The organism is Sphingobium xenophagum NBRC 107872, assembly GCF_000367345.1.
GTDB lineage: Bacteria > Pseudomonadota > Alphaproteobacteria > Sphingomonadales > Sphingomonadaceae > Sphingobium > Sphingobium xenophagum.
On record NZ_BARE01000007.1, the window covers coordinates 170329 to 220830 of the forward strand.

The window sequence follows — 50502 nt, forward strand, 5'->3', positions numbered from 1 at the left end:
ATCGGCTTCGCCTTCCGTCCGATCGGCGCGGCATTGTTCGGCTATCTGGGTGACAGGCTTGGTCGCAAATATACGTTCCTTGCCACGATCATCCTGATGGGCGTCGCGACCGCCGGGGTCGGCCTGACGCCGTCAGCCGCCAGCATCGGCATCGCCGCGCCCATCATCCTGATAGTGCTGCGTATCGCCCAGGGACTGGCGCTTGGCGGCGAATATGGCGGGGCGGCCATCTATGTCGCTGAACATGCGCCGCCCGGCCGACGCGGCTTTTACACCAGCTTCATTCAGGCGGGAGTGATCGGCGGCTTCATCCTGTCGCTGATCGTCGTGGTCGGTACGCAGGCAATCGTCGGGCCGGACATCTGGGCGGACTGGGGCTGGCGATTGCCCTTCATCTTCTCGCTCGCCCTGCTCGGCATATCACTGTGGATGCGGCTGATGCTGCGCGAAAGCCCGGTATTTACGGCCATGAAGAAGGCAGGCGCCCAATCGAAAAACCCGATCAAGGAGGCTTTCACCTATCCGGGCAACCGAAAGCGGATGCTGGTCGCGATGATCGGCATCGCGGCTGGCTTCACCGTCATTGCCTATACGGTGATGTTCCAGGCGCTCTATTTCCTGCAAAATGGCCTGCATGTCTCCCCCGGCATCGCGCAATTGCTGGTGGGGGGCAGCGCCTTTGCGGGCATGGCGGCCTTCGTCTATTTCGGCCATCTGTCCGACCGGGTGGGGCGCAAGAAGCCGATCGTCATCGGCTATGCGCTGGTGTTGCTGCTGTTGATGCCGCTCTATCAATTCCTGGGCGCGACCGCGAACCCCGCGCTGGTGGAGGCAGGCGCGCGCTCGCCTGTCGTGGTGCGCGGCCCGGATTGCGTGTTCGATCCCTTCGCCAAGGTACAGCCGACCGCCTGCGGCAAATTGCTCGACCATTTTTCCAAGCGCGGCATCCCCTATGACAAGCTGGCCGCGCCCGCGCCTGCGGTGCAGATCGGCGATTTGCAGGTCACGGACCTTAGTAGCGACGGCCTCGATGCGGCGTTGAAAGCAGGGGGCTACCCCAGCGGCGCCGTAACCCCGGACTGGCCGCGCGCGATGATGCTGTTCGGCGCACTGCTGCTGCTCTGGACGCTATCAGGTGCGACCTATGGGCCGGTCGCGGCGCTCTTGTCGGAATATTTTCCGGCGCGCATCCGCTATTCGTCGCTGTCGATCCCCTATCATATCGGGACTGGCTATTTCGGCGGTTTCCTGCCGCTCGTCAGCCAATATATCGTGGCGCGCACGGGTGATCCCTATGCCGGGCTTTGGTACACATTGGCTGTCGTGGCGCTGGCGCTTATCACCTGTCTCGTCGCGCTGCCGGAAACGAAGGACCGCCCGCTCGACGCCTGAAACAGCCGGGGATTGCCGATGCCACGCGGCGTAGCGAAGCGCGATCTGCCGACCAAGACCTGCCCGGTCTGCCAGCGCCCCTTTGCCTGGCGCAAGAAGTGGGCTCGGGACTGGGACAATGTCGTCTATTGTTCCGACCGCTGCCGCAACGCGCCGCGCAAAGCCTGACACGAAAAAGGCCGCCGCTCCCTTTGCTGGAGCGACGGCCTTTTTCAATGTCTCAGGCGATCAGCGTTCGATGCACATCGCCACGCCCATGCCGCCGCCGATGCACAGCGTCGCGAGACCCTTCTTCGCGTCGCGCTTGGCCATTTCATACAACAGGGTGGTCAGCACCCGGGCGCCCGACGCACCGATCGGATGGCCGATGGCGATCGCGCCGCCGTTGACGTTCACCTTGGACGCATCCCAGCCCAGTTCCTGCCCGACCGACAGCGCCTGCGCCGCAAAGGCTTCATTGGCTTCGATCAGGTCGACATCGGCCAGCGCCCAGCCCGCCTTTTCCAGCGCCTTGCGGCTGGCAGGGGCGGGGCCGATGCCCATGATCGAGGGGTCGACGCCGCAGGTCGCAAAACCCGCGATCCGGCCCAGGATCGTCGCGCCGCGCTTGGCGGCGGCATCGGCGGTCATCAGCACCAGCGCGGCGGCACCGTCATTCAGGCCGCTGGCGTTGGCGGCAGTGACGCTGCCGTCCTTCTTGAATGCAGGCTTCAGCTTTTCCATCGCTTCGATGGTCGCGCCAGCGCGGATATACTCGTCCTGATCGACAATCGTGTCGCCCTTGCGACCCTTGATCGTGACAGGCACGATCTCGTCGGCAAAGCGCCCCGCTGCGCGCGCGGCTTCGGCCTTGTTCTGGCTGGCCACCGCGAAAGCGTCCTGCGCTTCACGGCTAATCTGATATTTCTCGGCCAGATTTTCCGCGGTGATGCCCATATGATAATTGTTGAAGGCGTCGGTCAGGCCGTCATGGATCATCGTGTCGACCAGGCTGACATTGCCCATCTTGCTGCCCGCGCGCAGATATTGCGCATGGGGGGCCAGCGACATGCTTTCCTGCCCGCCGGCCACCATGATGCTGGCATCGCCCGCACGGATCGCCTGCGCCGCCAGTGCGACGGCGCGCAGGCCCGATCCGCAGAGCTGGTTGATGCCAATCGCCGTGCGCTCGACCGGGATGCCGGCATTGACGGCGGCCTGACGCGCCGGATTCTGCCCCTGACCGGCGCTCAGCACCTGGCCCAATATCACTTCGTCCACTTCGTCGGGCGCGACCCCGGCCTGCGCCAGCGCGGCGATGATTGCCTGACGGCCCAGTTCATGCGCCGGAGTCGATCCGAACGCGCCCATGAAGCTGCCGACGGCCGTGCGCTTGGCGGCGGTAATGACGATATCTGACAAAGGCTCGATCCTCTATTATTGGGGTCTCTTTTCGCAGGCGCACATAGCATCATCCGCCATGGCTGGAAAGCCATTGGGACAGGGGAAGCCACAGAGTTTCGCGCGCCTGCCCACCCACGACCATGCCGACATGCCCCAGTTTCAATTGCCAGTCTGTAGCCAATTCGGCCGAGGCGGCGGCGGGGACGATCCGGTCGGTCGTGGAACGGATCGACAAGGTGGGGCAGGTCAGCGCCTGCGGATCGACCGTCTGTCCGCCAACGGTCCAGCGTCCTTGTCCGCTGGCGTTACCGGCATAGAGATCGTCGAACAGGTCGCGCCCCGCAGCAAAGGTCAGGGGGGGGCCACCATTGGCCCAATCCTCCACCGCCATGAACGCCCGCTCCCCGTCGGAACCCGGCGCGGCATCGGCAAAGACGGCGAATTTGCGGATCGTGCGCGCCGGGTCCATCGCCCAGAAGCCCGATTGCAGCACCTCCATCGGAACATAGCCCAGTCGATCGCACATCGGTTTCGCGCCGCGCCACAAAGCATTGATCTCCTGCCGGTCGGCATCGGCAAAGCCATCGAAACGCCAGGGCGAGGCAATGGTTGCGACTGCCTGAACAGGGCGCAGCATCGCCGCACCCATCGCCAGCGTTCCTCCCAGGCAATAGCCCACGATGATGGGCGGTCGCGGCAGCGCCGCGATCAGCGGCAAGAGCCGGTCGATGACATGCCCTTCAAGCCCCATCGCCCTGTCGTCGGCCAACGGAGCGCCCCAGTCGACCAGCCATGCATCATGTCCTGCTGCGGCCATATGGCGCAGCAAAGATCGGCGTTCCGACAGGTCCAGCACTTGCGGAGGATTGATGAGCGAGGGCACGAAAACCACCGGAGCGCGGCCATTTTCAACGCCATAACGCAGCAACCGGGCACTGCCGACCTGCACCATGCTGGCCGGGGCAGTCGGCGGGGCGGGGCGCTTTGCCTGCTGATAGCGGCGCAAACCGACGAACGCGCGCTTGCGCAGTTCGGGATCGCCCTCTGTTTCGCGCCATAAAATGTTGAGAAAAAGGGGTAAAGGCCTCGGGCCATGTTGCGGTGCGGCAACGCCCTGTGCTAATAAGGATTGTGCAGGTGCGGGAGAGGTGTCCATGGCCAAATCTAAAGCGGCTAATGAATCAGAGCCGGTCGTTATCAAGAAATACGCTAACCGGCGGCTTTATAACACCGAAACCTCCAGTTACATCACCCTTGATCTCCTGTCGCAAATGACGCGCGAGGGCCGCGAGTTCGTGGTCGTCGATGCCAAGAGCGGCGAGGACATCACGCACAATGTCCTGACGCAGATCATCATGGAAGAAGAACAGCGCGGCGAAAATATGCTTCCCGTCAACTTCCTGCGCCAGTTGATCTCCATGTATGGCGATTCGATGCAGTCGATGGTGCCGCAATATCTCGAAGCGTCGATGGATGCCTTCCGCAAGAACCAGTTGCAGTTTCAGGAAGCGATGCAGGGTGCGTTCGGCGGCGGTCCGCTGGCCGAGATCGCCAAGCGCAACATGCAGATGTTCGAGGCCGCGACCAGCGCCTTCAAGGGGGCAGGCGGGCTGATGCCGGGTGTTCCGGGCGTTCCGGGCACGACGCCCGCGGAAGCCGACAAGGATGACGAGATCGCCGAGTTGAAGGCGCAACTCGCCGCGCTCAACGCGAAGATCGACAAGCTGGGCTGATACCCCATGGCGAAGGCTGACCGGCTCGAACGGCTGGACGTAAGGCGGGCCGAGCTGGAAGCCGACTATGAAGCCGCGTTGATCGCAGCGCTTCAAACGGCCGCTGGCGGGGTTTGGGGCCTGTTCGACCATAAGCCTGACCGACAGGCCCGCGCCAGAACTGCGCCTGTCATCGCGGCGCTGGATGAACTTGCCGCCGACATCGACGCCCTGCGCGATCAGTTGGGGCTGGAGCCATTTGCGCTGCACCAGTCCTTTCTTGCCGCCCGCGGCCCGGTGGCATCGGATGCGCCGGGCGAGCCCAAGCAAGCCCGCGCATGGCTCGAAAAACTGGGCGTGACCATCGGCTGAACATCTATGCGCGTCGGGGCTGGACGGGAATAGCGCGCATGGCCTATTGCGCGCCGATCCATTCCCTACAGCAGGCAAGCCATCTCTGTGAAACACGCCCTTTCCGTCACCCGCGAACAGGATTTCTCCGCCTGGTATCAGGCCGTCATTACCGAAGCGGACCTTGCCGAAGAAAGCGGCGTGCGCGGCTGCATGGTCATCCGGCCATGGGGCTATGGCATCTGGGAACGCATCCAGACATTGCTTGACGCGCAGATCAAGGCGACGGGCCATGAGAACTGCTATTTCCCGCTGTTCATCCCCTTGAGCTATTTCGGAAAGGAAGCCGAGCATGTCGACGGCTTCGCCAAGGAAATGGCGGTCGTCACCCATCACCGGCTGATCCAGAAGGACGGCAAGCTGGTTCCCGATCCGCAAGCCAAGCTGGAGGAGCCGCTGGTCGTGCGCCCGACGTCGGAAACGGTGATCGGCGCGGCGTTCAGCCGTTGGGTCCAATCCTGGCGTGACCTGCCCGTCTTGATCAACCAGTGGGCCAATGTCGTCCGCTGGGAAATGCGCACCCGCATGTTCCTGCGCACCACGGAATTTCTCTGGCAGGAAGGCCATACCGCCCACGCCACCGTCGAAGAGGCGATGGAAGAGACGATGAAGATGCTGGAAGTCTATCGCAGCTTTGCGGAAGACTGCGTCGCCATGCCCGTCGTGGCGGGCGAAAAGCCGGAGAATGAACGCTTCCCCGGCGCGGTCGCGACATATTCGATCGAAGCGATCATGCAGGACGGCAAGGCGTTGCAGGCCGGCACCTCGCACTTCCTGGGCACCACCTTCAGCCAGGCGCAGAATATCAAGTTCCAGAATGCCGAAGGGCAGCAGGAACTGGCGCAGACGACCAGCTGGGGCATGTCCACCCGGATGATCGGCGGGCTGATCATGGTCCATGGTGACGATGACGGACTGCGCGTGCCGCCGCGCGTTGCGCCCTATCAGGTCGTCGTGGTGCCGATGCTGCGCGACACGGACGAGGATGCCGCGATCGTCGATTATTGCGCCGATCTGGTCAGTCAGCTCAATGCGCTGGACGTATTCCGCGAACCCGTGCGCGCGCTGCTTGACCGTCGCGCGGCCAAGGCAGCGACCAAGCGCTGGGGCTGGGTCAAGAAGGGCGCGCCCATCGTGATCGAAGTCGGTGGCCGCGACGTGGCGGGCGGTAATGTGTCGGTGATCCGGCGCGACCGGCTTTATCGCGCCGACGGCAAGCTCGACAGCCAGATTGTGGCCAGGGACGATTTCGTCGCCGGCGCCACCGCCATGCTGACCGAAATTCAGGCGTCCTTGTTCGCGGATGCCAAGTCCAGGCTGGATGGCAGCATCGACCGGTCGATCACCGACATTGAAGCGCTCAAGGCCTATTTCGCCGCCAGCGCCAAGCCCGGCTGGGCGCTGGTTCAATGGGCCAAGCCGACCGGCGAGGCGCTGGAGAAGGTGGTGCAGTGGCTCAAGGGCGAGAAGCTGACGCTGCGCAATGTGCCCAATGATGCCGACCCCGCGGACGGGACATGCATATTCACCGGCGAGAAGGCGGTCGAGCGCGTGCTGGTCGGGCGGAGTTATTGATTTGAACAAAATCCCCTCCCGCAGGCGGGAGGGGCAGCAAGACTTTATGAGCCGAAGGCGAATTTAGTCGCAGCGGGGTGGGCATGTGCGAGGTTGCGCACGCCCACCCCCTAGCCCACTCCCGCAGGCGAGAGGGGGAACTGGAAATTACAGCACATATTTGCTCAGATCCGTGTCGTGCGCGATCGCATTGAGCTGCTTTTCGACATAGGCGGCGTCGATCACCAGCGTTTCGCCGCGACGATCCTCCGCCTCGAAACTGACATCCTCCAGCAGCTTTTCCATCACGGTCTGAAGGCGGCGGGCGCCGATATTTTCGACCTCGCTATTTACTTCGGCAGCGATGCGCGCAACGGCGTGGATGCCTTCGGGCGTCAGGTCGATTGTCACCTCCTCCGTCGCCAACAGTGCGCGATATTGCGCCACCAGGCTCGCCTTGGTGTCCGACAGGATCGCCACGAAATCCTCCTCGGTCAGCGCCTTGAGTTCGACGCGGATCGGCAGGCGGCCTTGAAGTTCGGGGAGCAGGTCGCTGGGCTTGGCGACGTGGAAGGCGCCGGACGCGATGAACAGGATATGGTCGGTCTTGAGCGGACCATATTTGGTCGAAACGGTCGTCCCTTCGATCAGCGGGAGCAGGTCGCGCTGCACGCCCTCGCGACTGACCGAGCCGCCGCGCACGTCGCTGACCGCAATCTTGTCGATCTCGTCAAGGAACACGATGCCATTCTGTTCGGCGCTGGTGATGGCAACGCGGGCGACATCATCCTGATCCAGGCGCTTGTCCTGCTCTTCCTCGACCAGCTTGTCCCACGCATCGGCGACCCGCATCTTGCGGCGCTTCTTCTGCTGCTGGCCAAAGGCTTTGGACATCATGTCGGACAGGTTGATCATGCCGACCTGACCACCCATGCCGGGAATTTCCATCGGCATGGACGGGCTATCGGCGACTTCCACCTCGACCTCGACATCGTTCATCTGATGCTGTTCGATCTTCTGGCGGAAGGACAGGCGCGTAGCCTCGCTGGCTTCCTTGCCCGTCAGTGCGTCGAGCAGGCGGCCCATCGCGGCTTCCGACGCGGCGTCGCGCACGGCCTCGCGACGCCGGTCCTTTTCCAGGCGCACCGCTTCCTCGACAAGATCGCGGACGATCTGTTCGACATCGCGGCCAACATAGCCGACTTCGGTGAATTTGGTGGCCTCTACCTTGACGAAGGGCGCATCCGCCAGTTTGGCAAGGCGACGGCTGATCTCCGTCTTGCCGCAGCCGGTCGGCCCGATCATCAGGATATTCTTGGGCGTTACCTCGTCGCGCAGGTCGTCGGGCAGATGTTGCCGCCGCCAGCGGTTGCGCAGGGCAACGGCAACGGCGCGCTTGGCGTCATGCTGGCCGATGATATGCGCGTCGAGCGCGGCGACGATGGCTTTAGGGGTCAGATTGTCGTTCATTTCAGTCCTTTTACCCGCCCTTCAGGGAGGGGTTAGGGGAGGGCATGTCGGGGATGTCTGATTACGCGCCCTCCCCAAAATTCCTCCCGCAAACGGGAGGGAGGTTAAGCGGCGCTGTCCAGCGTCTCGATTGTGAGCTGATCGTTGGTATAGACGCAAATGTCGGCCGCCACGGCCATGGCCTTGCGCGCCAGCGTTTCCGCATCTGCCTCATAATCGACCAGCGCGCGGGCGGCGGCGAGGGCGAAGTTGCCGCCGGAGCCGATCGCGGCCACGCCATTCACGGGTTCCAGCACGTCGCCATTGCCGGTCAGGATCAGCGTCACATCCTTGTCCGCGACGATCATCATCGCTTCCAGATTGCGCAGATATTTGTCAGTGCGCCAATCCTTGGCCAGTTCGACCGCCGATCGCATCAATTGGCCGTTATGGCGCTCCAGCTTCGCTTCCAGCCGCTCGAACAGCGTGAAGGCGTCGGCGGTGGCGCCGGCAAAGCCGCCAATGACGCTGCCGTCATGCAGTCGGCGAACCTTGCGGGCATTGGGTTTCATCACCGTCTGGCCCATCGAAACCTGACCGTCGCCAGCGACGACGACCTTCCCATTCTTGCGGACCGACATGATGGTGGTGCCATGCCAGACCGGCATGCTGCTGCTGTTATGGTCATTCATGAAGCGGCATATGGGACGCTGTGCTTTGCGGTGCAAGTCGCCTGAACAGCGACGACGAAGCGTGGCATTTTGGCGACAATATTCTTACAAACCGTTCAGGAACAAATGTCGATCAATTGACATTGTGCATCGCACCATCAATTATTGGCGTCCGCATTCATGGGAGAACGCGCATGACTCTCAAGGCCAGAGCTCAGGAAAAGGTCGAGCGCGCGGGCATTTCCAATTATAGTTTCGATCACGACATTTTGGTCATGTGTGGCGTGCGCTACACGATCGAAGCATGCAACTGTGGCGAACCGGGATGTGATGGTGTCCGGCTGCGCAAAAACGCAACAGCCATCGGCCGCGTCCTGCAATAATATACTGTCGATCGGTCAGTGCATCACTTCTTTGCCGGCCCGACCAACAGATTCAATATCGCGTCCTACGCCCTGCACCGTGTTGCAGGCGGCCAGCGTAGCCAGAATGGCCAGAAACAGCGCCTTACGCATTAAGTCGTCACTCCATATTTGCGGCATAATCATTTTAAGCGCTTGGGCGACGCCGTGCAAAGGCGCAATTTGTACGCGCCCATGCCGCCACGCTTGACAGGGCGCGCCAGCGATGCCAATGGCCGCCTCCTCCCGAAAGGGGGCGCGTAGCTCAGTGGTAGAGCACACCCTTCACACGGGTGGGGTCGTAGGTTCAATCCCTACCGCGCCCACCATGGCTTGGCTGCCATGGACGGGACAGATTATTTCCCTGCATTGATCTTTTCAGTCTCATGGGGCTAATCATTGCCCTTGATCCGGTGGCCTGTACGGCCGCCGACGTGAAAGGATGTCGATGCCGCCCTATCTGAAATCCGGCGCAGCCCTTGGCGTGCTGCTGATGCTGTCCACCGCGCCTGTCATCGCGCAGGAAAAGCTGACGCTCGAGAGAGTTTTTGCCAGCCCCGACCTGGCAGGACCGCAGCCGCGGGCGCTAAAATTGTCGCCGGACGGTACGCTCGTCACCCTGCTCAAACCGCGCGCCGACGAAAAGGAGCGGCTGGACCTGTGGGCGATCGACACGCGCACCGGCAAGCAGCGGATGCTGGTCGATTCGCGCAAGACCGGCAGCGGCGCGGCGCTATCCGAAGCGGAAAAGATGCAGCGCGAACGCGACCGCTCCGTCGCGGGGAGCACCGGCATAACCAGCTATGACTGGTCGCCGGATGGCAAGAGCATCCTGGTGCCGGTCGATGGCGACCTTTATCTTGCGGCGCTGGATGGCAAGGTGCAGCGCCTGACCGATACGCCCGACGGCGAATTGAATGGCGTTGTCAGCCCCAAGGGCGGTTTCGTGTCCTTCGTGCGCGGCGGCAACCTGTTCGTACAGCCGATCGGCGGTGCGGAACGGCAGGTAACGCAAGGGGCCAGCGATACGGTCAGTTGGGGCGTTGCCGAATTTGTCGCGCAGGAGGAGATGGACCGGCGCACCGGCTATTGGTGGTCGCCCGACGACAGCCTGATTGCGGTTGCACGGGTCGATGAAAGCCCGGTCGGCATCGTCACCCGTACTGCAATTGGCGGGGAGGGCACGACAGTCTATCAGCAGCGTTACCCGGCCGCCGGGACGCCCAATGCGATCGTCGACCTCTATGTCATGAAGCCGGACGGGTCGGGCCAGGTGAAGGTCGATCTGGGATCGGATCGGGACATTTATCTGGCGCGGGTCGACTGGGCGAAGGATGGCCGCACGCTCTATGTCCAGCGCGAAGCGCGCGACCAGAAGCGGCTCGACCTGCTGGCAGTCGATCCGGCGACCGGCAAGGCCAAGGTCATTCTGAGCGAAACGGCCAAAAGCTGGATCAACCTGAGCGACAATTTCCATCCCCTGTCGGGCGGCGATTTCCTGTGGTGGTCCGAAAAGAGCGGCCATGGCCATCTCTACCGCGTCCATGACGGCAAATGGACGGCGCTGACCAGTGGCGACTGGGAGGTCAAGACGCTGGTGGCGGTCGACGAAAAAGCGGGGCTGGCCTATTTCACCGGCAATCGCGAAACACCGCTGGAACAGCAGCTTTACAGCGCCCCCATCACGCGACCGGCCGCCGCGCGCCAGATTACGGCCAGCGGCTGGTGGAATGACGCGGTGATGGACGCCGCCGCCAGCCGCGCCGTCATCACGCGCCAGAATAGCGATCAGCCCAAGCAGGTCTATCTGGTCGACAATAGCGGCAAGCAATTGCAGTGGCTGTCCGAAAATGCGCTGAAGGGCGATCATCCCTATGCACCCTATCTGGCGAGCCATGTCAAAACCCGGTTCGGCACGATCAAGGCGGCGGACGGAACGACGCTCTATACCAAGATCATGACCCCGCCGATCGAGCCGGGAAAGCGCTATCCGGTGTTCATGATCCATTATGGCGGGCCGGGCGGCGGGCGGCAGGTGACGAACACATGGTCCGGCGCGCTGAACCAGTATCTGGTCGACCGCGGCTGGATCGTCTTTGCTGTCGACAATCGTGGCACGCCCGATCGCGGCAAGGCGTTCGAGGATCATCTCTATCGCGCGATGGGAACAGTCGAGGTGACGGATCAACTGGCGGGCGTGGATTGGCTGAAGGCCCAGCCTTTCGTCGATCCCAAGCGGATCGCGACCTATGGCTGGTCCTATGGCGGCTATATGTCGTTGAAGCTGCTGGAAAAGGCACCGGGCGTTTTCGCGGCGGCCGTGGCGGGTGCGCCGGTCACGAAGTGGGAGTTGTACGACACCCATTACACCGAACGCTATCTGGGGATGCCACAGGACAAGCCCAGCGCCTATCCGGCATCAGGCGCGATCGACGAGGCGGTGAAGATCAGTGATCCGTTGATGCTGATCCACGGCATGTCGGACGACAATGTGGTGTTCGACAATGCCACTGCCCTGATGGCCAAGATGCAGGGCGCGGCGGTGCCGTTCGAGATGATGGCCTATCCCGGCCAGACCCACCGCGTCGGCGGGCCGGGGATCAGCGTACACCTGTGGCGCACGATCGAGGATTTTCTGGCCCGGCGCGGGATAGCGCCCGACGCCGCCAAACCATAGGAGACAGGCGGCAAAGGGCGTTGCGGCATCGCGGCAACGTCCAGCGGGAAAAGCTGACCTTTCGCGCAACAAAGGGCTTGCCACTGGACAAATGACGCAACGCCGCTATGCCGCCCACTCCGCAATATCTGCATCGGAGTGGAGTGTTCAGTCATGGGTTACAGGGTCGTCGTCGTAGGTGCCACCGGGAATGTGGGCCGCGAAATGTTGACCATTCTCGCCGAGCGCGAGTTCCCGATTGACGAGATCGCCGCGGTCGCATCGTCGCGGTCGCAGGGTCTGGCCGTCGATTTCGGTGAAACCGGCAAGACGATCAAATGCCAGAATATCGAACATTTCGACTTTAGCGGCTGGGACATCGCCCTGTTCGCGGCGGGCAGCGGCCCGACCGCCGAATATGCGCCCAAGGCGGCGGCAGCCGGCTGCGTCGTGATCGACAATAGTTCGCTGTACCGCATGGACCCGGACGTGCCGCTGATCGTGCCCGAAGTGAACCCGGACGCGATCGACGGCTATACCAAGCGCAACATCATCGCCAACCCTAACTGCTCGACCGCGCAGATGGTGGTGGCCCTGAAGCCGCTGCATGACGCCGCGACCATCAAGCGCGTGGTCGTATCCACCTATCAGTCGGTGTCCGGCGCGGGCAAGGCGGGCATGGACGAACTGTTCGAGCAGTCGCGCAACATCTTCGTCGGTGATCCGGCGGAGCCCAAGAAGTTCACCAAGCAGATCGCCTTCAACGTCATCCCCCATATCGACGTTTTCCTGGACGATGGTTCGACCAAGGAAGAATGGAAGATGGTCGCGGAAACCAAGAAGATCCTCGATCCCAAGATCAAGCTGACCGCAACCTGCGTGCGCGTGCCGGTGTTCGTGGGTCATTCCGAAGCGATCAACATCGAGTTCGAGAATGAAATTTCCGCCAAGGAAGCGCAGGACATATTGCGTGAAGCGCCCGGCATCATGCTGGTCGATAAGCGCGAGGATGGCGGCTATATCACGCCGATCGAATGTGTCGGCGACTTCGCAACCTTCATCAGCCGCGTGCGTGAGGATTCGACCGTGGACAATGGCCTGACGCTCTGGTGCGTCAGTGACAATCTGCGCAAGGGTGCGGCGCTGAACGCGGTGCAGATCGCCGAACTGCTGGGCCGCCGTCACCTCAAGAAGGGGTGACGACTCCATGATCTCCGGCGCTGTCGCTCTCTGGAACGCTGTTCCTGTTGCGCAGCGCCGGATGATCCTCTCGCTGATCATGGCGATCGGCCTCGCCAACATCGCCCAGCCCTATCCTGAACTTGCGCCACTACAACATGGGCCAACCATAGCGCTGATCGCTGCCGCGCCCTGGCTGCTTCGACGCTGGCCGTTGTCCAACGGCGCTGTTGCGTGCATCTGGCTCTTTCTCCTGCTCCATACACTCGGCGCGCGCTGGATTTATTCCTATGTGCCCTATGATGATTGGGCGCGGGCGTTGGCAGGGCATGACCTGTCATCCTTGTTCGGAACGTCGCGCAATGGCTATGACAGGTTGGTTCATTTTGCGTTCGGCATGCTGCTGACAATGCCTCTGGCGCAAAGCGCGCATCGCTTCGGTGGCTTGCGCCACGGATGGAGCCTGACCTTCGCCTTCGCCGCCATCGGTTTGAGCAGCGCGCTTTACGAAATATTCGAATGGCTGCTTACGGTGATCGCGGCTGGCGAGACGGCTGACTATTATAATGGCCAGCAAGGCGATGTCTGGGACGCGCAGAAAGATATGGCGGCGGCCCAACTGGGCAGTGCGCTGACGCTGATCGCGCTCTTGCGCCCCCGCGCCGGACGCCATATCGGCAAGCCGCCCACCGCTGCGTAAGGATTACTCCATGACCGACCTGACCATCGAACGCCATGACATCAAGGGCTTTGATGGCCTGCCGATCGCCGTGCATGTGGCGGGGGAGGGCCGGGATCTGGTGCTGATCCATGGCTATTTTTCCAACGCCTTCACCAACTGGATTCGCTACGGTCATGCCGCGAAACTGGTTGAGGCGGGCTTCCGCCTGATCATGCCCGACCTGCGCGGCCATGGAGAGAGCGGGAAGCCGCATGATATTGCCGCCTATCCGCCCGACGCCCTGACCGAAGACGGGCTGGCACTGGTCGAGCAACTGGGGCTGACCGACTATGATCTGGGCGGCTATTCGCTGGGCGCGCGCACGACCGTGCGGATGCTGGCGCGCGGAGCGACGCCGCGGCGGGTGATCCTGGCGGGGATGGGCCTGCGCGGACTGGTCCAGACGCTCGACAATGGCGGCTATTACAGGAATGTCCTGACGAACCTTGGCACGTTCGAGCGCGGCACGTCGGAATGGATGACGGAAGCCTTCCTCAAGACCACCAAGGGTGATCCGGTGGCGATGCTCCATATCCTGAACACCTTTGTCGATACGCCGCGCGAGACAATCGCTGCCATTCAGCAGCCGACCGAAATCATCTGCGGCGCGGACGACCGCGATAATGGCGTGGCGCAGGAACTGGCGGATGTGCTGCCCGATGGGCGCTATGTCGAAATACCGGGCAATCACATGAACGCCGTCACCCGCAAGGAGATGGGGCAGGCAATGGCCGATTTCCTGACCGCTTGACTGTATCGTCCGGGCAAGTCACCTTCCCCTTCATAAGCCTATGAGGGGAACTCCCGTGAAAATCGCCATCTCGCTTGCCGCGCTTGCGGCCGCGCTTACTGTATCGCCCGTCCTTGCCCAGCAGACGCCCGCACCGACGGCTGCCGAGGCCGAAGCTTTCCTTGCGAAGGCGGAAAAGGCGATGTTCGAACATTCGCTGATCTCCAACCGTGCCGACTGGGTCAATTCCACCTATCTGAATGACGACAGCGACGCCGTGGCCGCCTATTTCGGCGCCATCCGCACGTCCATGAATGTCGATTATGCGCTTGAGGCGGCGAAATATGCCGCAGCGCCTGGCCTGTCGGCCGAAACGAAGCGCCGCCTGGACCTGCTGCGCACCGCGCTGACCCTGCCTGCGCCGACCACGCCGGGCGCGGCGCAGGAACTCAATGATCTCGCGACACGGCTCCAGTCCACCTATGGCAAGGGGAAGGGAACGCTCAAGGGCCAGCCGATCAATGGCAGCGACATTGAGGAGCAGATGGGGAACAACCGCAACCCCGAAGAACTGAAGGAAATGTGGGTCAGTTGGCACGACAATGTTGGCGCGCCGATGCGAGACGATTACGCCAAGCTGGTCGATATCGCCAATGCGGGCGCCAGGGAATTGGGCTTTGCCGATACGGGGGCGATGTGGCGGTCCAAATATGACATGCCCGCCGATGATTTCGCCAAGCTGACCGACAAGATCTGGGCGGAGGTGAAGCCGCTCTATGACCAGCTGCATTGCTATACCCGCACCAAGCTCAACGAGAAATATGGCGATGCGGTGCAGCCGGCGACGGGACCAATCCGTGCCGACTTGCTGGGCAATATGTGGGCGCAATCCTGGGGCAATATCTATGATGTCGTCGCGCCCAAGGGCGCAGGCGACCTGGGCTATGACGTCGGGGAGCTGTTGAAGGCCAAGGGTTATGTCGAAACCCGCCCCGGTCAGGTCGATACCCCTGACACGCCGGAAAAGCAGCAGCGCGGCTATTGGGAAAAGCAGATGTTCAAAATCGGCGAGGGCTTTTATTCCTCGCTGGGCTTTGCGCCGCTGCCGGAGACGTTTTGGGAACGCACCCAGTTCATCAAGCCGCTGGACCGCGAAGTCGTCTGCCACGCATCCGCATGGGATATCGACAACAAGGACGACATACGCGTCAAGATGTGCACGAAGGTCAACAGCGACGACTTCGTGACCATCCATCATGAGCTGGGCCACAATTATTACCAGCGCGCCTATCAGAATCAGAAGCCGCTTTATCTGGATGGGGCGAATGACGGCTTCCACGAAGCGATCGGCGATTTCGTCGCTTTGTCGATCACGCCCGACTATCTGGTGAAGATCGGCCTGCTGGACGCGGGCAAGGTGCCCGGACCGGACAAGGATATTGGCCTGTTGCTGCGTCAGGCGATGGACAAGGTTGCATTTCTGCCCTTTGGTTTGCTGGTCGACAAATGGCGCTGGGGCGTATTCAGCGGCGCGATACCGCAGAGCCAGTATGAAAAGGGCTGGACGGACCTCCGCCGCCAATATCAGGGTATCGTCCCGCCCGTGACCCGCGATGAAACCAAGTTCGACGCGGGTGCGAAATTCCATATTCCGGGGAATACCCCCTACACCCGCTATTTCCTGGCGGGGATTTTGCAGCAGCAATTTTACGAAGCGGCCTGCAAACAGGCGGGCTGGAAGGGGCCGCTCCATCGCTGTTCCTTCTACGGAGACAAAGCTGTTGGAGCCAAGCTGAACGCGATGCTGGAAATGGGCGCGTCCAAGCCATGGCCCGATGCGTTGCAGGCCTTCACTGGAACGCGCGAGATTTCGGGCAAGGCGATGACCGCTTATTTCGCACCGTTGCAAAAATGGCTCGTCCAGCAGAACAAAGGCAAGTCTTGCGGCTGGTAATCGCCAAGTAAAGCCAGTAAAGGCCAGGCCCGTGGACCCGGCGATCATCATCATTGCTTTGCTCTTCTTCACCAGCGTCGTCATGGCGCTGGCGATGGGGGTGGCGTGGTTACATTTTGGACGCCAGGTCCATGTGTTGAGCTGGACGCTGTCCTATAGCGCCGCAATGGTCCAGTGGATCGCCAATGCGGCGGGCATCATGTTGAAGAGCGGCCCGCTGATGGCGCTGGCGGCATGCTGCATCGTCGTCAGCGGTACGCTGGTGGTGGCGGGCGTGCGCCAGCGGTCGGGACAGCCTGTACCCTGGCGATTGATGCTGGGCGCGGGATCAGTCGTGGCGGTCGGTGGCATCTATGCGGCGATGATCCATGATCGCGCGCTTCAGGGCATGATCGTGCCGGGCTATGTCGGCATATTGATGCTGTGTTCGGCTGCCTCCCTCTGGCCCCGCGACCGGCGGTTCAATGCACCGGAAATCGCCTTTTTCACCATGTTTCTGCTGTTCGCGCTGTTTCAGACGGCCCTGGCCGTCAGCGCCGCCGCTAATCTCGGCAAGGCGCCGGGCGCGGGCTTGGTCACCTATCGCGCGATATTGGGCCTTGGCCTGCCGTCCATCTATGTCGGCACGGGCGTGGCCGCCGTCATGGTGGTCGCAGGCGATCTGGCGCACCAGTTGCGGAGGCAGATGCGGCATGATCCGCTGACGGACGTGCTCAACCGTCGCGGGTTGGATGAGGCCGCCGTGCGCGCCATCGCCAATGCCCGGCGTTATGGCCGCCCGCTGGCGCTGGTCGTGTGTGATCTTGACGGGTTCAAGGCTTTGAATGACGGGCATGGCCATATCGCCGGGGACGCCGCCCTGCGCGGTTTTGCCCAGTTGCTGGGCAGCGCCGTCCGCCGCGGCGATATCGTCGCGCGGATGGGCGGCGATGAATTCGGGCTGCTGCTGGTGGAGACGGACGCCGCCGCAGCTGCCGACGTCATGGAGCGGGTGCGCGCGGAGATTGGTTGCCTGATCCTGCCCAACGCCCCGCACGCCCGGCTGCGCGCCAGCTTTGGCGTTGCGCAATTGCAGGCGGGCGACCAGCAACTGGACGACATGGTCGCCCGTGCTGACGCCGCCCTTTACGACGCCAAGCGTGACGGCAAGGACCGCGTCGCCATCTGGCGCGCGGCTGCCTGATCAACGCCTTATCTGAATGGCGGCTCGTTGAAGGCGCGTAGCTTGCGGCTGTGCAGCTTTGCGCCCCCTTCTCGCAGCAGTTCGCAGGTCATTAGCCCCACGCGCAAATGGCTGGCGATCGCTTCCTCATAGAAGCGATTGGCCTGGCCCGGCAGTTTGAGTTCGCCATGGATCGGCTTGTCGGAAACGCATAGCAACGTGCCATAGGGCACCCTGAAGCGGTAGCCCTGTGCCGCGATGGTGGCGGATTCCATGTCGATGCCGACCGCACGCGACAGGCTGAAACGCAGGGCGGAACTGGAATAGCGCAGTTCCCAGTTGCGATCATCGGTGGTGACGACCGTGCCGGTGCGCAGGCGACGCTTGAAATCTTCCGGGTCGCGCCCCCCAAGCACGGCTTCCGCTGCCTGTGCCATCGCCACCTGCACCTCCGCAATGGCCGGGATCGGAATTTCGGGCGGCAGCATGGCGTCCAGCACCTTGTCATCGCGCAGATAGGCGTGGGCCAGCACATAATCGCCGATCCGCTGGCTGGGTCGCAGCCCGCCGCAATGGCCGATCATCAGCCAGGCTTCCGGGCGCAGTACGGCCAGATGATCGCAGATCGTCTTTGCGTTGGACGGACCGACACCGATATTGACGAGCGTGATGCCGCTGCCGTCTGGCGCGATCAGGTGATAAGCGGGCATCTGATGCTTGCGCCAGGCGCTGTCGGCGATCATCTGCGCCGGATCGGCGGTTTCGGGGGTGACATAGACGCCACCAGCCCCCGACAAAGCGGTAAAGCGGTTTCCGTCCCGCTGCAATTCCGCGCAGGCCCAACTGACGAATTCATCAACATAGCGATGATAGTTGGTGAACAGGATGTAGCGCTGCATATGTTCGGCGGGCGTGCCGGTATAATGTTTCAGACGCGCCAGCGAAAAGTCGGTGCGCAGACCATCGAACAGCGCCAGCGGCCGATCACCGTCCGCATCCGGCATGAACAGGCCATCGGCAATCTCGTCGCCAATCTCGGCCAGTTCGGTCGTGGGGAAATAGCGCGCCAGTTCGGTCGGGGGCGTGCCGTCGAGCGCCCCCATGTCCAGCCCGTCCAGAACATAGGGAAAGGGGATTTGCTGGTGACTGAGGCCGGTTTCGACCTCCACCCCATAGTCGCGGACGAGCAGGTCGATCTGTTCGGCCAGATAATCGGCGAACATCGCGGGACGGGTAATGGTGGTGACATAGCGGCCCGGTTTGGACAGGCGGGCGAAGGACCGGCCGGGCGGCGGCGCGTCGCTGTCACCATGATAGGTGATGCGCAATTCGGGATAGCAGAAACGCTGGTCGTGCCGCGCTTGCGGCGGAGGGACGCTGCCGTCGCGACCGTAAGCGCGCATGGCGTCGCGCAATGTTTCGATGGATGTCTGATAGAGGCGGTCCAGTTGCGCGACCGTTGCGCTGCCGATGCTTTGTGTCATCGCCCCTTGCTAACGCAGTTGCATGACGGAAGGAAGTCGGCGCGCGATCGAAAATGCACGCCGACTTCTGGAATTAAAGCTGGCCCAGCATATGGTCGGCCGATGACAGTTTGAAATCACCGGGGGCTTCGACATTGAGTTCGGCCACGACGCCGTCCTTCACGATCATGGAGAAGCGCTGGCCGCGCTGGCCAAGGCCGAATTTGCTGCCATCCATGGTCAGGCCAACGGCCTTGGCGAAATCGCCATTGCCATCGGCGAGCATCGTCACCTTGCCATCCGCACCGGCAGACTTACCCCAAGCGCCCATCACGAAAGCGTCGTTGACGGCAGTGCAGGCGATTTCATCGACGCCCTTTTCCTTCAGCGCACCGGCTTTGTCGATGAAGCCGGGCAGATGCTTTGCAGAACAGGTGGGCGTAAATGCGCCGGGAACGGAAAAGACCGCGACCGTGCGGCCTGCGAAATATTCGTCCGACGTCACGGGCTCCGGGCCATCCTCGGTCATTTTCGTGAATGTCGTGCTGGGAAGGCGGTCGCCCTTGGCAATGGTCATGGTCATTCTCCTGAAACTAACGAGGGCGCAGGTCGTTGCTGCCGGGCGGACTGTCAAGGGCGGGGACGGAATATGCCGCGAGATCCTTGGCATCATCCCATGTTGGTCTATATTCCGGTGATGGACCAGACCAGTTTCTTTGGCGGGCATTTCCTGCTCGCATTGCCCGGCATGGCTGATGCGCGGTTCGATCATAGCGTGGTTGCGCTGTGCGTTCATGACGCCGAAGGGGCAATGGGCATAGCGGTCGGGGAGGAAATGGAAGGCGTCAGCCTGCATGGCCTGCTCGACAGTTTCGACATTGATGGCAGCGCGATCCCCGACAGACCCGTCCTGCGCGGCGGTCCGGTCGAACCACGGCGCGGCTTTGTCCTCCATTCGCTCGACTGGTCGGGGCAGGACATGGTGCAGGTCGGCACACAATGGGGCTTGTCCGGATCGCTCGACATATTGAAGGCGATTGCACGGGGACGCGGGCCGAGCCGCTATCTCGTCGCGCTTGGCTATGCCGGGTGGGGTGCCGGGCAGTTGGAACGCGAGATGACGAGCGACAGCTGGTTTCTGGCGCCGGGCAATGCCGACCTGTTGTTCGACGTGCCCACCCATCGCAAATGGGCCGCTTCCTATGCGGCGGCCGGTGTCGATTCGTCGCATCTGGTGCGCGGGGCCGGTTCGGCCTGACGCAGGTTTCGGTCGACCGGCAGGGTCATCACATAAAGAAATCTTTATATCGAGTTGCCACGGGCGGCGGCGGTTGGTAAAGCGCTTGCCATCGCCGCCGCCCGGACCTTCTTCCAGCGGTACAGGCATCATTTCAAGTTTACGGAGACACGATCGTGGCCACCGCTTCCGCCACCCAGGCGCAGGATTATGTGATCGCCGATATCGCCCTGGCCGATTTTGGCCGCAAGGAAATGGATATCGCCGAAACCGAAATGCCGGGGCTGATGGCCCTGCGCGCGGAATTCGGCCCGTCGCAGCCGTTGAAGGGCGCGCGCATCACCGGATCGCTGCACATGACGATCCAGACCGCCGTGCTGATCGAGACGCTGACCGCGCTGGGCGCTCAGGTTCGCTGGGCGACCTGCAACATCTATTCCACGCAGGACCATGCCGCCGCCGCGATCGCCGCGTCGGGCGTGCCGGTATTCGCCATCAAGGGCGAAACGCTGCAGGAATATTGGGACTATGTCGAACGCATTTTCGACTGGCACACCGATCCGTCGGGCGTTGCCAACATGATCCTGGACGATGGCGGCGACGCCACCATGTTCGCCCTGTGGGGCGCGCGGGTCGAAGCGGGCGAGGAATTGTTCACCCCGTCGAACGAGGAAGAGGAAATCTTCTGCGCGGTGCTGAAGCGCGTGCTGAAGGAACGCCCCGGTTTCCTGACCAAGACCGTTCAGTCGATCAAGGGCGTGTCGGAAGAAACCACCACCGGGGTCCATCGCCTCTATGAACTGGCCAAGAAGGGCAAGCTGCCTTTCCCCGCGATCAACGTGAACGACAGCGTCACCAAGTCGAAGTTCGACAATCTTTACGGCTGCAAGGAATCGCTGGTCGACGCGATCCGTCGCGGCACCGACGTCATGCTGGCCGGCAAAGTCGCCTGCGTCGCCGGCTTCGGCGATGTCGGCAAGGGTTCGGCTGCCTCGCTCCGCAATGGTGGCGCGCGCGTGCTCGTGACCGAAGTCGATCCGATCTGCGCGCTGCAGGCGGCGATGGAAGGCTATGAAGTCGTGACGATGGAAGAGGCCGCCCCGCGCGCCGACATTTTCGTCACCGCGACCGGCAATGAAGGCGTGCTGACCGTCGATCACATGCGCGCGATGAAGAATATGGCGATCGTGTCCAACATCGGCCATTTCGACAGCGAGATCGAGATTGCGGGCCTGAACAACATGAAATGGACCGAGATCAAGCCGCAGGTGGACGAAGTCGAATTCCCCGACGGCAAGAAGATCATCGTCCTGTCGAAGGGGCGCCTGGTCAATCTGGGCAATGCCACCGGCCACCCCAGCTTCGTGATGTCGGCCAGCTTCACCAACCAGACGCTGGCGCAGATCGAACTGTGGACCAAGAGCGATCAGTATCGCAACGAAGTCTATGTCCTGCCCAAGCATCTGGACGAAAAGGTCGCCGAACTACATCTGGAAAAGCTGGGCGTGAAGCTCACCAAGCTGAGCCAGCGTCAGGCCGATTATATCGGCGTGCCGGTCGAAGGGCCGTTCAAGCCCGACCACTACCGCTACTGATCAGCGACCATCCTCCCCTTTAGGGGGATGTGTCGGGCCGCAAGCCTGACGGAGGGGTGTCCTGCTTTTGATAGGGCGACACCCCTCTATCAGCACGTCGTGCTGCCACCTCCCCTGCAAGGGGGAGGATTTGTTTTGGTCTGCTTTTACGCGCCGGCCTCAATTCTTTGCATCGCCTTCTTCCCGCTGCGCCCGACTTGCGTTAGTCCGGGCATGATTATGAACAGCGACACGCAGTTTCGGCGGAAATGGGAGCAGAGGGCGCAATGACGCTGACCCCCATGGCCGCCATCATATTGGGCATCGTGCTGGCCCTGTGGCTGGGCGCCGCAGTGTGGGCGCTGGCCAGCGGACAGCGGATGCGCCGGGAGGGGATGCAGGCGCAGGGCAAGCTCGATCGCCTTGCCATGCTGCTCGCTTCCGCACCGGCCGCCCCGGTGGTCATTCACCCTGATGGCAAGCTGGAAGCGGCTGATCGTCTCGCCAAATGGCTGGGCAAGCCCCGTGTCCCGACCTTTGCATCTGAACTGATCGCTGCCGACGGGGGATTGGAACCCGACGATGCCGCAGCGTTGGCGCGCGAAATCGCGTCTGCGCAAAAGGCGGGCAAGAGCTTTGCCCTGCCGGTGCGCGGTGTCGGGTCGTCACGCCTGCTGCTGGTCCGCGGCGCACCTGCATCGCCCGGCCTGGCGTCAAACGGTGGCGTCGTACTGTGGATATTCGACGCGACCGACAGCCAGTCCGAAATCCAGGCGCTCAAAGGCCAGGTCGACCAGTTGCGCGATGCGCTGGAAGCGCTGGCGGGTCTGGTCGAGGCTGCACCCTTCCCGATGTGGCACCGCACCCCGGACCTGCGCCTGAGCCTGGTCAACAGCGCCTATGTCCGCGCAGTCGATGGTGCCGACGCCCGCGAAGTGATCGGCAGCGGCGTCGAACTGGTCGAGGCGGTGGGCGGCCTGACGCCGCAGGCCGCCGCCGCCGACGCATTGGCGCGCGGTGAGCCAATCGAACGCATGGTCCCCGCGACGATCGACGGCGAGCGGCGCACCATGCGCGTTGTCGACGTGCCGCTGGGCGAGGCGGGCGTAGCGGGCTATGCCGTCGACCAGCATCAACTGGAACAGGCACGGGTCGAACATCGCCGTCTGGAGGCAGCGCAGCGCGACTTGCTCGATCGCCTGTCCGCAGGCGTCGCCAGATTTGGCCCGGATCGGGCGCTCCGCTTCTGGAACCAGCCCTTCATCAGCCTGTTCGGCCTGCATCAGGACCAACTGGCCGATGCCCCCCTGTTCGAACGGGTGCTGGACCAGATGCGCGACGCACGCCGCCTGCCGGAACATCGCGACTTTCCGGCATGGCGCGGCGAACGGCGCGACTGGTTCCTGTCCCCCGATCCGGTCGAGGAAAACTGGCTGCTGCAGGATGGCACCCATTTGCGTGTCTATGCCCAGCCTCTTCCCGATGGCGGCCTGCTGCTGATCTTCGAGGACCGGACCGAGCAGGTGCAGCTTTCGAGCGCGCGCGATACGCTGCTGCGCGTACGGACGGCGACGTTCGACAATCTGTTCGAATCGATCGGCGTCTTTTCGTCCGACGGTCGCCTTCAGATGTGGAACAGCCGGTTCCGCACGGTGTGGGGCGCGGATGAGGAAATGCTGGCGACCCATCCGCGCATAGATGACCTGATGCGCGCGGTGCAGGAACGGCTGGCCAAGCCGCAACAGTCCAATCTGGTGCGCGAACTTGTCCGCGCGGCGACGGTCGAACGCAAGCAGCGGATCGGCCATGTCGGCTTTGCTGACGGGCGGACCTTCGAATTTGCCGCCATCCCGTTGCCCGATGGCAATGCGCTTTTCACCATGCTGGACGTGACCGACAGCCGCCGCGTCGAACAGGTGCTGCGCGACCGCAATGTGGCGCTGGAACAGGCCGATGAAGTCAAGACCGCCTTCGTCACCAATATGAGCTACGAACTGCGTACGCCGCTGACCACCATCGCCGGCTTCGCCGAGATGATGAGCGCGGGCTATGCCGGGGAACTCAGCGCATCGGCCAAGGACTATGTCGATGGCATACTGCAAAGCACAGGCCGCCTGTCCATGCTGATCGACAATGTGCTGGACCTGACGCAGGGCGAGGCGGGGACGTTGCCGATCGATCGCGCGCCCGTCGATCTGGCGGCGGTTGCCCGTGCGAGTGCCGATCGTGTCCGCGCCGACGCTAACGCCAAGGGGATAGACCTGGCCGTCACGATCGACCCCAGCCTGGGTCAGGTGGAGGGGGACGCACGCCGGATCGGGCAGGCGATCGATCATTTGCTCGAAAATGCCATATGTTATGGCGGCAGGAGCGCCCGCGTACTGCTGCATGGCGATGGTGGTGCTGATCGTGCCCGGATCGTCATTTCCGACAATGGACCCGGCATCCCGGCGGCGCAGCAGAAATTGCTGTTCGATCCGGCAGCCCGCGCCCGACAGGCACGTAGCGGGGGCAAGGCCGGGATCGGCTTGCCGCTCGCCCGCCAGTTGGCGCAGGCTCATGGCGGGACGCTGGAACTGGTGTCGCAGCCGGGTCAGGGGACGATGGTGGTGATCGAGTTGCCCCGTGGCTGACGTGGCGCTGTATCTGGCCGATGAAGCTGCGATGCTGGACCTTGGCCATCGCATCGCCACCCATGTGCGAATCGGCGATGTCATTGCGCTCGAAGGCGGGCTTGGGGCGGGCAAGACGACGCTGGCGCGCGGTATATTGGAAGCGTTGGGATTGGCGGGCGAAGCGCCCAGTCCCAGCTTTGCGATCGTGCAGCCCTATGATGTGCCGGAAGTGCGATTGCCGGTCGCCCATGTCGACCTCTATCGGCTCGACACGCCGGAGGATACGGAGGAACTGGCGCTGGGCGACTATCTGATGGACAGTCTGCTGATAGTTGAATGGCCTGACCGGCTGGGTGCGCGGCTATGGCCGCATGCGCTGCGTTTGAGCATTGCGATCGAAGGGGATGGCGCTCGGCGCTTGACAGCGGACGTGCCCGACGCTTGGACGGAGCGATGGTCACAGATATGATCCCCCCGGCCGCCGCGCCCGCTTTCCTTGGCCAAGCCGGATGGGGCGACGCCGCCATCGTGCCACTGGCTGGCGATGCATCCTTCCGCCGCTATTTCCGCGTCGTCGACGGCGGACGCCGCGCGGTGCTGATGGATGCGCCACCGCCGCATGAAGATCCGCGCCCCTTCATCGCCATCGCAGAACATCTGCTGGCGGACGGCTTTGCCGCGCCACGGATATTGGCCCGCGATCTGGAAGAGGGGCTGGTTCTGATCGAGGACTTCGGCGATCTGCGGGTCAAGGAGCATCTGGACGATCAGCCGGACGCGGAGCTTGCGGTCTATGGCCGCGCGATCGATTTGCTGGCGGACCTCCACCGTTTGCCCGCAGCGCCCGTGCCGCCCTATGACCGCGCGGTCTATCAGCGCGAAGTCGATTTGCTGACACAATGGTATTGCCCGGCGATCGGCCTGGCGGTCGATCAGGACGCCTATGTCGCGGCATGGGATGCGGTGCTGCCGATCGTCGAACAGTCCGCCAGCCCGACCGTCACTGTGCTGCGCGATTATCATGCAGAAAATATCATGCTGATCGACCGGGCGACGTCGCACGGCCTGGGCCTGCTCGATTTTCAGGACGCGCTTGCCGGGCATCCCGCCTATGATCTGGTGTCGCTGTTACAGGATGCGCGTCGCGATGTGCCGCCGCAGATCGAGGCAGCGATGCTGGCGCGCTACAAGGCGATCGCCGCGCCGCCGCCCGATTTCGATGCCGCCTATGCCGTGCTGGGCGCGCAGCGGAACGCCAAGATTATCGGCATCTTCACCCGCCTTTGGCAGCGCGACGGCAAGCCGCGTTATCTCAGCTTCCTGCCGCGCATGTGGGATTTGCTGGAGCGCGATCTGGCGCACCCGGCGCTGGAACCGGTGGCGCAATGGTTCGCCGCCAACATACCGGCAGATCAACGCCATAGGGCGCTGGTGGAGTTCGCCCCGGCATGATCGACACAGCGATGTTGATGGCGGCGGGGCTTGGCAAGCGGATGCGTCCGCTCACCGCCACCCGGCCAAAGCCGCTGGTCAAGGTGGCGGGCAAGCCGCTGATGGACCATGCGCTCGACCGGCTGGAGGCTGGCGGCATCCGCAAGGTGATCGTCAATGTCCATTATCTCGCCGACACGGTCGAGGCGCATTTGCGCACGCGCAAGGGCGGCATGGCATTTGCCGTCTCCGATGAGCGCGCCAAATTGCTCGAAACCGGCGGCGGCCTGATCCATGCCGCGCCGCTGCTGGGCGACAAGCCCTTTTTCTGCGCCAATAGCGACAATCTGTGGATCGACGGGCCACAGGAAACGCTGGGAATGATGCAGCGCATCTGGAACCCGGACAGGATGGATGCGCTGCTGCTGCTGGTACCGCTCGCGCGCGCGCACTGCCATACTGGCCAGGGCGATTTTCATATGGACGCCAGCGGTCGGCTGACGCGGCGCAAGACGGCCCATGTCGCGCCATTCGTCTTTACCGGCGTACAGATCATGTCGCCCGCGCTGCTGCGCGATCCGCCCGGTGACGTATTTTCGACCAATATTTTCTGGGACCGGGCGATCGAGGCGGGACGGCTCTATGGCGTTTCGCATCAGGGCCTGTGGTTCGACGTCGGTACGCCCAAAGCCATTCCTGTCGTGGAATCCATGATCACCCATGGGTGATCGCACGCGCCCCGCGCTATTTTCCATCCCGGCGCACCGCGCCTTTTCCGATGCGCTGGTTGCGGGCCTGTTGGCGCGCCATGGCGGCGATCCGATGGCGTTGGCGCAGGGCATGATCCTGCTGCCCAGCAATCGCGCGGTCCGCGCGGTCAGCGATGCGTTCGTGCGCGCGTCGGGCGGGGGGCTGTTGCTGCCGCGTCTGGCGGCCATCGGCGACCCGGATATTGGCGAGCAGGTCGGCAGCGCGCTCGATCCGTTGGGGGAGGGGGACGCGCTGCCCCCGGCGATTGCACCGATGCGCCGCCAGATGATCCTGGCGCGGATGGTGCAGCAGGTGAAGGGCGATATTGACGCGGGGCAGGCGCTGCAACTGGGGCAGGCGCTGGGCGCGGTGCTGGATCAGATGCAGGTGGAGCGGGTACCAGTCACGGCGCTGCGCGACATCAGCCTGTCCGACGAATTGTCGCGACACTGGCAAACGTCGCTCCATCTGTTCGAGATCGTGATCGCCCGCTGGCCCGATGAACTGGCGCGGCTGGGCTGCATGGACCTGACCGAGCGGCGCAACCAGCTGTTCGACCGGCTGGCGGCGCGCTGGCGGGATCATCCGCCGCCGGGCTTTGTCGTGGCGGCGGGCATTGCGTCGACGGCTCCGGCGGTCGCAGGGCTGTTGCGCCGGATAGGCGAGATGCCGGGCGGCATGGTCGTGTTCGCCGGGCTGGACCAGCATATGGACGACGAAGCGTGGCAGGCGATCGGCCCCTTCGATCCCGATCCCGTCACCGGCCTGGCCCCCGCCGGGCATGAAAGCCATCCGCAATATGCGCTGAAACGGCTGCTCCACGCCATGAGCGCGACCCGTGACGATGTGGCGCAATGGCGCTGGGGCAGCGAGCATGATGCGCGGGCGGTGCGCGGGCGCAATATCTCCAACGCGATGCTGCCGCCCCGGCTCACCAGTCGCTGGCGCGACCTGAAGACCGCAGACCGTTCGCTGGCGGGGGTCGCTGCGCTCGAAGTGGCGACGCCGGGTGAGGAAGCGCAGGCCATCGCCATCGCGCTGCGCGAGGTGCTGGAGACGGAGAAGCGCACCGCCGCGCTGGTGACACCTGACCGGCAACTGGCGACGCGCGTGTCTGCGCATCTCAAGCGCTGGGGCATAGAGGCGGACGATTCGGCGGGCTTGCCGCTTTCACGCCTGCCGCCCGGCACCTTGCTGATCGCGATAGCGCAGGCGGTGGCGGAGCGGTTCGCGCCGGTCCCGCTGCTGACATTGCTCAAACATCCGCTGGTCATGCGGGGCGAAGGGCGGCTGGCATGGCTGGAGGGTGTGCGCGCGCTCGACCTGCTGTTGCGCGGGCCAAGGCCGCAGGCGGGACTGGCGGGGATCGACCTGCTGCTGATGCCGCGCGATGATGATCGCCAGCGGACTATACGCGGACAGGTGCGCGACTGGTGGCCCGCCCCGCGCGCCTTGCTGGAACCGTTGGAACGGGCCTTTGCTGTCGCAACCGATCTTGCCACGCAATTGGCGGCGATCCGCGAGCAGGCGGGGGCGCTGACGGGGGACGCCGTCTGGGCGGGGCATCAGGGGCATGCCGCCGCCGATCTGTTCGCCGAGATGGAGGCCGCCGCCGATGAAGGTCCGCGCCAGGCTGACATGCGCGCGCTGCCGATGCTGCTCGATCATGTGCTGGGCGGCGTGTCGGTGCGTCCGCCGCAGGGTGGCCACCCGCGCATTGCGATATTGGGGTTGATCGAGGCGCAGCTGGTACAGGCGGACCTGATGATATTGGGCGGCCTGAACGAAGGCACATGGCCCGGCCTGCCTGCGCCCGATCCGTGGCTGGCGCCGCGTATCCGGCGGGAACTGGGCTTGCCGGGGGTGGAGACGCGCATTGGCCTGGCGGCGCATGATTTCGCCAGCGCGCTGGGTGCGCCCCATGTTCTGATCACGCGCGCGAAACGCGGGAGTGGTGGCCCGGCGGTGGCGTCGCGGCTCTGGTTGCGGCTGAAGGCTATGGCCGGGCCGCAATGGAAAGTGGCAGATAGCTATGCTGTGCTGGCGCGCGCCCTCGATACGCCCGCTATCCATAACCCTGTTGGCCGCCCCGCTCCCGCGCCGCCCGCATCGGTTCGCCCAACCGTCATTCCCGTCACCGATGTGGACCGGCTGAAGGCCGATCCTTTCGCATTCTACGCCCGGCGCATACTGCGGCTCGCACGGCTTGACCCGGTCGATGCCGATGCCGGACCCGCCTGGCGCGGGACGGCGGTGCATGACATCCTGCAGCAGTGGGCGGAGGCCGGGATACTGGACCCCGCCGATCTGGAAGCGCGCGCCCGCGCCATGTTCGACCGGCCAGAGGTCCATCCGCTGCTGCGCGCGCTGTGGCAGCCGCGCCTGATCGAAGCGATCCGATGGATCGCGGCGGAAGTGGTGCGCGACAAGGCGGAAGGACGCACCATCCTTGCCGTAGAAAAGGAAGGGCGCGCAGACATTGCCGAGGTGACGCTGATGGGCAAGGCGGACAGGATCGACCGCCTGCCCGACGGCACGCTGGGCATTATCGATTACAAGACCGGCAAGCCGCCCAGCGCGGCGCAGGTGAAGGCGGGCTTTGCGCTGCAATTGGGGCTGCTGGGCGTAATCGCCGAGAATGGCGGATTTGACGGCATTACGGGGAAGAGGACCGCAGGCGGCTTTGAATATTGGTCGCTCGCCAAGAAGGGCGATCAGTTCGGCTATCGCGAAAGCCCGGTCGATCCGATGGGCGCGCGCAACAAGATCGTCACGGACCAGTTTACCGCCAGGGTCCATCAACAGTTTGAGGAACTGGCGCAGGCCTTCCTGCTGGGGACGGCGCCCTTCCGTGCGGAAATCAACCCCGAAGTCGCCAATTATGGCGACTATGACCAGCTGATGCGGCTGGAGGAATGGTATGGCCGCGACGATGGCTAAGGCGCTGCAACCCTTGCAGGGCAACCAGGCCCGCGCCGCCGCACCGGACGCGCATGTCTGGCTGTCGGCGTCGGCAGGGACCGGCAAGACCCATGTGCTTACCGCACGCGTGTTCCGCCTGCTGCTGCAAGGGGTGCGGCCGGAAAATATATTGTGCCTGACCTTTACCAAGGCCGGCGCGGCGGAAATGGCCGATCGCATCCATGACCGGCTCGCCGCCTGGGTGCAGATGGACGACAAGAGGCTGTTCGCCGATCTGGAGGCGCTGGGCGAGGAGTCCGGGCCGGAAGCGCGCGATTTCGCGCGGCGGTTGTTTGCCGAGGTGCTGGAGTCGACCGGCGGCGGGCTGCGTATCCAGACGATCCATGGCTTTTGCCAGCAATTGCTGACCGCCTTTCCGCTGGAGGCGGAGCTGACGCCGGGCTTCAGGCCGCTCGACCAGCGCGAACAGACCAATCTCGCCCGGCAGACGCTGGCAGACATGGTGGTGCGCGCGCATGAGACCGGCGACGATGCACTGTTCGCGGCCTTGCAGGCGATCAGCCTGCGGCTGGGCGAGGGTGGGGCGGAAAACTATCTTCTGCGGTGCGCGGCGAAGGGCGACGCACTGGAATATCTGCCCGATGCGATCACCCCGTGGGTCATGGCCGAACTTGGCCTGCCGGAGGGCGACATCGACCAATGGCTGGCCGACCAATGCGCGGACGCAAGCTTCGATGTTCGTACGCTCGACCAGATCGTGCAGGTGAATGTGCAATGGGGCAAGAGCCGCGGGCTGGAACGGTGCGACCGGATTGCCGCCTGGCGCGCGCTTGATCCGGCGGGTCGGGCCGCCACCCTGTCCGACCTGCATCGCGCCTGGGCCAAGGCGGATGGCGAGATCATGCTGACGAAAGGGTGGGTGCCGCCGGTCGATGGCTATGCCGAAATGGCGACCCGGCTCTACGACCGCTGCGCCGAGCTGATCGCGATGAAGCTGCGCGCCGATTATGCGGCGCTGCTGGGGCAGGCGCTCCATGCCGGGCGGGCCTATGCCCGGGCCTATGCGCAGGCCAAGCAACTGGCCGGTGCTGTGGATTTCGACGACCTGATCGCCCGCGCCGCCGCGCTGCTGGAGCAGGACGGGATTGCGGAATGGATCCGTTACAAGCTGGACCAGCGGATCGACCATATATTGGTGGACGAGGCGCAGGATACCAACGCCGCCCAATGGCGCATCGTAAGGACGCTGGCGGAGGAATTTTTCGCAAGCGAGTGGCAGCCGGGCGACAAGGTGCGGACAATCTTCACCGTCGGCGATTTCAAGCAAGCCATTTTCGGCTTTCAAGGGACCAGCCCGGCCAATTTCGCAGCGGCGCAAATCCTGTTCCAGCGGGATGCCGACAATAGCGGCCACGATTTCCACAACCTGTCCCTCGACCAGAGCTTCCGCTCGACCCCGGCGGTGCTGGACGTGGTGGATCGCACCATTTCGACCCTGCGCGCCGATCGGCTAGGGCTGGAGGCGGGCGACGTCCATCATATCAGCGCCAACCGGCATCCGGGCGAAGTGCTGCTGTGGAAGCCGGTCGTCGCCAACCTGTCCGGCGAGGCTGAGGGCGAGGAGGATTGGGCCGCCGATCAGGAGCGGGTGCTGGCGCAGAAGATCGCGCAACAGATCAGGCAGTGGATCGACGACGGGGTGATGCTCGAAAGCCGGGGGCGTCCGGTGCGGGCAGGGGACATCATGATCCTGGTCCGTCGCCGCAGCGAACTGGCCCGGCTGATCGTGGCGCGGCTTTATGAGGAGAAGGTGGCGGTTGCCGGGATCGACCGGCTACGGCTCAATGCGCCGCTGGCGGTGCGCGATCTGCTGGCGGCGCTGCGCTTTGCGGTGCAACCCGACGACGAGCTGAACATGGCGTCGCTATTGGTTTCGCCGCTGATCGGCTGGACCCAGGACGAACTGATGCACCGGCTGATCGGGCGCAAGACCGGGCTGTGGCGGCACCTGCTCCAGACACAGGACGAGGAAACGCTCAAACCCCTGCGCGATTTGCTGGCGGTCGCGGACCTGACGACGCCCTATCGCTATCTGGAGGGGATATTGTCGGGGCCGATGGATGGCCGCCGCCGCCTGATCGAACGGCTGGGAGCGGAAGCGGTCGATCCGATCGAGGAACTGCTCAACGCGGCGCTGGCGTTCGAGAGTGACGACCATCCCTCGCTCCAGCGCTTCATCGACTGGTTCGACCGGGGCGAAGTCGACATCGTGCGCGATGCGGCGGCGCAGGGCGACATGCTGCGCCTGCTGACGGTGCACGGCGCCAAGGGTTTGCAGGCGCCCGTCGTCATATTGGCGGATGCCTGCCTTGATCCCGATGCGGGCAATCGCGCGGATGCGCTGCTGTGGAATGGCCTGCCCATCCTTGCCCCGCGCAAACCGGAGCGGCAGGGGCCGATCGGCGAGGTGGCCGAGCAGGCCGCCGCCGTCGAGCGGGAGGAGCATTGGCGGCTGCTCTATGTCGCCCTGACGCGCGCAGAGGAAAAACTGATCGTCGCCGGATCGCTGGGACCAAGGGCGAAGGGCGAAGTGAAGGCTGAAAGCTGGTTCGCGGCGGTGGAAGGCGCGATGGCTTCGCTGGGCGCGGAATGGGAGGCGGACCCGCTATGGGGCGCAAGGCGGCGCTGGCTGGGGACGCAGGATTTGCCATCGCGGAAGGCAGAGCCGGAAGCCCCGCAGGAACAAGTCGCCGCCGACATACCCGACTGGCTGCGTCGGCCCGCGCCAGTGGAAGCGCGCCCGCCGCGTCCGCTCGCCCCGTCCGCGCCGGTCGAGGACGACGTGCCTTACCCACCACCGACGCCCGCGATGCGCGCGGCTGCGGAGCGAGGGCGATGGCTCCATGCCCTGTTCGAACGGTTGCCAGGTGTCGAGCCTGAACGTCGCCGGGACGCCGCCGACCGCTGGCTGCTCCAGCAGGGGGCGGACGATGCAGCGGTTCGGCAGGATCTTGTCGCGCAGGCGCTACAGGTGATCGAAGCGCCCGGTTTTGCCGACCTGTTCAGCCCCGATGCGCTCGCCGAGGCGCCTATAGCGGCGGTGGTTGGCGAAGCGGTGATCGCCGGGACCGTGGACCGGCTGTGTGTTGGCCCGGATCGCATCCAGTTGGTGGACTTCAAGACCGGACGGATCGCGCCGATCGGCGTGGAAGAGGTGCCCACGGCGCATGTCCGTCAGATGGCCGCCTATGCCGCCGCGCTGGCCGTCATCTTCCCCGACCGGACGATCGAAGCGGGACTGCTTTACACCAGTGCCGCGCGCCTCATCACCCTGCCGCCCGCCCTGCTGGCAGCGCACAAGCCGGGCTTTGTTGCCGCGCAGGAGAATTTGCCGCTCTGACCCGTTGAGCCGGATGCGTGCACGCCCTAGATACCGCTTCAAGACAAGGAGATTATAGTCATGGCCACCAAGGCAGTTACCGACAGCAGCTTCAAGGCTGACGTGATCGATTCCGACAAGCCCGTGCTTGTCGATTTCTGGGCCGAATGGTGCGGCCCGTGCAAGATGATCGGCCCGGCGCTGGAGGAAATCTCCGACGAACTGGGTGACAAGCTGACGATCGCCAAGGTCAATATCGACGAAAATCCCGACGCGCCGGGTCAATATGGCGTGCGCGGCATCCCGACGATGATCCTGTTCAAAAATGGCGAACCGGCGGCGACCAAGGTTGGCGCAGCGCCCAAGAGCGCGCTCAAGAGCTGGATCGAAGGCGCCCTCTGATCAGGTGGTCCGGGCGTCGTAACGGATACGACGCCCGGACGATCAGCGAAACAGCAGTTCCGCCGCCATGTCCCACAGCCTTGGCGAGGATGCACCGAGCAGACCCCGGCGCATGTCGCCCACGACATAGGCGGTCCCATCGAGCCGCTGACAGCAGCCGCCCGCTTCGTTCAGAAACAATGTGCCCGCCGCATGGTCCCATGGCAGGGTGCGGGCGAACACCGACACATCATTCTGTCCCAGCACCAGCCGGGGATATTGTTCGGCGGCACAGCGGGGAATATCGACCAGCGCGAACCTGTCCTGCGACCTTAGGGCAATGTCGGCGCGCTCGTCCGGCGTCATGAAATAGACCGCCAGCGCTGCGATCGGCAAAGCACCGCCACTTTCGCGCGCCTGCACCCGTTCATCATCGATATGACTGCCACCGCCCAGCATCGCATGGCACAGCCGTCCGCTGATCGGATCGAGAATCCAGCCGGCCAGCGTCGTCCCGGCATCCGCCAGCGCGATCATGATGCCGAAGGGCGGCTTACCGGCAGCGAAATTGCCGGTGCCGTCGATCGGGTCGATGATCCAGTTGAGACCATCGCCCGCCCGGTCGAGTATCGAAGGGTCGGCGGCGCAGGCTTCCTCCCCGATAATGCCTGCTTCGGGCAGGATCGCGGCCAGCCCCTCGGCCAGCCTGATTTCGCTTTCCTTGTCCGCGATGGTGACCAGATCGTCGGCGTCCGCCTTTTCACTGATCTCGCTGCTCGCCAGATTCTGGTAGCGGGGCATCACGACATTGCGGGCCACATCGCGCATCAGCGCGACGACCGGGGCATGCAGCTCCAGCATCAGCTGCGATAGTCCGCGTTGATCGAAATATAGCCATGGGTGAGGTCACAGGTCCACACCGTCGCGCGCCCCTCGCCCAGCCCCAGGTCGACGCCGATAACGATGTCCTGTCCCTTCAGATGCGCGGCAACCGGCGCTTCGTCATAACCCGCCACCGCCAGGCCCCCGGTCGCCACCTGAGTCGCGCCGAAACGGATGGAGAGCAGGTCGCGATCAGCCGGTTCGCCAGCCTTGCCGATCGCCATGACGACACGGCCCCAATTGGCGTCCTCACCCGCAATCGCCGTCTTGACCAACGGCGAGTTGGCGATCGACAGGGCGATCCTGCGCGCGCTGTCGTCGCTGGTTGCGCCCTCGACACTGATCTCGACAAATTTGGTCGCGCCTTCGCCATCGCGCACGACGAGATGGGCGAGTTGGCGGCACAGATCGGCCAGCGCGGCGGCAAAGGCGTCGGCGCCTGTATCATCCATGCTAGTGAGCGGGGCGTTGCCTGCCTTACCGGTGGCGAAGGCCAGCACCGTATCGCTGGTCGACGTATCGCTGTCGACCGTGATGCAGGAAAAGCTGCGGGTGTTGGCGGCCGAGAGCATGGATTGCAGCAGCGCCGGGTCGATGGCGGCATTGGTGAAGATATAGCCGAGCATCGTCGCCATATCCGGCGCGATCATGCCCGACCCCTTGATGATGCCGACCAGATCGACCCGCGTTTCCCCAATCATGGCGGAGACATGGGCGCCCTTGGCGAAGGTGTCGGTCGTGCCGATGCTGTTGGCCGCATCTTCCCAGCCGCAGGGGGCGGCGGCAAAGGCCGCTTCAAGGCCGGCCTCTGCCTTGTCGATGGGCAAGGGCACGCCGATCACCCCGGTCGAGGAGACGAATATGTCCGAGGGCTGGCAGGAAAGGTGATTGGCGACCTTGGCCGCGATCGCCTCCACCGCCGCGCGACCGCGATGGCCAGTGAAAGCATTGGCATTGCCCGCATTGACGACGAGCGCGCGCGCCGACCCCAGCGGAATGGCATCCCGGCACCATTCGACTTCGGGGGAGGGGCATTTGCTCTGCGTCGTCACGCCAGCGACCGCAGTGCCTGCGTCGAGTTCGACATAGGTGAGGTCGCACCGCTCCCACGCCTTGTATCCGGCACGGGCGCGACGCAGCGTCACGCCTGCGATCGGAGGCAGGGCCGGAAAGGCGGCGGGGGCGAGGGGGGAGCGTTGCATTCTGTCTCACTTTGTAGAAAGTCGGCATGTCTTTAAGCGGACTGCGCGATTGGACAAGCATGTTTTGGAGTATCTTGATGAGGACGCTTTCGTGCGCGCTGAGCGCCGGATTAATTGCCGTTGCCCTGCCAATGGCCGTGTCAGCCAAAGACAGCAAAGAAAAGGTCGCAAAAGCAGAACCATTGGCCAATCCCGGCAGTTGGTTCAGCGACGAAGATTATCCAGTCGCCGCTAATCTGGACGGCACAGAAGGCAAGGCAGGCTTTAAACTGGGTATCGGACTGGACGGACGGGTTGCCGATTGCGCAATCACAGTTGGAAGCGGGTCGGAAGTTCTTGACGAAACGACATGCACGATCCTCAAGCAGCGAGCACGATTCAAGCCTGCAACAAATGCAAAAGGCGTGATTGTTCCGGGCGTTTACTCCGGCATGATCACTTGGCGCATCCCGCAAAACCACGCTGTGCGACTGACTGATCAACACAAGCGTCTGAGCTTGGCATTTGACGTGGACGAGGAAGGCGTCGTTGAAAACTGCAAAATCGTGGAAAATCTTGGGAATGCGACCTATGTAGCATCATTGTCCCGTGTGGTTGACCCGTGCGAAGTTATGACGACGCGGAATCGTCCCACCCCGGTGCTGGATGCCGAGGGCAACGCGATCAAGGTTCATGTCGAAACGACTACCGAGACGAAAATCACGCCGCGATAACAGCTGCTGATCGTATCCGCCTTGATTGACTATCGGTTGAGCGCTCCCTAAATCGCCGCGCATGTCTGCGCGTGGTCTCTGTTCGGGGCACGCTTCCCTATTGTGTCAGGAATTTGCATGTTCGGCGCCCTCGCCAAGTCCATCTTCGGATCGTCCAACGAACGCTATGTGAAGTCGCTGGGCAAGATCGTCGACAAGATCGCCTCGTTCGAGCCATCGGTTCAGGCGCTGAACGACGCGGATCTGGCAGCGCAGACGGTGCGTTTTCGTGAACGGCTGGCCGCTGGCGAGACGCTGGACGACCTGCTGCCCGAAGCCTTTGCAACGGTACGCGAAGCTGCCGTCCGGGTGCTGGGCATGCGGCATTTCGATGTGCAGATGGTGGGCGGTATCGTCCTGCATCGCGGCGAAATCGCCGAAATGCGGACGGGTGAGGGCAAGACGCTGGTGGCGACGCTGGCCACCTATCTCAACGCGCTGGAGGGCAAGGGCGTCCATGTCGTTACCGTCAACGACTATCTGGCCAGCCGTGACTGCGAATGGATGGGGCAGGTCTATCGCTTCCTGGGGCTGACGACCGGCGTGATCGTGCCGAACATCAGCGAGGATCAGCGCCGCGCCGCCTATGCCGCCGACATCACCTATGCGACGAATAACGAGCTGGGCTTCGACTATCTGCGCGACAATATGAAATATGACCGCGCGTCGATGGTCCAGCGCCCATTCAATTTCGCCATCGTCGACGAAGTGGACTCGATCCTGATCGACGAGGCGCGCACGCCGCTGATCATTTCCGGGCCGACCGACGACAAGTCGGAACTCTATGTCGCGGTCGATGCGATCGTGAAGCAGATCGACGAATCCGATTATGAAAAGGACGAGAAGCAGCGTTCCGTCACCCTGACCGAAGAGGGAACCGAAAAGATCGAGCGGCTGCTGGAGGCGGCGGGGCTGCTACAGGGCAGCAACCTCTATGATTTTGAAAATACGCAGGTCGTCCATCATGTGAACCAGGCGCTGCGCGCGGTCGTGATGTTCCGCCGCGACATCGATTATATCGTCAAGGACGGCAAGGTCGTCATCATAGACGAATTTACCGGCCGCATGATGGACGGGCGCCGCTGGTCCGACGGGCTGCATCAGGCTGTGGAAGCCAAGGAAGGCGTCCAGATCGAGCCGGAGAACCAGACGCTGGCGTCGGTCACCTTCCAGAATTATTTCCGCATGTATCCCAAGATTTCGGGCATGACCGGCACGGCTTCCACCGAAGCGACCGAATTCTACGAAATCTACAAGATGAACGTCGTCACCATCCCCACCAACAAGCCGGTGCAACGGATCGACGAGCAGGACAGTTTCTACAAGAATATCGAGGACAAGTTCCGCGGCATTGCCCGCACGATCAAGGAACATTCGGAAAAGGGCCAGCCAGTGCTGGTCGGCACCGTGTCGATCGAAAAGTCCGAAATGCTGTCCGAATTCCTCAACCAGGAAGGCGTGCCGCACGCGGTGCTGAACGCGCGCTTCCATGAGAGCGAGGCGCACATCGTGGCGCAGGCCGGGCGCAAGGGCGTGGTGACGATCGCCACCAACATGGCCGGACGCGGGACCGACATCCAGCTGGGCGGCAATCTGGAACTTCGGGTCGAGGATGAATTGCGCGACATGCCCGAAGGGCCGGAGCGCGACGCCGCGATCGAAGCGATCAGGGCGGAAATTGCGGCGGAGAAAGCCGAAGTGCTGGCGGCGGGCGGCCTGTTCGTGCTGGCGACCGAGCGGCATGAAAGCCGCCGTATCGACAACCAGCTGCGCGGTCGTTCGGGGCGTCAGGGTGATCCTGGCCTGTCGCGCTTCTACCTCAGCCTGGACGACGACCTGATGCGCATCTTTGGCCCGGACACAATGTTCGCCAAGATGATCCGGTCCAACCTGGAAGATGGCGAAGCGCTGCCCCCCTCCAAATGGCTGAGCAAGGCGATCGAGACCGCGCAGAAGAAGGTCGAGGCGCGCAACTACGATATTCGCAAGCAGGTCGTCGAATATGACGACGTCATGAACGACCAGCGCAAGGTGATTTACGAGCAGCGGTCCGACATCATGGATGCAGAGACGGTCGACGATGTCGTCACCGACATGCGCCATGAAACCGTCAACGACATTGTCGGCAGCAGCTGCCCGCCCGGCACCTATCCCGAACAATGGGACATCGCCAAGCTGAAGGCGCGTACGCTGGAAATTCTGGGCCTTGAGCCGGATTTCGACGCTTGGCTGGCCGAAGATGCTGTCGATCCTGAAATGATCGAGGAGCGGCTCTCCGCCCTGGCCGACGAAACCGTCGCGGACAAGGTGCGGGAGGTCGATCCGGCGGACTGGCACATGATCGAAAAGTCGATCCTGCTCCAGAGCCTGGATCATCACTGGAAGGAGCATCTCTCGACGCTCGATGCGCTGCGGCAGGTCGTGCATCTGCGCGCCTATGCGCAAAAGACGCCGATCAACGAATATAAGCAGGAAGCCTTTGCCCTGTTCGAGCGGATGCTGGAAAATATCCGGGAGGATGTGACGGGATCGATCGCGCGGGTGCAGTTCCGCATGGATGCGCCGCTGCCCGAATTCGACCTGCCCGTGCTACCCGATTTCATCACGACCCATATCGATCCTTTCTCCGGCGAAGATAACAGCGCCGATTTCGATGCGGGGACATTTGGCGGGATCACGACGACGATCCCGCGCGCGCCTGCGGTCCCGGCCGGCGAATTCGCCAATCTGGACATCAGCCGCAATGCGCCGTGCCCCTGTGGTTCGGGCCAGAAATACAAGCATTGCCACGGCGCGCTGGCCTGATTTCCAATCGGGGGGCAGAGACCCGTTCATACCTGCCCCCCCGGTTAACCAGCCCGCTTATCGCTTCTGCAAGATTGCTGCGACAGATTCACATCTGATCCTGGGGGGAAACCGGGAGACAGCGATGAACAGCATCCATTACAGGCCGCAGGTCCAACGTCGCCGCGAAAGCCGCTTCATAGCCAATGCGCGCGCGACGCTTTTATGGGACGGCGTCACCGAACCTGTCACCATCCTGAATATCTCCTCCTACGGCGCGCTCGTCACCGGCCTGTATCTACCGCCGATCGGCGCGCGCGTTACGGTGATTGCCGACTATCTGGAAGTATGCGGCACGGTGATCTGGTGCGGCGTGGAGCGTTGCGGCCTGTTGCTGAGCCGAGAGATAGACCCATTGGCGGTGATCGCCGAGCCATCTGTCAGCACCGTGGCCCCAACCCCGCAACGCGAAATCAGCCTGAAACGGATTGCGCCCGGAACCTACGCCTGAGCACCGCGAGGCCGACGAATAAACAAAATCGTTCCAAGAGCAACAACCGCTCCAGCAATAACATCGATCAAATAGTGAGAGCCGAACAGCGGCGTAGAACTGATCATCAAAATGTTGATGATCAATGATGGCCAAAACAACCAAGGCGTCCCGCGAGAACAATAGATGGCAATAATTCCCATGGCTGTATGAAATGACGGGAATGTGACTAAACCAGGCAAGTTGTTCAGGTCCAGCACATGCTGCGGGTCTGTTCGTAATGCCAGCAAGTGGCGCATATGATAGATTCCAACCCACGGATCCACATTGTGGAACAGCGCGCTCTGAGGTCGGTAATGTAATGCGGCTGCTGTAGCGGGAAAGAGCATTCCCACCGATGAACATATCAAGGCGCTAGTAAAAAACAGCACCATCAATTCCTGGCATCGTCGGGTCGGATCACGGCCAAGCAGAAGAATGACGAAAAGGCCAATCGAATACGTGCTTAAGCCTGTGTAGCTATAGTCCATCAACTGAATCAGTGTGGGGTGCCTGTCGAGCATCAAGGCATACTGCAACCAATCGAAACGCAAGAAGGAATCCGCCGCCGCGAGCCAGTTATCGGCGAATGGGTAGGCGATCGACATGGTCAAATGATTGTACAAACGAAGTACAGGCCATGCGATCAACATGAATGCACCGCCCCGGCAAAGCATATGTAACCGCGGTCGATCAGCTAGGCGGAAAGCGCCCCAACTGCCTATAACGACAAAGGGCAGTATGACGTTCAGCACTTTCCAACTGTCTGCCGACAGCCGAAGGGGAGACATCAACAGCCATCCAATTTCCATCATTCCCAGCAACCCAAGCGCGAGCCAGAGCGGCGGAATGCTGATTCCAGACAAAGGAACCCGAACGGCGGAGAACCGAACAGGTTGGAGCAGTTGTGTAGCCATGACCGGTGCATGCACCAGATACGGTTAAAAACGGATATACGCCCTAATATGAATTATCCGAAATGCCTTGGTACACGCACCATTTTGGCGGAAGGGGTGGGATTCGAACCCACGGATGCTTGCACATCGGCGGTTTTCAAGACCGCTGCAATCGACCACTCTGCCACCCTTCCGTCGCCTCGCTTCCTAGCGCGCTGTGCTGGCTTGCCAAGCGCAAAAATCGCCTGGGGCTCGGTTCGTCGTCTAAACGGGCCATAGTTGCCATTAAGGGGATTCACCTGCCGTCCGGCCTGTGCAACAACGGGGGGATGAGAGATTCTCTGCGTTCGTCTGTATTTTCGCTGTTGCTGGGACTGGCTGGCGTAACGGCTGGCACTGTCGTGCCGGGGGTTGCGCAGGCACAGGATGTGACGGATTTTCGCGCCTATCTGGAAAGCCTGCGCCCCAAGGCGCGGGCGATGGGGATCAGCGACGCGACGCTGGACAGCGTGTTTCCGACGCTGACGCCCAATCCGCGGGTCATCGCCCTGGACCAGACGCAACCCGGCGGTGGCGCTTATTCGCCCATCCCCAATTTCGAACCCTATCGCCGCCAGCATGTCGATGCCGCGCGGATCAGGCGCGGCCAGACCGCCTATCAAGCCAATCGCGCGCGTCTGGCCCGTATAGAGGCGGAAACCGGCGTGCCGGAGGAGATCATGGTCGCCATTTATGGCCATGAAACCAATTATGGCAGCTATGTCGGCGATTTCGACCTGATCCGATCGCTGGCAACGCTGGCGCATGAGGGGCGTCGGCGCACCCTGTTCGAGCCGGAACTGCTGGCGACGTTGAAGATGCTGGACAATGGTGTGCCGCGCAGCCGCTTGGTCGGCAGTTGGGCCGGGGCGACTGGCTATCCCCAATTTCTGCCGTCGGTCTATCTGCGGCTGGCCAAGGATGGCGATGGCGACGGGCGGGCGGACATCTGGACCAGTGAGGCGGATGCACTGGCGTCGATCGCCAATTATTTCGTGCAGGCCGGATGGCGACGCGGGCAACCCTGGGGCGTGGCGGTCTCCGTGCCGTCCAGCTTGAACCGCGCCAGCGTAGCGGCAAAGACCAATCCGGCGCGCTGCCCGCGCGTATTCAACCGGCATAGCCGATGGCTGACCATGGCCGAATGGCGCAAGCTGGGCCTTACCCCGCAAAGCGGCACCTGGCCCGCCGATACGGTGATGGCGACGCTGCTGGAGCCGGACGGGCCGGGCAAGACCGCCTATCTGCTGACCGGCAATTACCGGGCAATTCTGGATTATAACTGTTCCAATTTCTATGCTCTGTCTGTGGGGTTGCTGGCCGATGCGGTCAAATAAGGGGGGGAGGCTGCCTCTGGCGGCCGGACTTATACTATTGCTGGCATCGTGCAGCGGCGGGGAGCAGCCGCCCATGCCACCGCCGCCCGCGTCATCGCCGCGCCCGCTGGCGCAGGGCGCGATGGTATCCGATGAACCCGTGATGATTGGCGCCCCCTACAGCGTCGGCAAGGTCACCTACACGCCCGAAGACGCGCCCAATTATGATGCTGTCGGTTATGCGGGCTGGTATGGTGAGGAGTTGCAGGGCAACAAGACGGCCAATGGCGAAACCTTCGTGCCGGAGGCGATTACCGCCGCGCACCAGACATTGCCGCTGCCCAGCTATGTCGAGGTGACGGCGCTCGATACCGGGCGGACGATCCTGGTCCGGGTCAATGATCGCGGACCTTTCGCCAATGACCGGATCATCGACCTGTCGCGCGGCGCGGCGGAGCAGTTGGGCGTGATCGGCGAGGGCGCGGCGGCGGTGCGGGTGCGGCGCGTCAGCCCGCCCGATCAGGAACGGGTTGCGCTGCGCAGCCATGGCCGGGTGGCAGAGCGGCTGGAAACCCCGCCCGCCTTGCTGACGGCGCTGCGAGCCAAGCTGCCCGCCCGTCCCGCAGCAAAGGTCGTAGCAAGGCCAAACGCCAAGACGCCGCCCAAGCCGGTCCGCGGCCCAGCGAAGCGCGAAATTGCGCCAACGCCCGCCAGGCAGGATGGCTTCGTGGTGGAAAAGGCGGGCGCGCCATCCGCGCCAACGCCTGTCGCGCCAGTTGCTCCTGCCCCTGCTTCTGCCGCCGCGCCAGTCGCCGCCCGGACTTATGTGGTGCAGGTCGCCGCCTTCTCGTCCCGCGCCCGCGCCGAGACGCTGGCGAAGCGCATCGGCGCCAGGGCAGTGGAGGGCGACGGCGTGTGGCGGGTGCGCTTTGGCCCCTATCCCACGCAGGACGCCGCGCAGGCCGGTGTGCGCGCCGCCGCAGCCAAGGGGTTTGAGAATGGCCGCATCATGGCTAATGACGCGCGATAGACATCGCGCACCAACCAAGCGATTCCATCTCATTTGAAGGCAGCCCCATGAACAAGTCCGTCGCAGTCCTCCTCTTCACCGGGCTGTTGGCCCAGCCGCTGACCGCAGCGGCGCCGCCCTACACCAGCGAAGCGCCGATCGCTTATATGAAGGATCTGTCGTCGGGTGCGGTGCTGTATGACAAGGGCGGCGAAACCAAGATGCCACCCGCATCCATGGCCAAGATGATGACCGCCCATGTCGCCTTCCGACTGATCCAGAAGGGCGAATTGAAGCTGGACACCATGTTCACCGTACGCCCGGAAACCTGGAAGCAGTGGCACGGACCGGCTGCCGGTTCGACCATGTTCCTGTCGGCGGGCGAACAGGTATCGGTGGAAAATCTGCTGCATGGCATCGTCACCCTGTCCGGCAACGACGCCTGCGTCGTTCTGGCCGAAGGGATTGCCGGGACCGAGCAGGCTTTCGTCGCGCTGATGAATGAGGAGGCCAAGCGCATGGGCCTCAAAAACAGCCATTTCGGCACCAGCAATGGCTGGCCGGACGAAGGCGTGACCTATGTGACCGCCGAGGATCTGGCCAAGCTGGCGCAGGGAACGATCGAGGAAACGCCTGATCTCTATAAGCGTTTCTACGCCACCCGATCCTTCACCTGGGGCAAGACGATGGGCGGCGCGGACATTGCGCAGGGCAATCGCAACCCGATTTTGGGCAAGATTGCCGGGGCCGACGGCCTCAAGACCGGCCATACCGAAGAAGCGGGCTATGGCTTTACCGGGTCGGCGGAACAGGATGGTCGCCGCCTGGTGATGGTGGTGGCCGGGCTGACCAGCTTTAACGGGCGCATCCAGGAATCGGTCCGCTTCATGGACTGGGGTTTCAAGGCGTGGAAGGCGCAGCCCCTGTTCAAGAAGGGCGCGACTGTCGAAACCGCTGACGTCCAGTTGGGCAGCGCGACCAGCGTGCCGCTGGTCGCGCCGCAAAATCTGGCGGTCACGCTGCCGCGCACCGCATCGACGAATATCTCCGTCAAAGTGGTCTATACCGGCCCGATCAAGGCGCCGATCGCCAAGGGGCAGAAGATTGCCGACCTGATCGTATCCACGCCCGACACGCCGCCGCAGGTTATGCCGCTGGTCGCGGGCGCGGATGTCGCTGAAGCGGGCATGTTCGGCCGGTTGTGGAATGGCCTGAAAACGCTGTTCGGGTGATAGAAGGACGGTTCATCACGCTGGAAGGCGGGGAGGGCGCGGGCAAATCGACCCAGTTGCGCGCCCTTGCCGCCGCTCTGCGCGCGCGCGGACTGGAGGTCGTGGAAACGCGCGAACCGGGCGGCAGCGAAGGCGCGGAAGCGATCCGTTCGCTGTTGCTGACGGGCGGCGCGGATCGCTGGAGCGCGCGGGCGGAGGCTTTGCTGTTTGCTGCGGCGCGGGCCGACCATATCGAAAAGACGATCCGCCCCGCGCTGGCGCGGGGGGCGTGGGTGCTGTCCGACCGCTTTCTCGATTCAAGCCGGGCCTATCAGGGGCAGGGGGCGCTATCCGACGCGGACATTGTGACGCTGCACCGGATCGGCAGTGAGGGTTTTCTGCCTGACCGGACCTTGTTCCTGACCTTGCCAGCGGGTGAGGCCGAAGCGCGGGCACGCGTGCGGGACGGTGGCGCATCGGACCGGATTGGCGGCCGCGACCAAAGCTTTCATCGCGCCGTAGCGGATGCCTTCGCTCGTTTCGCGACGGACGAGGCGGCGCGATTCCGTGCGATCGATGCGTCCGGCGAACCCGGCGCGGTCACGGCCCGCCTGATCGATGCGCTGGCAGATCTGCTACCATGACGTCCCTTCTGGGCCATAACGCGCAGGCCGGCACGCTGATCGACGCGGCGGCGAGCGGGCGGATGCATCATGGCTGGATATTGAGCGGGCCAAAGGGCATCGGCAAGGGCAGCTTCGCACGGGCGATGGCGCTGCGTCTGCTGGCCGACGCCGCAGGCCCGCCGGTGGTGGGGGCCGGGCTAGACGTGCCGGAAAGCCACCCGATCCGCCGCCTGATCGAAGCGAGCGCCCATCCCGATTATGCCGAACTGTTCCCGCTGGAAAAGGATGGCGTCACCGCGCGCAACATCAGCGTCGATCAGGTTCGCGGGCTGCAACGGTTGCTTCAGTCCGCGCCGTCGCTTTCGACCCGGCGGATCGTGGTGATCGACAGTGCGGACGATCTGGAGCGGGGCGCGGCGAATGCGTTGCTCAAAAATCTGGAAGAACCGCCCGCCGACATGATCTTCCTGCTGGTCAGCCACGCGCCGGGCCGGTTGCTGCCGACGATCCGTTCGCGTTGCCGCACGCTGCGTTTCGATCCGCTGAGCGACGGAGCGATGCGCGCCATCCTGCGCGGCAAGGATGAAAGCCTGTCCCCGACAGAGATTGACGCGCTGATCCGCGCGGGCGAGGGGTCGCCGGGCAAGGCGCTGCGCTATCTGGGCCTGAACCTGGCGGACATAGAAAGCGCGATGGCGCGGATTGCGCAGGATGGCGACCGGGACAATCGGCAGCGACTGGCGCTGGCCAAAGCGCTGGCGATCAAATCCGCCAAGCCGCGCTATGAGGCATTTCTGGAGCGCGCGCCCGCCTTCATCGCGCAGGCCGCGCGGCATCGCAGCGGGTCGGCACTTGGCGTGGCGCTCGACCATTGGGAAAAGGCGCGGCATCTGGCGGGCGGGGCAGTCATCCTGTCGCTTGATCCGGCCGCGGTCGTTTTTGAACTGGCCGGCCATGTCGCGGCGCTTGCGCCACCATCGGCCTGAAAAGCGGCTTCCCGCCCGACGCAACAGCCGCTAGGGACATCGCATGTCCCAGCCCTATACCATCACCACCGCCATCTCCTATCCCAATGGCCGCCCCCATATCGGCCACGCCTATGAGGTGATCGCCACCGACGCGATCGCCCGTTTCCAGCGCATGATAGGCCGCGACGTCTTCTTTCAGACCGGCACGGACGAACATGGCCTGAAAATGGCCCAGACCGCGCGGAACCGGGGGATCGAACCTGTCGCGCTGGCCGATGAAATGTCAGGCTATTTCCGTGACATGAACGATCGGCTTAACATCAGCCATGATCGTTTCATCCGCACCAGCGAAGCGGCGCACCATCGCGCCAGCCAGGCCATCTGGCAGGCGATGGAGGCCAATGGCGACCTGTATCTGGATCGGTATGAGGGCTGGTATTCGGTCCGCGATGAAGCTTTCTACGACGAAAAGGAACTGACCGACGGGGAAGGGGGCGTCAAGCTCTCGCCACAAGGCACGCCGGTTGAATGGACGGTCGAGGAAAGCTGGTTCTTCCGCCTGTCCAACTATCAGGACAAATTGCTGGCGCTCTACGAAAGCCAGCCCGATTTCATCCGTCCGGACAGCCGCCGCAACGAGATTTTACGCTTCGTCGAAGGCGGCCTTTCGGACCTGAGCATTTCGCGCACCAGCTTCGACTGGGGGGTCAAGGTGCCCGGCAGCGATGGCCATGTCATGTATGTGTGGGTTGACGCGCTCACCAACTATCTGACCGGCTGCGGCTATCCCGATGATGCCGACCGCATGGCAAGATATTGGGCGGAAGGCGGCGACATCACGCATATTATCGGCAAGGATATCGTGCGTTTTCATGCGGTTTACTGGCCAGCCTTCCTGATGAGCGCGAAGCTGCCCCTGCCTAAGCAGATTTTCGGTCATGGCTTCCTGCTCAACCGGGGCGAGAAAATGTCCAAATCGGTTGGCAATGTCGCCGACCCGATCGAACTGGCCGATCGGTTCGGTGTGGATCAGCTGCGCTACTTCCTGTTGTCGGAGGTCACTTTCGGCAATGACGGCAGCTATAGCGCGGAGGCGATCGTTCAGCGCTCCAACAGCGATCTGGGCAATGCGTTCGGTAATCTGGCGCAGCGGACGTTGAGCTTCATCGCCAAGAATCTGGACGGCAGACTGCCAGCCATTCACGGCCATGATCCGGCGGACAGCGAGTTGTTCGATCTGATCGACCGGGTCGTGCGCACTGACATGCCTGCCGCCATGGCCGATCTCGCGCCGTCCGTCGCGATCGACGCATGGCTGCGTGCCGCCTTTGCCTGCAATCAGTATATCGACGCCCAGGCGCCATGGTCATTGCGCAAGACCGACCCGCAGCGGATGGAGACGGTGCTGGCGACGCTCTACATCGCGATCGCGCAATTGGCCGTCGCGGTCCTGCCGGTCATCCCCGCCAGCGCGACCGCGCTGCTCGATCATATGGGCATCCCCGCCGACAAGCGCAGCTACAACGCGATCGGCGATCACTGGTATTCGCCACTGGCCGAAAGCGACTTCATCCTCGCCGCGCCCAAGCCGCTCTTTCCCCGGCTCGAACTGACCGAAGCGGACGGGTGAACCCATGCTGATCGACAGCCATTGTCACCTGAATTACAAGGGGTTGATCGAGAAGCAGCAGAATGTGCTGGAACGTGCGCGCGCGTCCGGCATCGACCTTATGCTCAACATCGCCACGCGCGAAAGCGAGTGGGACGCGGTGCTGGACACTGCGATCCGCGCGCCGGACGTGTGGGCGACGGTTGGCATCCATCCGCATGAGGCGGACGAGCATCCCCATATCGACACCGCCAAGTTGGTCGCCCGCGCAGCGCACCCCCGCGTCGTGGGCATCGGCGAGACGGGCCTGGATTATTATTATGACCATAGCGACCGCGACCGGCAGCGCAGCAGCTTCCGCTCGCACATCGTCGCCGCGCGCGAAACGGGCCTGCCGCTGATCGTCCACACCCGCGATGCGGAGGAAGATACGCTGGCGGTGATGCGTGACGAGATGGGGAAGGGGGCCTATACCGGCGTCATTCACTGTTTCACTGCCAGTGGCGCCTTTGCCGACGCCGCGCTGGAACTGGGCTTCTACATCAGCATATCGGGCATCGTGACCTTCAAGAGCGCCAAGGATTTGCAGGAAACCGCCGCGCGCCTGCCGATTGACCGGTTGCTGGTGGAAACGGACTCGCCCTTTCTGGCGCCCGTGCCGCATCGCGGGCGTCCCTGTGAGCCGGCCTTCGTCGCCGACACGGCCAAATTCCTCGCCAATCTGCGCGGCGAAAGCCTGGAGGATCTGGCCGCAGCTACCTCCGCCAATTTCCGCGCCTTGTTCAAGAAGGTGGCATGAGCCTGAAACTCACCATCCTGGGCAGCGGCACATCGTCGGGGGTTCCGCGCATCGGCAATGACTGGGGGGCGTGCGACCCGGTCGAACCGAAAAACCGCCGTACCCGCGTGTCCATTCTGGTCGAAAGCGCGACGACGCGAATATTGGTGGATACATCGCCCGACATGCGCGCCCAGTTGCTCGCAGCCGATGTGATCGCGATCGACGCGATCTTGTGGACCCATGACCATGCCGATCACAGCCATGGGATCGACGATGTCCGGCAGCTGTTTCATCATCGCCGCGTGCCGCTGCCCGGCTATGCCCGATCGCAAACGCTCAACCTGCTGCGGCAGCGCTTCGGCTATGCCTTTGAAGGGCGCAACGGTTATCACCCGACCGTCGACGGGCGGATCTTGCCCGATGGCCTGCGGATCGGCGACATCGACATTGCCTGCGTCGATCAGCCGCATGGCGAAATCTATTCGACCGGCTTTCGCTTCAGCCATGGCGGCAGGTCCGTCGCCTATGCCACGGATTTTCATGACCTGACGCCCGATATGCTGGCGCTGTATGATGGGGTGGATGTGTGGGTGGTGGACGCGCTGCGGGAAAAGCCGCACCCCACCCATCCTCATCTGGCGCTGACGCTGGATGGCATCGCCGCCGCCCGGCCCGGTCGCGCGATCCTGACCCATATGGACCAGAGCATGGATTATGCGACATTGCGCCGCACCCTCCCCAGCGGGGTCGAACCGGGCTATGACGGCATGGTGATAATGTTGGAAGCGGTGGAGCAGGGGGATTGATGGACAGCGGCGATCAGGCGGCATCAACCATCTGGTATGTGCTGGCACTGGTGCTGGTCGGCTCCGCGCTTATCGGTCGGCGGCTGGCCTGGGGCGGCGTGCTCCGCATGGCGTTGTTATGGGTCGCCATCTTTGCCGGGCTGCTCGGCCTGTTCAAACTGGCGCAGGACGAAGGCTATCTGACCGGCCGTTGGGCAGAGCAGGGCGATCTTGTCGATGAAAGCCCGGCGTCGCTGCCGCCAGCCAAGGCGCAAGGCCAGTCGATCCGCATTCCCGTAGCGCCCGATGGCCATTATTGGGTCGAAGCGACGATCAACGGCACGCCTGCCCGTTTCCTGATAGACAGCGGCGCGACCATCACCGCGCTATCGGAAAATACCGCGCGCGCGTCTGGCCTCAACTATGACGTCGGCGCACCCGGCGTCGTCATGACCACCGCCAATGGCAAGGTGGAAGCGCGGCGGTCCAGCATCGCCAGCCTGGTCGTCGGCCCGATTGTAACGACCGATCTGCCCGTCGTGGTGTCATCCAGCTTTGGCGAGGTCAATGTAATCGGCATGAACATGCTGTCCCGCCTGAAAAGCTGGGGCGTGCAGAATGGCGAAATGGTGCTGACGCCATGACCGCCCCAATAGAAACTGGCGCCCCGACACAGCGCGAGCGGCTGAAAGCCATTATCGGCGGTTCGACCGGCAATCTGGTCGAATGGTATGACTGGTATGCCTATGCCGCCTTCACCCTCTATTTCGCACCGCACTTCTTCCCCAGCCAGGACCGTACAGCCCAGTTGCTGAGCGCAGCGGGCATCTTCGCCGTCGGTTTCCTGATGCGACCGATCGGCGCATGGCTGATGGGCGTTTATGCCGACCGGCACGGGCGCAAGAGCGGGTTGACGCTGTCGGTCGCGCTGATGTGTGCGGGATCGCTGCTGATCGCGGTGACGCCGGGTTATGAGACGATCGGCGTCGCAGCGCCCTTGCTGCTGGTGCTGGCGCGGTTGATGCAGGGGCTGTCGATTGGCGGGGAATATGGCGCGAGTGCGACCTATCTCTCCGAAATGGCGGGCAAGAACCGGCGCGGCTTTTTCTCCAGCTTTCAATATGTGACGCTGATCGCCGGGCAACTGGTGGCGATCTGCGTGCTGCTGGTGTTGCAGGCCGTACTGAGCGAGGCGCAACTGGATGCATGGGGCTGGCGGATACCCTTTTTCATTGGCGGGGGGCTGGCGGTCATTGTGTTCTGGCTGCGGCGCGGGCTGGCGGAAACGCAAAGCTTTGCCGTGGCGAAGGCCGAGGGCGCGCCGAAATCGGGCTTCGTCGAATTGTTGACGACGCATCCGCGTGAAACCGCGACGGTGATGCTGTTGACCGCTGGCGGCACGATCGCTTTCTATGCCTATTCCATCTACATGCAGAAATTCCTGGTCAATACGAGCGGATTGAGCCGGGAGGCGGCATCGCAGATCAATGCAGCGACGCTCTTTGTATTCATGCTGTTACAGCCCGTTGCTGGCGCATTGTCCGACCGGATCGGGCGCAAGCCGCTGATGATCGGCTTCGGCGTTATGGGCGTGCTTTGCACCTATCCGATCTTTGCGACGCTGGCAGTGACCAGGGACCCGCTGGTCGCCGGGCTGCTGGTGATGGGCGGACTGGTGATCGTCACCGGATATACATCGATCAATGCCGTGGTGAAGGCCGAGCTGTTTCCAGCCCATATCCGCGCGCTGGGCGTCGCGCTGCCTTATGCGCTGGCCAATACGATGTTCGGCGGGACGGCGGAACTGGTCGCCTTATGGTTCAAGCAGGCCGGTATGGAGCAGGCATTCTATATCTATGTCAGCGTGATGATCGCCATCTCGCTGGTCGTCTATGTGCGGATGAAGGACACGGCGAAAACCAGCCTGATCCGGGAGGATTGAGGCGAAGCCGACACTGAGCCGAACATAGGCGCGGATGATATGTG

Annotated in this window: 44 protein-coding genes and 2 tRNA genes (1 of these 46 only partly in view); 35 read left to right on the top strand and 11 right to left on the bottom strand. The window is 63.3% G+C overall.

Going from position 1 to position 50502, the window contains the following annotated elements; all coding sequences use genetic code 11:
* Both SX1_RS04565 and SX1_RS23710 read left to right on the top strand, forming a co-directional pair.
* A protein-coding gene (locus SX1_RS04565; protein ID WP_019052113.1) for an MFS transporter crosses the window boundary here: on the top strand, positions 1–1392 show its 3' portion. The gene continues 198 nt to the left of window position 1, outside the view; the window shows 1392 of its 1590 coding nt (coding positions 199–1590); its start codon lies off the left edge, out of view; the stop codon is at positions 1390–1392.
* An 18-nt stretch (positions 1393–1410) separates the two neighbouring features.
* Positions 1411–1560 (top strand): DUF2256 domain-containing protein, encoded by a 150-nt coding sequence (locus tag SX1_RS23710; RefSeq protein WP_019052114.1) that lies wholly within the window; start codon positions 1411–1413, stop codon positions 1558–1560.
* A 60-nt stretch (positions 1561–1620) separates the two neighbouring features.
* Here SX1_RS23710 and SX1_RS04575 read toward each other — a convergent pair whose 3' ends face one another.
* Complete coding sequence (locus SX1_RS04575) at positions 1621–2793, bottom strand: acetyl-CoA C-acetyltransferase (protein ID WP_019052115.1); 1173 nt, start codon at positions 2791–2793, stop codon at positions 1621–1623.
* A 49-nt stretch (positions 2794–2842) separates the two neighbouring features.
* Positions 2843–3931 (bottom strand): polyhydroxyalkanoate synthase family protein, encoded by a 1089-nt coding sequence (locus SX1_RS04580; protein ID WP_255209699.1) that lies wholly within the window; start codon positions 3929–3931, stop codon positions 2843–2845.
* Between SX1_RS04580 and phaR the strand changes: the two genes are divergently transcribed.
* The 3 genes from phaR to proS all read left to right on the top strand — a co-directional run bounded on the left by phaR (position 3930) and on the right by proS (position 6473).
* The gene (phaR, locus tag SX1_RS04585; RefSeq protein ID WP_017184428.1) at positions 3930–4508 is read left to right on the top strand and encodes a polyhydroxyalkanoate synthesis repressor PhaR; all 579 of its coding nucleotides are present in this window, start codon (positions 3930–3932) and stop codon (positions 4506–4508) included. The genes SX1_RS04580 and phaR overlap by 2 nt on opposite strands.
* A 6-nt stretch (positions 4509–4514) precedes the next feature.
* A complete protein-coding gene (locus SX1_RS04590) occupies positions 4515–4859 on the top strand; it encodes a hypothetical protein (protein WP_019052117.1) in 345 nt (114 codons plus the stop codon).
* A gap of 87 nt (positions 4860–4946) precedes the next feature.
* Positions 4947–6473: a proline--tRNA ligase gene (proS, locus tag SX1_RS04595; RefSeq protein ID WP_019052118.1), complete on the top strand. Its 1527-nt coding sequence runs from the start codon at positions 4947–4949 to the stop codon at positions 6471–6473.
* A gap of 147 nt (positions 6474–6620) precedes the next feature.
* Here proS and hslU read toward each other — a convergent pair whose 3' ends face one another.
* Together hslU and hslV are read right to left on the bottom strand one after the other, a co-directional pair.
* Complete coding sequence (hslU, locus tag SX1_RS04600) at positions 6621–7922, bottom strand: ATP-dependent protease ATPase subunit HslU (RefSeq protein WP_019052119.1); 1302 nt, start codon at positions 7920–7922, stop codon at positions 6621–6623.
* Positions 7923–8026: 104 nt separating this feature from the next.
* Complete coding sequence (gene hslV, locus SX1_RS04605; protein WP_019052120.1) at positions 8027–8593, bottom strand: ATP-dependent protease subunit HslV; 567 nt, start codon at positions 8591–8593, stop codon at positions 8027–8029.
* Between the two features lie 173 nt (positions 8594–8766).
* Between hslV and SX1_RS04610 the strand changes: the two genes are divergently transcribed.
* The gene (locus tag SX1_RS04610) at positions 8767–8955 is read left to right on the top strand and encodes a hypothetical protein (protein ID WP_019052121.1); all 189 of its coding nucleotides are present in this window, start codon (positions 8767–8769) and stop codon (positions 8953–8955) included.
* Between the two features lie 15 nt (positions 8956–8970).
* On the opposite strand, the gene SX1_RS04615 is transcribed toward SX1_RS04610, so the two are convergent.
* The gene (locus SX1_RS04615) at positions 8971–9087 is read right to left on the bottom strand and encodes an entericidin A/B family lipoprotein (RefSeq protein ID WP_026002628.1); all 117 of its coding nucleotides are present in this window, start codon (positions 9085–9087) and stop codon (positions 8971–8973) included.
* A gap of 140 nt (positions 9088–9227) precedes the next feature.
* Here SX1_RS04615 and SX1_RS04620 point away from each other — a divergent pair.
* The 7 genes from SX1_RS04620 to SX1_RS04650 all read left to right on the top strand — a co-directional run bounded on the left by SX1_RS04620 (position 9228) and on the right by SX1_RS04650 (position 17396).
* A tRNA-Val gene (locus SX1_RS04620) sits at positions 9228–9302 on the top strand.
* Between the two features lie 119 nt (positions 9303–9421).
* Entirely contained in the window at positions 9422–11650 is a 2229-nt protein-coding gene (locus SX1_RS04625) for a S9 family peptidase (protein WP_026149510.1), read from the top strand.
* Positions 11651–11803: 153 nt separating this feature from the next.
* Complete coding sequence (locus SX1_RS04630) at positions 11804–12829, top strand: aspartate-semialdehyde dehydrogenase (RefSeq protein WP_019052123.1); 1026 nt, start codon at positions 11804–11806, stop codon at positions 12827–12829.
* A 7-nt stretch (positions 12830–12836) separates the two neighbouring features.
* Positions 12837–13508: a DUF2238 domain-containing protein gene (locus SX1_RS04635; RefSeq protein ID WP_026149511.1), complete on the top strand. Its 672-nt coding sequence runs from the start codon at positions 12837–12839 to the stop codon at positions 13506–13508.
* Positions 13509–13518: 10 nt separating this feature from the next.
* On the top strand, positions 13519–14280 hold the full coding sequence (locus tag SX1_RS04640) for an alpha/beta fold hydrolase (RefSeq protein WP_017184418.1): 762 nt from the start codon (positions 13519–13521) through the stop codon (positions 14278–14280).
* A gap of 55 nt (positions 14281–14335) precedes the next feature.
* The gene (locus SX1_RS04645; RefSeq protein ID WP_019052125.1) at positions 14336–16213 is read left to right on the top strand and encodes a M2 family metallopeptidase; all 1878 of its coding nucleotides are present in this window, start codon (positions 14336–14338) and stop codon (positions 16211–16213) included.
* Positions 16214–16244: 31 nt separating this feature from the next.
* Positions 16245–17396 carry a GGDEF domain-containing protein gene (locus SX1_RS04650; RefSeq protein WP_019052126.1) on the top strand — a complete coding sequence of 384 codons (1152 nt, stop codon included), beginning with the start codon at positions 16245–16247 and terminating at the stop codon, positions 17394–17396.
* A gap of 8 nt (positions 17397–17404) precedes the next feature.
* Here SX1_RS04650 and SX1_RS04655 read toward each other — a convergent pair whose 3' ends face one another.
* Together SX1_RS04655 and SX1_RS04660 are read right to left on the bottom strand one after the other, a co-directional pair.
* Positions 17405–18859, bottom strand: a complete 1455-nt coding sequence (locus SX1_RS04655; RefSeq protein ID WP_017184415.1) for an AMP nucleosidase — start codon at positions 18857–18859, stop codon at positions 17405–17407.
* A 73-nt stretch (positions 18860–18932) separates the two neighbouring features.
* Positions 18933–19415, bottom strand: coding sequence for a peroxiredoxin (locus SX1_RS04660; protein WP_026002626.1), 483 nt, complete (start codon positions 19413–19415; stop codon positions 18933–18935).
* Positions 19416–19514: 99 nt separating this feature from the next.
* On the opposite strand from SX1_RS04660, the gene SX1_RS04665 reads away from it, so the two are divergent.
* The 9 genes from SX1_RS04665 to trxA all read left to right on the top strand — a co-directional run bounded on the left by SX1_RS04665 (position 19515) and on the right by trxA (position 33148).
* Positions 19515–20096 (top strand): YqgE/AlgH family protein, encoded by a 582-nt coding sequence (locus SX1_RS04665; protein ID WP_019052127.1) that lies wholly within the window; start codon positions 19515–19517, stop codon positions 20094–20096.
* A gap of 155 nt (positions 20097–20251) precedes the next feature.
* On the top strand, positions 20252–21670 hold the full coding sequence (gene ahcY, locus SX1_RS04670) for an adenosylhomocysteinase (protein ID WP_017184412.1): 1419 nt from the start codon (positions 20252–20254) through the stop codon (positions 21668–21670).
* A 266-nt stretch (positions 21671–21936) separates the two neighbouring features.
* Positions 21937–24282, top strand: a complete 2346-nt coding sequence (locus tag SX1_RS04675) for a sensor histidine kinase (protein ID WP_019052128.1) — start codon at positions 21937–21939, stop codon at positions 24280–24282.
* Positions 24275–24733 (top strand): tRNA (adenosine(37)-N6)-threonylcarbamoyltransferase complex ATPase subunit type 1 TsaE, encoded by a 459-nt coding sequence (gene tsaE / locus SX1_RS04680; RefSeq protein WP_017184410.1) that lies wholly within the window; start codon positions 24275–24277, stop codon positions 24731–24733. Before SX1_RS04675 ends, tsaE begins: the two co-directional genes overlap by 8 nt.
* On the top strand, positions 24730–25716 hold the full coding sequence (locus tag SX1_RS04685; protein ID WP_019052129.1) for an aminoglycoside phosphotransferase family protein: 987 nt from the start codon (positions 24730–24732) through the stop codon (positions 25714–25716). The genes tsaE and SX1_RS04685 overlap by 4 nt, the downstream gene beginning before the upstream one ends.
* Positions 25713–26423, top strand: coding sequence for a nucleotidyltransferase family protein (locus SX1_RS04690; protein WP_019052130.1), 711 nt, complete (start codon positions 25713–25715; stop codon positions 26421–26423). Before SX1_RS04685 ends, SX1_RS04690 begins: the two co-directional genes overlap by 4 nt.
* Positions 26416–29385 carry a double-strand break repair protein AddB gene (gene addB / locus SX1_RS04695; RefSeq protein WP_019052131.1) on the top strand — a complete coding sequence of 990 codons (2970 nt, stop codon included), beginning with the start codon at positions 26416–26418 and terminating at the stop codon, positions 29383–29385. Before SX1_RS04690 ends, addB begins: the two co-directional genes overlap by 8 nt.
* On the top strand, positions 29366–32767 hold the full coding sequence (addA, locus tag SX1_RS04700) for a double-strand break repair helicase AddA (RefSeq protein WP_019052132.1): 3402 nt from the start codon (positions 29366–29368) through the stop codon (positions 32765–32767). The genes addB and addA overlap by 20 nt, the downstream gene beginning before the upstream one ends.
* Positions 32768–32827: 60 nt before the next feature.
* Complete coding sequence (gene trxA, locus SX1_RS04705) at positions 32828–33148, top strand: thioredoxin TrxA (RefSeq protein WP_017184405.1); 321 nt, start codon at positions 32828–32830, stop codon at positions 33146–33148.
* Positions 33149–33190: 42 nt separating this feature from the next.
* Here trxA and SX1_RS04710 read toward each other — a convergent pair whose 3' ends face one another.
* Together SX1_RS04710 and argJ are read right to left on the bottom strand one after the other, a co-directional pair.
* Positions 33191–33991 carry an inositol monophosphatase family protein gene (locus SX1_RS04710; RefSeq protein ID WP_167383154.1) on the bottom strand — a complete coding sequence of 267 codons (801 nt, stop codon included), beginning with the start codon at positions 33989–33991 and terminating at the stop codon, positions 33191–33193.
* A complete protein-coding gene (gene argJ, locus SX1_RS04715) occupies positions 33988–35211 on the bottom strand; it encodes a bifunctional glutamate N-acetyltransferase/amino-acid acetyltransferase ArgJ (RefSeq protein WP_019052133.1) in 1224 nt (407 codons plus the stop codon). Before argJ ends, SX1_RS04710 begins: the two co-directional genes overlap by 4 nt.
* Before the next feature lie 77 nt (positions 35212–35288).
* Between argJ and SX1_RS23480 the strand changes: the two genes are divergently transcribed.
* The 3 genes from SX1_RS23480 (at position 35289) to SX1_RS04730 (ending at position 39258) form a co-directional block, all read left to right on the top strand.
* Positions 35289–35924: an energy transducer TonB gene (locus tag SX1_RS23480; protein ID WP_157410109.1), complete on the top strand. Its 636-nt coding sequence runs from the start codon at positions 35289–35291 to the stop codon at positions 35922–35924.
* Between the two features lie 117 nt (positions 35925–36041).
* On the top strand, positions 36042–38768 hold the full coding sequence (gene secA, locus SX1_RS04725; protein ID WP_017184402.1) for a preprotein translocase subunit SecA: 2727 nt from the start codon (positions 36042–36044) through the stop codon (positions 38766–38768).
* Positions 38769–38892: 124 nt separating this feature from the next.
* Positions 38893–39258: a PilZ domain-containing protein gene (locus tag SX1_RS04730; RefSeq protein ID WP_019052135.1), complete on the top strand. Its 366-nt coding sequence runs from the start codon at positions 38893–38895 to the stop codon at positions 39256–39258.
* Here the strand turns inward: SX1_RS04730 and SX1_RS04735 are convergent.
* Positions 39249–40193, bottom strand: a complete 945-nt coding sequence (locus SX1_RS04735; RefSeq protein WP_026149513.1) for a phosphatase PAP2 family protein — start codon at positions 40191–40193, stop codon at positions 39249–39251. The genes SX1_RS04730 and SX1_RS04735 overlap by 10 nt on opposite strands.
* Before the next feature lie 85 nt (positions 40194–40278).
* Positions 40279–40366: transfer RNA gene (locus SX1_RS04740), tRNA-Ser, on the bottom strand.
* A 135-nt stretch (positions 40367–40501) separates the two neighbouring features.
* On the opposite strand from SX1_RS04740, the gene SX1_RS04745 reads away from it, so the two are divergent.
* The 10 genes from SX1_RS04745 to SX1_RS04790 all read left to right on the top strand — a co-directional run bounded on the left by SX1_RS04745 (position 40502) and on the right by SX1_RS04790 (position 50458).
* Complete coding sequence (locus SX1_RS04745) at positions 40502–41548, top strand: lytic murein transglycosylase (RefSeq protein ID WP_043145265.1); 1047 nt, start codon at positions 40502–40504, stop codon at positions 41546–41548.
* A 73-nt stretch (positions 41549–41621) separates the two neighbouring features.
* On the top strand, positions 41622–42557 hold the full coding sequence (locus SX1_RS04750; protein ID WP_019052138.1) for a septal ring lytic transglycosylase RlpA family protein: 936 nt from the start codon (positions 41622–41624) through the stop codon (positions 42555–42557).
* Between the two features lie 47 nt (positions 42558–42604).
* A complete protein-coding gene (locus tag SX1_RS04755; protein ID WP_019052139.1) occupies positions 42605–43768 on the top strand; it encodes a D-alanyl-D-alanine carboxypeptidase family protein in 1164 nt (387 codons plus the stop codon).
* The gene (gene tmk, locus SX1_RS04760) at positions 43765–44391 is read left to right on the top strand and encodes a dTMP kinase (protein WP_017182364.1); all 627 of its coding nucleotides are present in this window, start codon (positions 43765–43767) and stop codon (positions 44389–44391) included. The genes SX1_RS04755 and tmk overlap by 4 nt, the downstream gene beginning before the upstream one ends.
* Positions 44388–45359 carry a DNA polymerase III delta subunit-related protein gene (locus SX1_RS04765; RefSeq protein ID WP_019052140.1) on the top strand — a complete coding sequence of 324 codons (972 nt, stop codon included), beginning with the start codon at positions 44388–44390 and terminating at the stop codon, positions 45357–45359. Before tmk ends, SX1_RS04765 begins: the two co-directional genes overlap by 4 nt.
* A 43-nt stretch (positions 45360–45402) precedes the next feature.
* The gene (metG, locus tag SX1_RS04770) at positions 45403–46971 is read left to right on the top strand and encodes a methionine--tRNA ligase (protein WP_019052141.1); all 1569 of its coding nucleotides are present in this window, start codon (positions 45403–45405) and stop codon (positions 46969–46971) included.
* 4 nt (positions 46972–46975) lie between these two features.
* Positions 46976–47749 carry a TatD family hydrolase gene (locus SX1_RS04775; RefSeq protein WP_019052142.1) on the top strand — a complete coding sequence of 258 codons (774 nt, stop codon included), beginning with the start codon at positions 46976–46978 and terminating at the stop codon, positions 47747–47749.
* Positions 47746–48537, top strand: coding sequence for an MBL fold metallo-hydrolase (locus SX1_RS04780; RefSeq protein ID WP_019052143.1), 792 nt, complete (start codon positions 47746–47748; stop codon positions 48535–48537). The genes SX1_RS04775 and SX1_RS04780 overlap by 4 nt, the downstream gene beginning before the upstream one ends.
* Positions 48537–49160 (top strand): retropepsin-like aspartic protease family protein, encoded by a 624-nt coding sequence (locus SX1_RS04785; RefSeq protein WP_017182369.1) that lies wholly within the window; start codon positions 48537–48539, stop codon positions 49158–49160. The genes SX1_RS04780 and SX1_RS04785 overlap by 1 nt, the downstream gene beginning before the upstream one ends.
* Positions 49157–50458 carry an MFS transporter gene (locus SX1_RS04790; RefSeq protein WP_019052144.1) on the top strand — a complete coding sequence of 434 codons (1302 nt, stop codon included), beginning with the start codon at positions 49157–49159 and terminating at the stop codon, positions 50456–50458. The genes SX1_RS04785 and SX1_RS04790 overlap by 4 nt, the downstream gene beginning before the upstream one ends.
* The last annotated feature ends 44 nt before the right edge of the window (positions 50459–50502 follow it).

What these genes read in the sequence shown, in the direction of transcription:
- SX1_RS04635 (WP_026149511.1), top strand. Translation starts at nt 12,837, where the DNA reads ATGATCTCCGGCGCTGTCGCTCTCTGGAACGCTGTTCCTGTTGCGCAG.
- SX1_RS04765 (WP_019052140.1), top strand. Translation starts at nt 44,388, where the DNA reads ATGACGTCCCTTCTGGGCCATAACGCGCAGGCCGGCACGCTGATCGAC.
- argJ (WP_019052133.1), bottom strand. Translation starts at nt 35,211, where the DNA reads ATGCAACGCTCCCCCCTCGCCCCCGCCGCCTTTCCGGCCCTGCCTCCG.
- hslV (WP_019052120.1), bottom strand. Translation starts at nt 8,593, where the DNA reads ATGAATGACCATAACAGCAGCAGCATGCCGGTCTGGCATGGCACCACC.
- SX1_RS04790 (WP_019052144.1), top strand. Translation starts at nt 49,157, where the DNA reads ATGACCGCCCCAATAGAAACTGGCGCCCCGACACAGCGCGAGCGGCTG.
- SX1_RS04755 (WP_019052139.1), top strand. Translation starts at nt 42,605, where the DNA reads ATGAACAAGTCCGTCGCAGTCCTCCTCTTCACCGGGCTGTTGGCCCAG.
- trxA (WP_017184405.1), top strand. Translation starts at nt 32,828, where the DNA reads ATGGCCACCAAGGCAGTTACCGACAGCAGCTTCAAGGCTGACGTGATC.
- addB (WP_019052131.1), top strand. Translation starts at nt 26,416, where the DNA reads ATGGGTGATCGCACGCGCCCCGCGCTATTTTCCATCCCGGCGCACCGC.
- phaR (WP_017184428.1), top strand. Translation starts at nt 3,930, where the DNA reads ATGGCCAAATCTAAAGCGGCTAATGAATCAGAGCCGGTCGTTATCAAG.
- SX1_RS04625 (WP_026149510.1), top strand. Translation starts at nt 9,422, where the DNA reads ATGCCGCCCTATCTGAAATCCGGCGCAGCCCTTGGCGTGCTGCTGATG.
- SX1_RS04730 (WP_019052135.1), top strand. Translation starts at nt 38,893, where the DNA reads ATGAACAGCATCCATTACAGGCCGCAGGTCCAACGTCGCCGCGAAAGC.
- SX1_RS04690 (WP_019052130.1), top strand. Translation starts at nt 25,713, where the DNA reads ATGATCGACACAGCGATGTTGATGGCGGCGGGGCTTGGCAAGCGGATG.
- SX1_RS23710 (WP_019052114.1), top strand. Translation starts at nt 1,411, where the DNA reads ATGCCACGCGGCGTAGCGAAGCGCGATCTGCCGACCAAGACCTGCCCG.
- SX1_RS04630 (WP_019052123.1), top strand. Translation starts at nt 11,804, where the DNA reads ATGGGTTACAGGGTCGTCGTCGTAGGTGCCACCGGGAATGTGGGCCGC.
- SX1_RS04775 (WP_019052142.1), top strand. Translation starts at nt 46,976, where the DNA reads ATGCTGATCGACAGCCATTGTCACCTGAATTACAAGGGGTTGATCGAG.
- hslU (WP_019052119.1), bottom strand. Translation starts at nt 7,922, where the DNA reads ATGAACGACAATCTGACCCCTAAAGCCATCGTCGCCGCGCTCGACGCG.
- SX1_RS04685 (WP_019052129.1), top strand. Translation starts at nt 24,730, where the DNA reads ATGATCCCCCCGGCCGCCGCGCCCGCTTTCCTTGGCCAAGCCGGATGG.
- SX1_RS04750 (WP_019052138.1), top strand. Translation starts at nt 41,622, where the DNA reads ATGCCACCGCCGCCCGCGTCATCGCCGCGCCCGCTGGCGCAGGGCGCG.
- SX1_RS23480 (WP_157410109.1), top strand. Translation starts at nt 35,289, where the DNA reads ATGAGGACGCTTTCGTGCGCGCTGAGCGCCGGATTAATTGCCGTTGCC.
- SX1_RS04640 (WP_017184418.1), top strand. Translation starts at nt 13,519, where the DNA reads ATGACCGACCTGACCATCGAACGCCATGACATCAAGGGCTTTGATGGC.
- secA (WP_017184402.1), top strand. Translation starts at nt 36,042, where the DNA reads ATGTTCGGCGCCCTCGCCAAGTCCATCTTCGGATCGTCCAACGAACGC.
- SX1_RS04580 (WP_255209699.1), bottom strand. Translation starts at nt 3,931, where the DNA reads ATGGACACCTCTCCCGCACCTGCACAATCCTTATTAGCACAGGGCGTT.
- SX1_RS04785 (WP_017182369.1), top strand. Translation starts at nt 48,537, where the DNA reads ATGGACAGCGGCGATCAGGCGGCATCAACCATCTGGTATGTGCTGGCA.
- SX1_RS04745 (WP_043145265.1), top strand. Translation starts at nt 40,502, where the DNA reads ATGAGAGATTCTCTGCGTTCGTCTGTATTTTCGCTGTTGCTGGGACTG.
- SX1_RS04655 (WP_017184415.1), bottom strand. Translation starts at nt 18,859, where the DNA reads ATGACACAAAGCATCGGCAGCGCAACGGTCGCGCAACTGGACCGCCTC.
- SX1_RS04610 (WP_019052121.1), top strand. Translation starts at nt 8,767, where the DNA reads ATGACTCTCAAGGCCAGAGCTCAGGAAAAGGTCGAGCGCGCGGGCATT.
- metG (WP_019052141.1), top strand. Translation starts at nt 45,403, where the DNA reads ATGTCCCAGCCCTATACCATCACCACCGCCATCTCCTATCCCAATGGC.
- SX1_RS04590 (WP_019052117.1), top strand. Translation starts at nt 4,515, where the DNA reads ATGGCGAAGGCTGACCGGCTCGAACGGCTGGACGTAAGGCGGGCCGAG.
- SX1_RS04780 (WP_019052143.1), top strand. Translation starts at nt 47,746, where the DNA reads ATGAGCCTGAAACTCACCATCCTGGGCAGCGGCACATCGTCGGGGGTT.
- SX1_RS04615 (WP_026002628.1), bottom strand. Translation starts at nt 9,087, where the DNA reads ATGCGTAAGGCGCTGTTTCTGGCCATTCTGGCTACGCTGGCCGCCTGC.
- SX1_RS04675 (WP_019052128.1), top strand. Translation starts at nt 21,937, where the DNA reads ATGACGCTGACCCCCATGGCCGCCATCATATTGGGCATCGTGCTGGCC.
- SX1_RS04660 (WP_026002626.1), bottom strand. Translation starts at nt 19,415, where the DNA reads ATGACCATTGCCAAGGGCGACCGCCTTCCCAGCACGACATTCACGAAA.
- SX1_RS04665 (WP_019052127.1), top strand. Translation starts at nt 19,515, where the DNA reads ATGTTGGTCTATATTCCGGTGATGGACCAGACCAGTTTCTTTGGCGGG.
- SX1_RS04735 (WP_026149513.1), bottom strand. Translation starts at nt 40,193, where the DNA reads ATGGCTACACAACTGCTCCAACCTGTTCGGTTCTCCGCCGTTCGGGTT.
- addA (WP_019052132.1), top strand. Translation starts at nt 29,366, where the DNA reads ATGGCCGCGACGATGGCTAAGGCGCTGCAACCCTTGCAGGGCAACCAG.